This window comes from Pseudomonas sp., assembly GCF_030684895.1.
GTDB lineage: Bacteria > Pseudomonadota > Gammaproteobacteria > Pseudomonadales > Pseudomonadaceae > Aquipseudomonas.
In genome coordinates, this window is record NZ_JAUXXP010000034.1 from 1 (window position 1) to 48,104 (window position 48,104).

43 protein-coding genes and 2 pseudogenes are annotated in these 48,104 nt (G+C 61.2%); 15 read left to right on the forward strand and 30 right to left on the reverse strand.

The features are described 5' to 3' along the window. Positions 1-263 precede the first annotated feature (263 nt). Positions 264-452, forward strand: coding sequence for a hypothetical protein (locus tag Q8M42_RS06545; RefSeq protein WP_169852821.1), 189 nt, complete (start codon positions 264-266; stop codon positions 450-452). A gap of 228 nt (positions 453-680) precedes the next feature. Further along, positions 681-2,906, forward strand: coding sequence for an LTA synthase family protein (locus tag Q8M42_RS06550; protein ID WP_304882641.1), 2,226 nt, complete (start codon positions 681-683; stop codon positions 2,904-2,906). Between the two features lie 32 nt (positions 2,907-2,938). Here Q8M42_RS06550 and Q8M42_RS06555 read toward each other — a convergent pair whose 3' ends face one another. Beyond that, positions 2,939-3,718 carry an ABC transporter substrate-binding protein gene (locus Q8M42_RS06555; protein ID WP_304882643.1) on the reverse strand — a complete coding sequence of 260 codons (780 nt, stop codon included), beginning with the start codon at positions 3,716-3,718 and terminating at the stop codon, positions 2,939-2,941. A 102-nt stretch (positions 3,719-3,820) separates the two neighbouring features. Between Q8M42_RS06555 and Q8M42_RS06560 the strand changes: the two genes are divergently transcribed. Then, positions 3,821-4,801, forward strand: a complete 981-nt coding sequence (locus Q8M42_RS06560; protein WP_304882645.1) for a zinc-dependent alcohol dehydrogenase family protein — start codon at positions 3,821-3,823, stop codon at positions 4,799-4,801. A 35-nt stretch (positions 4,802-4,836) separates the two neighbouring features. Here Q8M42_RS06560 and Q8M42_RS06565 read toward each other — a convergent pair. Next, a pseudogene (locus Q8M42_RS06565) lies at positions 4,837-5,106 on the reverse strand (DUF1294 domain-containing protein); the annotation flags it as partial. A gap of 256 nt (positions 5,107-5,362) precedes the next feature. Next, on the reverse strand, positions 5,363-6,712 hold the full coding sequence (locus tag Q8M42_RS06570; RefSeq protein ID WP_304882649.1) for a DEAD/DEAH box helicase: 1,350 nt from the start codon (positions 6,710-6,712) through the stop codon (positions 5,363-5,365). 253 nt (positions 6,713-6,965) lie between these two features. Here Q8M42_RS06570 and Q8M42_RS06575 point away from each other — a divergent pair, with 253 nt between their 5' ends. The 3 genes from Q8M42_RS06575 to Q8M42_RS06585 all read left to right on the forward strand — a co-directional run bounded on the left by Q8M42_RS06575 (position 6,966) and on the right by Q8M42_RS06585 (position 8,721). Beyond that, the gene (locus Q8M42_RS06575) at positions 6,966-7,619 is read left to right on the forward strand and encodes a 7-cyano-7-deazaguanine/7-aminomethyl-7-deazaguanine transporter (protein ID WP_304882651.1); all 654 of its coding nucleotides are present in this window, start codon (positions 6,966-6,968) and stop codon (positions 7,617-7,619) included. A gap of 56 nt (positions 7,620-7,675) precedes the next feature. Further along, on the forward strand, positions 7,676-8,080 hold the full coding sequence (locus Q8M42_RS06580) for an anti-virulence regulator CigR family protein (RefSeq protein ID WP_304882653.1): 405 nt from the start codon (positions 7,676-7,678) through the stop codon (positions 8,078-8,080). Positions 8,081-8,166: 86 nt separating this feature from the next. Continuing rightward, complete coding sequence (locus Q8M42_RS06585) at positions 8,167-8,721, forward strand: dihydrofolate reductase family protein (protein WP_304882655.1); 555 nt, start codon at positions 8,167-8,169, stop codon at positions 8,719-8,721. Here the strand turns inward: Q8M42_RS06585 and rarD are convergent. The 3 genes from rarD to Q8M42_RS06600 form a co-directional block, all read right to left on the reverse strand. Beyond that, positions 8,716-9,612 (reverse strand): EamA family transporter RarD, encoded by an 897-nt coding sequence (gene rarD, locus Q8M42_RS06590; protein ID WP_305283800.1) that lies wholly within the window; start codon positions 9,610-9,612, stop codon positions 8,716-8,718. The genes Q8M42_RS06585 and rarD overlap by 6 nt on opposite strands. A 199-nt stretch (positions 9,613-9,811) precedes the next feature. Continuing rightward, positions 9,812-10,411 (reverse strand): FMN-dependent NADH-azoreductase, encoded by a 600-nt coding sequence (locus tag Q8M42_RS06595; RefSeq protein ID WP_305283782.1) that lies wholly within the window; start codon positions 10,409-10,411, stop codon positions 9,812-9,814. Between the two features lie 156 nt (positions 10,412-10,567). Next, positions 10,568-10,882, reverse strand: coding sequence for a hypothetical protein (locus Q8M42_RS06600; protein WP_304882661.1), 315 nt, complete (start codon positions 10,880-10,882; stop codon positions 10,568-10,570). 88 nt (positions 10,883-10,970) lie between these two features. On the opposite strand from Q8M42_RS06600, the gene Q8M42_RS06605 reads away from it, so the two are divergent. The 4 genes from Q8M42_RS06605 to Q8M42_RS06620 all read left to right on the forward strand — a co-directional run bounded on the left by Q8M42_RS06605 (position 10,971) and on the right by Q8M42_RS06620 (position 15,251). After that, a complete protein-coding gene (locus tag Q8M42_RS06605) occupies positions 10,971-11,897 on the forward strand; it encodes a LysR family transcriptional regulator (protein ID WP_304882663.1) in 927 nt (308 codons plus the stop codon). A gap of 15 nt (positions 11,898-11,912) precedes the next feature. Then, positions 11,913-12,725, forward strand: a complete 813-nt coding sequence (locus Q8M42_RS06610) for an alpha/beta fold hydrolase (protein WP_304882665.1) — start codon at positions 11,913-11,915, stop codon at positions 12,723-12,725. A gap of 11 nt (positions 12,726-12,736) precedes the next feature. Next, positions 12,737-13,291, forward strand: coding sequence for a peptidylprolyl isomerase (locus Q8M42_RS06615; protein WP_304882667.1), 555 nt, complete (start codon positions 12,737-12,739; stop codon positions 13,289-13,291). A gap of 127 nt (positions 13,292-13,418) precedes the next feature. Further along, positions 13,419-15,251, forward strand: coding sequence for an ABC transporter ATP-binding protein (locus tag Q8M42_RS06620; protein ID WP_304882669.1), 1,833 nt, complete (start codon positions 13,419-13,421; stop codon positions 15,249-15,251). 24 nt (positions 15,252-15,275) lie between these two features. Here Q8M42_RS06620 and Q8M42_RS06625 read toward each other — a convergent pair whose 3' ends face one another. From Q8M42_RS06625 to Q8M42_RS06635, 3 genes are all read right to left on the reverse strand, one after another. Next, on the reverse strand, positions 15,276-16,016 hold the full coding sequence (locus Q8M42_RS06625; protein WP_304882671.1) for an MgtC/SapB family protein: 741 nt from the start codon (positions 16,014-16,016) through the stop codon (positions 15,276-15,278). Between the two features lie 140 nt (positions 16,017-16,156). Beyond that, a complete protein-coding gene (locus tag Q8M42_RS06630) occupies positions 16,157-16,633 on the reverse strand; it encodes a transposase (protein WP_304882673.1) in 477 nt (158 codons plus the stop codon). Between the two features lie 103 nt (positions 16,634-16,736). Beyond that, positions 16,737-17,858, reverse strand: a complete 1,122-nt coding sequence (locus Q8M42_RS06635; protein WP_304882675.1) for a GNAT family N-acetyltransferase — start codon at positions 17,856-17,858, stop codon at positions 16,737-16,739. A 168-nt stretch (positions 17,859-18,026) separates the two neighbouring features. Here Q8M42_RS06635 and Q8M42_RS06640 point away from each other — a divergent pair, with 168 nt between their 5' ends. Continuing rightward, complete coding sequence (locus Q8M42_RS06640; protein ID WP_304882677.1) at positions 18,027-18,596, forward strand: hypothetical protein; 570 nt, start codon at positions 18,027-18,029, stop codon at positions 18,594-18,596. A 975-nt stretch (positions 18,597-19,571) separates the two neighbouring features. On the opposite strand, the gene Q8M42_RS06645 is transcribed toward Q8M42_RS06640, so the two are convergent. From Q8M42_RS06645 to Q8M42_RS06665, 5 genes are all read right to left on the reverse strand, one after another. Next, on the reverse strand, positions 19,572-20,924 hold the full coding sequence (locus Q8M42_RS06645) for an OprO/OprP family phosphate-selective porin (RefSeq protein ID WP_304866384.1): 1,353 nt from the start codon (positions 20,922-20,924) through the stop codon (positions 19,572-19,574). 224 nt (positions 20,925-21,148) lie between these two features. Beyond that, positions 21,149-21,748: a DoxX family protein gene (locus Q8M42_RS06650; protein WP_304866387.1), complete on the reverse strand. Its 600-nt coding sequence runs from the start codon at positions 21,746-21,748 to the stop codon at positions 21,149-21,151. 53 nt (positions 21,749-21,801) lie between these two features. Then, positions 21,802-22,500: a DUF2063 domain-containing protein gene (locus Q8M42_RS06655; protein ID WP_304866390.1), complete on the reverse strand. Its 699-nt coding sequence runs from the start codon at positions 22,498-22,500 to the stop codon at positions 21,802-21,804. Further along, positions 22,497-23,339, reverse strand: coding sequence for a DUF692 domain-containing protein (locus tag Q8M42_RS06660; RefSeq protein ID WP_304866392.1), 843 nt, complete (start codon positions 23,337-23,339; stop codon positions 22,497-22,499). The genes Q8M42_RS06655 and Q8M42_RS06660 overlap by 4 nt, the downstream gene beginning before the upstream one ends. A gap of 23 nt (positions 23,340-23,362) precedes the next feature. After that, the gene (locus tag Q8M42_RS06665) at positions 23,363-23,647 is read right to left on the reverse strand and encodes a hypothetical protein (RefSeq protein WP_304866395.1); all 285 of its coding nucleotides are present in this window, start codon (positions 23,645-23,647) and stop codon (positions 23,363-23,365) included. 202 nt (positions 23,648-23,849) lie between these two features. On the opposite strand from Q8M42_RS06665, the gene plsB reads away from it, so the two are divergent. Beyond that, entirely contained in the window at positions 23,850-26,333 is a 2,484-nt protein-coding gene (gene plsB, locus Q8M42_RS06670) for a glycerol-3-phosphate 1-O-acyltransferase PlsB (RefSeq protein ID WP_304866398.1), read from the forward strand. A gap of 148 nt (positions 26,334-26,481) precedes the next feature. Then, positions 26,482-26,697, forward strand: coding sequence for a hypothetical protein (locus Q8M42_RS06675; RefSeq protein ID WP_304866400.1), 216 nt, complete (start codon positions 26,482-26,484; stop codon positions 26,695-26,697). An 85-nt stretch (positions 26,698-26,782) separates the two neighbouring features. Here Q8M42_RS06675 and Q8M42_RS20925 read toward each other — a convergent pair whose 3' ends face one another. From Q8M42_RS20925 to Q8M42_RS06685, 3 genes and pseudogenes are all read right to left on the reverse strand, one after another. Next, positions 26,783-27,913 (reverse strand): methyl-accepting chemotaxis protein, encoded by a 1,131-nt coding sequence (locus tag Q8M42_RS20925; protein WP_370692708.1) that lies wholly within the window; start codon positions 27,911-27,913, stop codon positions 26,783-26,785. Continuing rightward, positions 27,899-28,789: pseudogene (locus Q8M42_RS20930) on the reverse strand (cache domain-containing protein); the annotation flags it as partial. The pseudogene Q8M42_RS20930 and the gene Q8M42_RS20925, both read right to left, overlap by 15 nt. A 215-nt stretch (positions 28,790-29,004) precedes the next feature. After that, complete coding sequence (locus Q8M42_RS06685) at positions 29,005-30,510, reverse strand: transporter substrate-binding domain-containing protein (RefSeq protein ID WP_370692707.1); 1,506 nt, start codon at positions 30,508-30,510, stop codon at positions 29,005-29,007. 154 nt (positions 30,511-30,664) lie between these two features. Between Q8M42_RS06685 and Q8M42_RS06690 the strand changes: the two genes are divergently transcribed. After that, the gene (locus Q8M42_RS06690) at positions 30,665-31,342 is read left to right on the forward strand and encodes a DUF4197 domain-containing protein (RefSeq protein ID WP_304866406.1); all 678 of its coding nucleotides are present in this window, start codon (positions 30,665-30,667) and stop codon (positions 31,340-31,342) included. Positions 31,343-31,654: 312 nt separating this feature from the next. Here the strand turns inward: Q8M42_RS06690 and Q8M42_RS06695 are convergent, their stop codons facing one another. The 6 genes from Q8M42_RS06695 to Q8M42_RS06720 form a co-directional block, all read right to left on the reverse strand. Continuing rightward, positions 31,655-33,490: a Gldg family protein gene (locus Q8M42_RS06695; RefSeq protein ID WP_304866409.1), complete on the reverse strand. Its 1,836-nt coding sequence runs from the start codon at positions 33,488-33,490 to the stop codon at positions 31,655-31,657. Between the two features lie 8 nt (positions 33,491-33,498). Next, complete coding sequence (locus Q8M42_RS06700) at positions 33,499-34,233, reverse strand: ABC transporter permease subunit (RefSeq protein ID WP_304866412.1); 735 nt, start codon at positions 34,231-34,233, stop codon at positions 33,499-33,501. After that, positions 34,230-35,153 (reverse strand): ABC transporter ATP-binding protein, encoded by a 924-nt coding sequence (locus Q8M42_RS06705; RefSeq protein ID WP_304866415.1) that lies wholly within the window; start codon positions 35,151-35,153, stop codon positions 34,230-34,232. The genes Q8M42_RS06700 and Q8M42_RS06705 overlap by 4 nt, the downstream gene beginning before the upstream one ends. A 267-nt stretch (positions 35,154-35,420) precedes the next feature. Then, the gene (locus tag Q8M42_RS06710; RefSeq protein ID WP_304866419.1) at positions 35,421-36,590 is read right to left on the reverse strand and encodes an iron-containing alcohol dehydrogenase; all 1,170 of its coding nucleotides are present in this window, start codon (positions 36,588-36,590) and stop codon (positions 35,421-35,423) included. Positions 36,591-36,598: 8 nt separating this feature from the next. Continuing rightward, positions 36,599-37,987, reverse strand: coding sequence for an aldehyde dehydrogenase family protein (locus Q8M42_RS06715; RefSeq protein ID WP_304866422.1), 1,389 nt, complete (start codon positions 37,985-37,987; stop codon positions 36,599-36,601). A gap of 147 nt (positions 37,988-38,134) precedes the next feature. Next, positions 38,135-39,508, reverse strand: coding sequence for a glutamine synthetase family protein (locus Q8M42_RS06720; protein ID WP_304866424.1), 1,374 nt, complete (start codon positions 39,506-39,508; stop codon positions 38,135-38,137). Between the two features lie 360 nt (positions 39,509-39,868). Here Q8M42_RS06720 and Q8M42_RS06725 point away from each other — a divergent pair, with 360 nt between their 5' ends. Beyond that, positions 39,869-40,681, forward strand: coding sequence for a substrate-binding periplasmic protein (locus tag Q8M42_RS06725; RefSeq protein ID WP_370870340.1), 813 nt, complete (start codon positions 39,869-39,871; stop codon positions 40,679-40,681). 79 nt (positions 40,682-40,760) lie between these two features. On the opposite strand, the gene Q8M42_RS06730 is transcribed toward Q8M42_RS06725, so the two are convergent. From Q8M42_RS06730 to Q8M42_RS06760, 7 genes are all read right to left on the reverse strand, one after another. Then, on the reverse strand, positions 40,761-41,810 hold the full coding sequence (locus Q8M42_RS06730) for a TRAP transporter substrate-binding protein (protein ID WP_304866427.1): 1,050 nt from the start codon (positions 41,808-41,810) through the stop codon (positions 40,761-40,763). 209 nt (positions 41,811-42,019) lie between these two features. After that, positions 42,020-43,345, reverse strand: coding sequence for a TRAP transporter large permease subunit (locus Q8M42_RS06735; RefSeq protein ID WP_304866430.1), 1,326 nt, complete (start codon positions 43,343-43,345; stop codon positions 42,020-42,022). Further along, positions 43,345-43,851, reverse strand: coding sequence for a TRAP transporter small permease subunit (locus Q8M42_RS06740; RefSeq protein WP_160088289.1), 507 nt, complete (start codon positions 43,849-43,851; stop codon positions 43,345-43,347). The genes Q8M42_RS06735 and Q8M42_RS06740 overlap by 1 nt, the downstream gene beginning before the upstream one ends. A 166-nt stretch (positions 43,852-44,017) precedes the next feature. After that, positions 44,018-44,965, reverse strand: coding sequence for an alpha/beta fold hydrolase (locus Q8M42_RS06745; protein WP_304866437.1), 948 nt, complete (start codon positions 44,963-44,965; stop codon positions 44,018-44,020). A 326-nt stretch (positions 44,966-45,291) separates the two neighbouring features. Then, positions 45,292-46,401, reverse strand: a complete 1,110-nt coding sequence (locus Q8M42_RS06750; RefSeq protein WP_304866440.1) for an NADH:flavin oxidoreductase — start codon at positions 46,399-46,401, stop codon at positions 45,292-45,294. 53 nt (positions 46,402-46,454) lie between these two features. Beyond that, the gene (locus Q8M42_RS06755) at positions 46,455-47,048 is read right to left on the reverse strand and encodes a TetR/AcrR family transcriptional regulator (protein ID WP_304866443.1); all 594 of its coding nucleotides are present in this window, start codon (positions 47,046-47,048) and stop codon (positions 46,455-46,457) included. A 480-nt stretch (positions 47,049-47,528) separates the two neighbouring features. Further along, the gene (locus Q8M42_RS06760) at positions 47,529-47,816 is read right to left on the reverse strand and encodes a PA4642 family protein (protein WP_160088297.1); all 288 of its coding nucleotides are present in this window, start codon (positions 47,814-47,816) and stop codon (positions 47,529-47,531) included. Positions 47,817-48,104: the final 288 nt, after the last annotated feature.

Here is a 48,104-nt window from a genome sequence, read left to right on the forward strand (position 1 = left end):
TCAGGAACAACTCCTTGCGGGTCTGCTTGCGCTTGCCGGCGTACTCGGCGTCGGCGAAGGTCATTTGCTTCATCGGAAAACTCGGCAGGTGGAATCCGGGTATTTTGCCAAAATCAGGAAGTCTTCTTCAGAGTTTCCCTAATTACCCGGACTATTTACAGAATAATCTTTCTGCATATCGCCACATCCGAGCTTTATTTACCAAGCAATTGTCAAGCATTTCGAGTATTATGCGCGGCCAAATTAATTTTTGAGATAGGTTAATGGCCGTCATGCGCGTAAAAGCATCCAACAGCAAACCCAAGCCGGCTCCAGCCGTGGAAACCAGCGCCTCGATCGACGCACAGATCGAAGCCTTCCTGAAATCCGGCGGGGAAATTCAGCAAATTGCCAAAGGCGTCAGCGGCCAGGTGTACGGCACCACCAAGCAGATCACCATCGGCAAAAAGTAGCGCTTTCTGGCCATGCAGCGCTTTGCTCGCAATGACAAGGCGCTGGCCAGTGCATAAGCCCTCGCTATCACCTGCGCCATTCCTCATCCCGACATCAGTTGTTTTACCCTTTTGCGCCCCGCCCTCTGGCGCTTAGCACAACCTTGTTTCAGAATCATGTCAGCCCGCATCTTGCGGCTGTTTCGGCATTGCCACTGCTGAACGATGGCAATCGCCCCAGGAGTACCCGTGCGCGTTACCTGCAATTGGCTGCGACAGCCTTCCAGCACCCTGCTTACCCTCGGTTTGCTATTACTCGCCCTGCCGTTGCTCAGCCGCTACACGCTGGGCTGGTCGCATGCCTATGGCTATCTGTCTGACCTGGCAATCGGCAGCTTGCTGGTGGTGCTCCTTTACCAACGCACCTGGCTGCTGAGCATTCCCCTGCTGCTGGTCTGGTGCATCTTTACCCTGAGCACCGCCGAGCTGGTCAATGCGGTGGGTCGCATGCCGGAGCCGGCCGACCTGCAATACCTGGGCGATGCGCAATTCGTCAGCCATTCGACCCAGGGCAGCGGCTTGAGCCAACCGCTATTGGCCTTGGCCATGGCCGTACTGGTGGCGCTTTACCTGGGTCTGCGCAGTTTACAAAGACCCCGCCGCGCGGCAGCGCTATCGCGCATCTGGCTGCTGCTACCGCTGACCCTGTTTGCCGTGCACACAGTCGGGCAACAACTCAAACCCAGCGAAGCTGCCCAATGGCTGCAATTCAACCTGCCGCACAAGCTGCTGGCGGAAAGTAGCAATAGCGGCCAACAACACCTGGCCGACTGGCTGGCGGGTGATGAACCGAGCAGCCCACCCGATATCAGCGGCTTGAACCAACTCGACCTGCATGGCACGCCGCTGCTCAAACAGGCCGGCAGCGCCCGCAACGTGCTGATCATCACCCTCGAAGGCGTCACCGGCGCTTATTTGCAAGCCAGTCGCCAAGCCATCGGCAGCAGCTATGAGCAGGACCCGATGCCACGTCTGAGCCAGTGGGCCGAGCGCGGCATGCTCACCACTGACTATGTGCTGCATGGCCATCAGACCATCCGCGGCCTCTACGCCATGCTCTGCGGTGACTACAACAAACTCGACTCCGGCACCCCGAAAGGCGTTGAGCTGCTCAACAACCCGGCGCGCAGCGAGCAATGCCTGCCTGCACAGCTGCGCGAACGCGGCCTTAGCACGCACTTTCTACAAGGTGCCGGGCTGCGCTTTATGGCCAAAGATCAGATCATGCCGCAGATGGGTTTCGACCAGACCCTGGGCCGCGACTGGTTCAAGAACAAGCCCTATATCGAATTCCCCTGGGGCATGGACGACAAGGCCTACTTCGAAGGCGCCCTGGGTTACGTGCAGCAGCTGCGCAAAAAGCGCCAACCCTGGATGCTGACCCTGCTGACCGTTGGCACTCACCAACCCTACTCCGCTCCGCAGGACTACCTCGACCGCCACCCCAATGCCAAGATGGCGGCGATTGCCTACCTGGACGATGCCGTCGCCGACTTCCTCAACGCACTGGAAAAACAGGGGGTGATGAAAGACACCCTGGTGATCGTCACCTCGGATGAATCCCACGGTGTGGAGAACGTACGCCTGGCCTCGGCCTGGGGCTTCAACCTGCTACTGGCCCCTGAACAGGCGCAGCTGCCGGCACTTAAGCAGGGCGTGTATGGCCATGTTGACCTGACAGCCTCAGTGCTCGACTACTTCGCCTTCCCGGTACCGGCCAATATTGCCGGGCGCTCATTGCTGCGCGACTACGCTACAGGCCGCGAGATCATCTCCTACACCAATGGCCTGCTGCGCCAGCATGACGGCCAGGGCACGCTGACCGAGTGCGACTTCCAGAATGTCTGCCGGCGCTACGCCAGCCCTGGTTTTATTGCCGACAGCGCACGCTACCTGGGCCGTTTTAGCGGCAAACCGGCGCGCCTGATCAGCCAGCAGGCGGCCTTGCTTGACCAATCCCTAAGCCACGGCGACCAGGCCGAGCAGCGCTACCAGTTTGCCAACCAGCGACCGGTGAAACTCAAACCCAGCGTCAGCGATGACTGGGCCGACAACCTGGTGGGCGCGCAATACCTGACCCTGGGCAAGGACACCCAGACCACAGTAACCCTGAAAATTCGCGCCCTGCGTATGGATAAAAACGGTGCCACGCTGCAGTTGAAAACCAAGGAATACGACCGCAACGTCGACCTGACGATCCCGCAACTGCCGCTGCTGACCCGTGACAAACCCGTCGAAGTCAGTTTTAGCTTCGACAACCTCACTGCACGCAAGGCGTTCTCCTTCCACCTGCTGGGTCAGGGCCAGGGCGCTATCGAGATTGTCGACTTCAGCGTCAGCAGCAAGCCGCTGGCGACCGAAGCGGAACTGCTGGCAACTCAGGAAAATCTCGACAAAGTTGCGCCCACGCCATAAGCAATTGAAGCACTGACGGCATCCAGACGCCGTCAGTGCATGGCGTAGCGGCGCTCGATGGTGGTGTATTCGCCACTTTCCCGAATCGCTGCCAAGCCCTGATTGAAGCGCTCGCAATGGGCCTGCTCGCGGCAACCCAGCTTGTAGTCGGTTGGCGGAAATATTGGATACAGGGTCAGCGGCTGGGTCACATCAACCTGGGTGTACACCTCGCGGTTGAAGTAGCGCAGGATGCGCATGTCCGTCACCACCACATCCACCCGGCCGCTGTAGAGCATGCGATTACGGGCAATCTGAAAGGCCTCCTCGCGGTAGCGCGGGTTGTTTTCAGCCATGGCCTGATACTCGCTGCCGAGCAGAAAACGCGCACGCTGGAAGGCATTCACCGAGTAGCCAACCAGGTCACTGATGCGCTGGATATCCAGGTTTCGCGAGCGCAAGGCCACCGCAACGTTCTGGTAGCGGATATAGGCATCCGAATAGAAAATCGAACCTCCGCTGCGCTCATTGGTGGTGGCAATAGCGTCGATCTGGCCCTTGCTCAGCATCAGGTTCAAGCGCTCCATCGGCGCGTAATGCGCCACCGGCTCCAGCCCGCCGCGTTGCGCAGCAGTCATCACGATATCGTACTCAAGGCCGCGGGCTTCGTTCTCGAAGATATACGGCGGTTTGTGCGTGCCAAAGCCTACGCGCAAGGCTTGCGCCGACACGTTCAGGCTGCACGACAACAAACAACAGACCCACAACCACTTCATGGTGATACCCGAGTTGAACCAGCGCCCAGCATAGCCGGCTATGGCCTGACTCTGCATTGTTCTATCACTGACATCGATTAATCCGAATTAGTCGCCCAAGGCACATACAGGGCTAGACTCGACCCACCTGAGTCAGTCGCTGCCCACTGGAGAACCTTTATGCTTAAAGCCGAATACCAACAACGCGGCCCGCAACCTCACGAAGTAATTGCCGCTGTGGCACTGCAACTGCCAGAGCCTGGCGCCGGCCAGGTACGCATCAAGGTGCTGGCTGCGCCGATCAACCCATCCGACGTGCTGACCCTCACCGGTGAATACGGCATGCTGCCGCCGCTGCCAGCCATTGGCGGCAACGAAGGCGTTGGCCGGGTAGAAGCGCTAGGCGCCGAGGTCGGCAACCTGAAGGTTGGCCAGATGGTGCTGTTGCCGGTGGGTTGCGGCACTTGGGTCAGCCATTTGAACGCACCGGCCAATAAACTTATTCCCCTGCCCGAAGCCGACCCGCAGCAGCTGGCGATGCTCACGGTCAACCCACCGACTGCATCCTTGATGCTCAGCCAGTTCGTCGACCTCAAGCCCGGCGACTGGGTTATCCAGAACGCTGCCAACTCCGGCGTCGGCAGCTACCTGATCCAGCTGGCCAAGCTGCGCGGCTTCAAAACCATCAACGTGGTACGCCGTGAGTCGGCAGTGGCCGGCGTTGAGGCCGAAGGCGGTGACGTGGTGCTGGTCGATGGCCCGGACCTGGCCAAGCGCGTACGCGCAGCCTCTGGCGGCGCAGGTGTGCGCCTGGGCATCGATGCCGTGGGCGGCGAGTCCACCGATCACCTGGCTGCCAGCCTGTGCGAAGGCGGCGTGCTGGTTAACTACGGGATGATGAGCCGCCAGCCGTGTCAGGTATCGCCAGCGTCCTTCGTGTTTCGCGATGTCAGCCTGCGCGGCTTCTGGTTGGCCAAGTGGTTCCAGAACGCCAGCCAGGCCGAGCAGATGAAGGTATTTGGCGAACTGGTGCAACTGATCGCCAGCGGCAAACTGCATACCCGAGTGGCTGCAACCTATGACGTCAGCGAGATCAAGCAGGCCGTGGCAGCAGCCGCCAGCGGCGAGCGCGATGGCAAGATTTTGATCGTACCGAAGTAAGGATCAAGCAGCAGACGGCGGATAGCCCGCCGTCTTCAGCCGCCTGCTGGCGTATTGATCAACCAGAGCACCAGCCCTGCTAGGGACAGGTGCAGTAGGACGATCAACCAGAACAGCAGCTGATAGCTCAGCTTGCGGTTCTTGTGGCGAATCAGCCGCTGCGCCAGCAACCCGCCGGGCCAGCCGCCCAATAACTCATACAGATGCAGGCGCGCCTCGGGTGTGCGCTGCTGGCCTTTGATGGCGAATTGTTTGTCGCGGTAGTAGGCGATAAAACAGATCAGGCTCATCAGCCCGTAAACCAGCGCGAGCACAGACAGCACATCAACCCCGACCAGCAGCGGCTGAACCCGTTCGTGCCAGAGCTGCGCGACACCCTGCAGCAGCGGCGGGTAGCTGGCGTAGTCGCTGACACTCAAGGCCAGGTTGCTATGCGCGATGCTGCAGGGCTGATCGGTGTAGAGCACCACACCGTCAGGCTGCATGCATTTGTGTACCGCGCCCTGCGCCTGCGTAGCCACAGCCAGCGCGGCGAACAGACCCAGACGCCAAACCATTGGCTTACTCGGCGGCTGGAGCGCGGCGTTTCAGCGGCGCCAGGCCGTCCTGGCTGACCAGCACCGGCGCATCGGGTTTCGGCCGGTTGATGGTGTTGCGCTTCGGCGCCTTGGCTGCCGGCTTTTTCGTGGCGAGCTTCTTGCCGGTTTTCGGGTCGATCTTTTTCTTCTTCGGGCCGACTGCTTTGCCGGACGCCTTGAGGTTTTTCGGGCCCTGATAGATGCCCTTGAGGTCCTTGATATTGCGGCGCTCGAAACGCTGCTTGAGGTAGCGTTCAATGCTCGACATCAGCGCCCAGTCGTTATGGCAGATCAGCGAAATCGCCAGACCTTCAGCGCCGGCACGGCCAGTGCGGCCGATACGGTGTACGTATTCGTCGCCGGAGCGCGGCATATCGAAGTTGATCACCAGGTCCAGACCGTCAACATCCAGGCCACGGGCGGCGACATCGGTGGCCACCAGAATCTTCACCGCGCCCTGCTTGAGGCGGTCGATGGCCAGCTTGCGATCTTTCTGGTCCTTCTCGCCGTGCAATACAAAAGTCTTGAAGTCGTGGGCAACCAACTTGCCGTACAGGCGGTCGGCTTGAACCCGGGTATTGGTGAAGATGATCGCCTTGTCGTAGGTCTCGTTCTTCAGCAACCACTCAACCAGGCGCTCTTTGTGGTGGTTGTGGTCAGCGGTGATGATCTGCTGACGGGTACCTTCATTGAGCTGGCTGACGCGGTTGAGCTGCAGGTGCTCAGGCTCTTTCAGCACCTTGCCAACCACTTCGCGCAGCACTGCGCCGCCACTGGTGGCGGAGAACAGCAGGGTCTGGCGGTCGGCGTTGCACAGCTCGGACAAACGCTGCACGTCCTCGGCAAAGCCCATGTCGAGCATGCGGTCGGCTTCATCGAGCACCAGCACTTCGACTTCATCAAGCAGCAGATTGCCAGCGTTGGCATGTTCGATCAGCCGGCCTGGCGTGCCGATCAGGATGTCGACTTTGCGCAGCATGGCGGCCTGTACCTTGAAGTCTTCACCACCGGTGATCAACCCGCCCTTGAGGAAGGTGAACTGAGCGAAGCGCTCGACTTCCTTGAGGGTCTGCTGTGCCAGCTCGCGGGTCGGCAGCAGGATCATCGCGCGTACGCTCATGCGTGGCTGGGAAGCGCCATCGCCGAGCAGACGATTGAGCATTGGCAGCACAAAAGCTGCGGTCTTACCGCTGCCGGTTTGCGCAGTAACCCGCAGGTCTTTTCCTTGCAGCGCCAGCGGAATGGCCGCCAACTGCACCGGGGTGGGCTCGACAAATTTAAGCTCGGCCACGGCTTTGAGCAGGCGTTCATGCAGGGCGAATTGGGAAAACACGGGTATACCTCGACAAAAAATCAGCAATACAGCGGCATAGATTACCGGTTCTGCCGGCTAAAAGCCCGAACGGCCTGGCCAACGGCGTCTGTAGCCCAGTGCGCAGACTGCCAGCAGGAGGCTAAAACGGCGCAGATCGACGCCTCCCGTCAGGCCACTACGCAAGCGCCGCGTCGCGCCGGTAGAATGCGCGCCGCCGTTCAATCCCGGATGGCATGGGTTCCCTAACCCCATTCAGCAAAAAGGTTCCGTCATGCTGCTTACCTCCCCCCAGCGCCTACGCAATGCGCTTGCTGCACTGGTGCTGTTCCACATCCTGATCATCATCGCCAGCAACTACCTGGTGCAGCTGCCGATCACCCTGTTCGGCTGGCACACCACCTGGGGCGCGTTCAGCTTCCCGTTTATTTTCCTGGCCACCGACCTGACCGTGCGCCTGCTCGGCAAACGCACGGCGCGCCTGGTAATCGCCCGAGTGATGCTGCCGGCGCTGCTGATTTCCTACATCGTCTCGGTATTGTTCCAGGAAGCCAGCTTCCGCGGCTTCGGCGCACTGCTGGAGTTCAACGAGTTCGTTCTGCGCATCTCCATCGCCAGCTTCCTCGCCTATGTGCTGGGGCAGATCCTTGACATCCAGGTGTTCGACCGCCTGCGCCGGTTGTCGCTGTGGTGGGTCGCACCCACCGTGTCGACCATCTTCGGCAACCTGCTGGATACCTACGCGTTCTTCTCGGTGGCCTTCTGGAACAGCAGCAACCCGTTTATGGCGGAGCACTGGGTGGAAATCGCCACGATTGACTACGGGGTCAAACTGGTCGTCAGCCTGCTGCTGTTCGTGCCGCTCTACGGCATGCTGCTCAATGCCATACTCCGCGTCATGACCACCACCACGGCGAAAACGGCCTGAGGAACCATAGCGTCAGGCCGACCTCCAACGTTTATACCCCGCTACGAAGTTCTGCCATGTCCCGTTCGCTACCCCTGTTATTCGCCGGCCTTGGCCTGGCGCTAACACTCGCCAACGCCGAAGCCGCGCCCAAACATGACAAAGCCCACAAACATGGCGATGACAGCGATGTGCGCGTCGACATACGTGGCCCGAGCATCGACATTGGCCAGGTGCGCATCATCCTTGGCGACAACCGCGCGCTGATCGGCCCAGCCCAGTCTCTGCCGCCGGGTATTCGCAAGAACCTGGCGCGTGGCAAGCCGCTGCCGCCGGGCATTGCCAAGCGCTTCGACAATCGCCTGCTCGGCCAACTGCCGCGCTACGAAGGCTACGAATGGCAGCAAGTGGGCACCGACGTGGTGCTCGTCACCCTGGCTACGGGACTGATCTACGAGATTTTGCAGAACGTGCTGGACTGAAGACCGTCAGGAAACTTTGTCCCCTATTGCCACTCCACTGATCAGGGACCTCAACCGAGCCCTGCGTTTGTGACTGGGGACTCGCCATGAAACCCACCCTGATCTACTACGTAGCCGCCAGTCTGGACGGCTATATCGCTCGCCCGGATGGCCGGGTCGATTGGCTGGAAGCCATCCAGACCTCTGGCGACGACCACGGTTACCACGCTTTTTATGACGGCATCGACGCCCTGCTGATGGGCCGCATGACCTTCGATGCACTGATGGACTGCCAGGGGCCCTGGCCCTACCCCAACAAACCCTGTCGGGTGCTGACCCGCTATCGGCACGAGCACGTGCCACCGGGCGTAAGCATGCGCCACTGCACGCCGAGTGAAGCCCTGATGGAGCTGGCCGAGCAAGGCCATCAACGTATCTGGCTGGTCGGTGGTGGCTCGCTGGCCGGCAACTGCTTCGCCGCCGGCCTGCTTGATGAACTGGTGGTCAGCCTGGAGCCCTATCTGCTGGGCGCCGGTATTCCGATGTTTTCCAGCGGTCTGGAACGCAGCCTGAGGCTGCACGAACAACGCAGCTTCAGCAGCGGCGTGGTGCAACTGCACTATCAGGTGCTGCCAGAAAACCCTGCGGATAGCGTTCTATAACCCTTGCCGCGCCTGCTTGATCAGCAGCCGCGCACTGTCCCAGCCGACCAGCAGCACCGCCAGCCAGATCGGCAGGTAGGTCAGCCATTGCGCGCTGTTGAACTGCTCGCCGAGAAACAGCAGCGCCACCAGAAACAGCAGCACCGGCTCGACATAACTGAGAATGCCGAACAGCCCCATCGGCAGGAGGCGACTGGCGGCCATCATCGCGGCAAACGCCAGGGAACTGAGGATCGCCAACCCCGGCAGCAGCCACCACAGCTGCGGCGCCTGGCTGAACAATTGTGGCGGGCTCCATTGCAGCACCAGCCAGATCGCCACCGGGGCCATAAACAGCATCTCGAAGGCAAAGCCGGACAAGGCGTCCAGGCGCATCCAGCGGCGCAGCATAAAATACGGCGGATACCCCAGCACCGTGACCATCACCACCCAGGAGAACGCCTGGGTCAGCCACAGCTCATGAGCCACGCCGAGCAACGCGCAGAACACCGCCAGGCGCTGCAACGGCCGCAGTCGCTCGCCATAGAACACCCGCCCGGCCAGCACCATGGCCAGCGGCAGCAGGAAATAGCCCAGCGACACTTCCAGCATGCGCCCGGCCAGCGGCGCCCAGACAAACAGCGCCCACTGAATACCCATCAGCAGCGCAGCCAGCGGCAAGCTGGCGAGCAGCAACGGCTCGCGCCGCACACGGCCGCAGGCAGCCAGCAGCACCGGCCATTGCCGCGACAGGGTAATCAGCAGCAACACTGCCGGCATCGACCAGAGCACCCGCTGGGCAAACACCTGCAAGCCATCCAGCGGTGCCAACAGCCGCACATAGCCGGGCACCAGCGCAAACAACACCGAAGCAATAATCGACAGCGCCACACCGCGCCCAGACAGCTGCATCACATCACCCTGCTCAATCAAACCCCGACATCTTGCCTGGCTTGTAGTTAAGACCACAGCCACAAAGCGACACAGCCAGGCACTTAAACAGCCGTACAGCGCAAAACCGCAGGACATAAAAAAGCCCGCACTGCATCAGCCGAGCGGGCAGAGACGTCCAGGAGCAGCGGACGCCAGGAGAGCAGGATGCAGCGGAAAATCAGATGGCCTGGGCCAGTTGCGCCTTGGCCTGGTTCAGGCCCTTTTCCATAAAGTCGCCGCCCAGGTTGAGGCCTTCGGCGTGGATAAAGCTGACATCGTGGATACCGACAAAGGCCAGCGCCTGACGCAGGTAGGGTTCCTGATGATCCTGGGTGCCGCCAGCGTAGATGCCGCCACGAGCAGTCAGAACAAAGGCGCGCTTGCCGCTGAGCAGGCCTTGCGGGCCGGTTTCGCTGTACTTGAAGGTGACCCCGGCGCGCAGCACATGGTCGAGCCAGGCTTTCAGGGTGCTGGGGATGGCGAAGTTGTACATCGGCGCAGCCAGCACCAGCACATCGGCGGCCAGCAGCTCGTCGGTGAGCAGGTTGGACAGCGCCAGCGCTGCCTGCTCGGCTTCACTCTGCTGCCCGGCCGGGGTCATCCAGCCGCCCAGCAGGTTGGCGTCCAGGTGCGGCACCTGATCAACCGCAAGGTCACGCACCTTGATCTGATCGGCCGGGTTGGCAGCCGACCAGTTGGCGATAAATTGCGCAGTCAGCTGACGCGAAACCGAACCTTGCTGACGGGCGCTGCTTTCAATTACCAGGACGTTTGCCATGTTGTGTGCTCCATCGAAGGGTTGTTGAACGTCGATGGGTAAAGAATAGGAGCGCACAATCCGATTAAAAAGCGCAAATACCTGCGCCAAACAATCTAATAATTTGATTTATAGCCAGCCCGCGCTTAGTCTCTGGGCTGTTGCGGCCACTACTGGCTAGCTGAGCTCGCAGGTCAGTTTGACCCGCAACTTGATAATGCTGCGGCTGAACTTCACCGCCAGGTTGCTGCTTTCACCGGCCGCCAGGCTGACCTTACGGGTGCGCGGCGCTTCCGGGCCGTTGCGAAACAGTGCCGTGCACTTGGCGTCGCTGCGGCCATAGTTGTACAGCTGCACGGCGCCCATGTTGTGGTCGATTTCCTGGGTGGTGGCCGAGACTTCAGCGCCATTGAGCTGTTTCTCCACCTCGATCGGGTAGGCCATCACAGTCAGCGGCAAGCAGGCAAGCAGCGCACAACAAAGCTTTTTCATCAGGGCAGTCTCCAGCAAAAGACGGCCAGTTTAGGTTGATTACGCTGGCATTGGCACCCTGGAACTTGAGCGAGCACAGGAACTGAATATGAAAGCCCCCCGCGTAACCCTCGATCAGTGGCGCACCCTGCAGGCGGTGGTCGATCATGGCGGCTTTGCCCAGGCGGCCGAGGTGCTGCACCGCTCGCAATCCTCGGTCAGCTATACCGTGGCACGTATGCAGGAGCAGCTGGGCGTGCCGCTGCTGCGTATCGACGGGCGCAAGGCGGTGCTCACCGAAGCGGGTGACGTGCTGCTGCGCCGCTCGCGGCAATTGGTCAAACAGGCCAGCCAGCTAGAAGACCTGGCTCACCATATGGAACAGGGCTGGGAAGCCGAAGTACGCCTGGTGGTCGATGCCGCCTACCCCAACGCCCGCCTGGTGCGCGCACTGACCGCGTTTATGCCGCAAAGCCGTGGTTGCCGCGTGCGCCTGCGCGAAGAAGTGCTGTCCGGGGTGGAAGAAGTGCTCAAGGACGGCATGGCTGACCTGGCCATCAGCGCGCTAAATATTCCCGGTTTTCTCGGCGCTGAAATGAGTACCGTGGAGTTTGTCGCCGTCGCCCACCCGGAACACCCGCTGCACCGCCTGCAGCGCGTCGTAACCTTCCAGGACCTGGAGGCCCAGATGCAGGTGGTAATCCGCGATTCCGGTCGCCAGCAACCGCGCGATGTTGGCTGGCTCGGCGCCGAACAACGCTGGACGGTTGGCAGCCTGGCCACCGCCGCCACCTTTGTCAGCAATGGCCTGGGCTTTGCCTGGTTGCCGCGCCACCTGATCGAGCGCGAGCTCAAGGACGGCCTGCTCAAGCCCCTGCTGCTGGATCAGGGCGGCAGCCGCAACCCACTGTTCTACCTGTACTCGAACAAGGACAAACCCCTGGGCCCGGCCACGCAGATTCTTGTCGAGCTGATCCAGCGCTTCGATGCCGTCCCTTTGCATGCAGCCTTTGCTGCGCCCCTGCCCTCGGCCTGATAAGGAGTCCAGCAGATGTCCTATTTCAATAATGACGACTGCCAGCTGCACTACGAAGAATACGGCCATGGCGCGCCCGTGCTGCTGGTCCACGGCCTCGGTTCGAGCACCCGCGACTGGGAATACCAGATTCCCGAGTTGGCTCGTCACTACCGGGTTATCGCCCTCGATGTGCGCGGCCATGGTCGCTCGGACAAGCCCCGCGAACGCTACAGCATCCAGGGTTTTGCCGAGGATGTAGCGGCGCTGATTGAGCACCTGCAACTGCCGCAGGTGCATCTGGTGGGCATCTCCATGGGCGGCATGATCGGTTTTCAACTGGGCGTCGATCGCCCCGAACTGCTGAAGAGCCTGTGCATCGTCAACAGCGGCCCGGAAGTGAAGGCGAAAAGCCCGCGCGACTATATCGAGATCGCCAAGCGCTGGAGCCTGTCGCGCCTGCTCAGCCTCGATACCATTGCCAAGGCCCTGGGCAAGCTGCTGTTCCCCAAACCAGAGCAGGCAGAGCTGCGGCAGAAAATCCTGGCGCGCTGGCCGCAGAACAACAAGCGTGCTTACCTGGCCAGCCTGGATGCGATTATCGGTTGGGGCGTGCGGGAACACCTGGCGCGGATCAGCTGTCCGACCCTGGTGGTCACGGCCGACCGCGACTACACCCCGGTGGCGCAGAAGCAGGCTTACGTTGACGAAATGCCTAATGCGCGCCTGCTGGTGATCGAAGATTCGCGTCACGCCACACCGCTGGACCAACCCGAACATTTCAACAGCAGCCTGCTCGCCTTCCTTGCCGAAGTCGAACAAGCCGCCCCCACTGCCCAGCCACAATAAGGACTACCCGCATGTTCAAGACCCTCACCCTCGCCGCCTGCTCCATCCTGTTTGCCGGCAGCCTGCTGGCCGCCGAAAACCCGAAAGTGCTGCTGACCACCAGCCTCGGTGAAATCGAGATCGAACTGGATGCCGACAAGGCGCCGATCAGTACCGCCAACTTCCTTGCCTACGTCGACAGCGGCTACTACGCCGGCACCCAGTTCCACCGCGTGATTCCAGGCTTTATGGTGCAAGGCGGCGGTTTTGATGCCGACATGCAGCAGAAAGACACCCAGGCACCGATCAAGAACGAAGCCGACAACGGCCTGCACAACGTGCGCGGCACCCTGGCCATGGCCCGTACCCAGGTACGCGACTCCGCCACCAGCCAGTTCTTTATCAACCACAAGGACAACGCCTTCCTCGACCACGGCTCGCGCGACTTCGGTTATGCGGTGTTCGGCAAGGTGGTAAAGGGCATGGACGTGGTCGACAAGATCGCTCAGGTGCCGACCGCCAACCGTGGCGGCCATCAGAACGTGCCGCGTGAGCCCGTGCTGATCACTGAAGCCAAGCGTCTCTGATAGCCCCCCGCGGAGTGGGCCTGCTCACTCCGCGCGTTAAAGCCCGTCTGCTTTTTCTGCGCAACACCCACCCTGGCAAACTGGTTAGAATCCGGCGCTACTCCCTGATTTAGGCAGGATGCCTGACATGCTGTTCCGTCGTTTTGAAAACCTGATCGATGCCTTTAAAGCCAGCCCCGACGTCGAACCGCCGGCCGGCATGCTGGCCTTCTACGCTCACTACCTGAGGCAGGTCTGGCCGCTGATGATCGCCGTGCTGGTGGTCGGCTTCGTCGCCGCCTTGATCGAAGTGGCGCTGTTCAGCTTCCTCGGCCAACTGATCGACATGACCCAGACCACCCCGAGTGGTGAGTTCTTCGAGCAGCACCAGAACACCCTGCTGTGGATGCTGCTGGTGGCGCTGGTGATCCGTCCGCTGGTGTTCGGTCTGCACAACCTGCTGACGCACCAGACCATCAATCCTGGCCTGACCAATCTAATCCGCTGGCAGAACCATCGCTATGTGCTCAAACAGAGCCTGAACTTCTTCCAGAACGACTTCGCCGGGCGTATCGCCCAGCGCATCATGCAGACCGGCCCTTCGCTGCGCGACTCCGCCATGCAAGTGGTCGACGCGCTCTGGCATGTGCTGGTGTATGCCGCCAGTGCGCTGTACCTGTTCGCAGCAGCCGACCTGCGCCTGATTGCCCCGCTGCTGCTGTGGATTATTGGTTACTGCGCGGCACTCTGGTACTTCGTGCCACGGATCAAGCAGCGCTCTGCTGCAGCCTCAGCCGCACGGTCAAAAGTCATGGGCCGAGTGGTCGACGGCTACAGCAACATCACCACCCTCAAACTGTTTGCCCACACCCAAGTTGAGGAGCATTACGCCCGCGACGCCATGCAGGAGCTGCTTGAAAAATTCCGCCTGCAATCACGCATCATCACCACCCTGGACTTCCTGATTACCTGCCTCAACGGCCTGCTGATCGTCGGCACCGGCGCGCTGGCCCTGTGGTTGTGGGATCAGCAACTGATCAGCACTGGCGCGATTGCCCTGGCGCTTGGCTTGGTGATCCGCATCAACGGCATGGCTGAATGGATCATGTGGGTGGTCAACGGCATTTTTGAAAACGTCGGCACCGTGCAGGACGGCATGCAAACCATCGTCCAGCCGCGCCAGGTGCTCGACCAGACCGAGGCCAAGCCGCTGCACGTTAGCCAGGGCGCCGTGCAGTTCGACAACATTCACTTTCACTACGGCAAGCGCCACGGGGTAATCGCCGGTTTGAGCCTGACGGTGGCACCCGGCGAGAAGATCGGCCTGGTCGGCCCTTCCGGCGCCGGCAAATCAACCCTGGCCAACCTGCTGCTGCGCCTCTACGACCTGGAGAGCGGGCGCATCCTCATTGATGGTCAGAACATCGCCGGAGTGACTCAAGAAAGCCTGCGCGCGCAGATCGGCATGGTGACCCAGGACACCTCGCTGCTGCACCGCTCAATCCGCGACAACCTGCTCTACGGCAAACCTGGCGCCAGCGAAGAGCAATTGCTCGATGCCGTGCGCAAGGCCCGCGCCGACAGCTTTATCCCACTACTGGACGACGGCATGGGCGGCCATGGTTTCGACGCGCAGATCGGCGAGCGCGGGGTGAAACTCTCCGGCGGCCAGCGGCAACGCATCGCCATCGCCCGCGTGCTGCTCAAGGACGCACCGATCCTGGTGCTGGACGAAGCCACCTCGGCACTGGACTCGGAAATCGAAGCGGCTATCCAGGAAAGCCTGGATACCCTGATGCACGGCAAAACGGTGATCGCCATCGCCCACCGCCTATCGACCATCGCGCGCATGGATCGATTAGTAGTGATCGACCAGGGTCGCATTATCGAAACCGGCAGCCACAGTCAGCTGATCGCCCAAGGCGGCCTCTATGCGCGCCTTTGGCAGCATCAGACGGGGGGCTTTGTTGGAGTGGATTGAGGGTGAGCTGACACTTGGCGAAGCTCAGTTGCGCGCATGGGCCATCTGAAACTTCGCTACACCTTCCAGCTGCGCCAGCTCATCGGCCATATCGCTGATCCGCGCACTCTTCTGCCCGTCCACCGCCACGGCGACAAAGCGCCATTCCAGCTGGCCCTGGTCAAAGCTCACGGTGAATGAGCCACCGGCAATCACATAGCCGCGCGCACGGGCAATCTCACGCAAGCGTGCCTCATGCGGGCGGACAAAACCGGGGGCGAAACGCAGCACAATGGCAATCGCCGGGCGCGACGGCAGGCGCGCCTCCAGCTTGGCGCCCCACATCATCAACCCGGCGGAAATCAGACTAAGCAGCACCGCCGCGCCATAAAAGCCCACGCCCACCAGCACGCCAATCGCCGAAGAGGCCCAGATCGACGCTGCGGTAGTCAGGCCGCTGATGCTCATGCCGTCTTTCATGATCAGCCCAGCGCCAAGAAAACCGATACCGGTGACCACGCCCTGAATCACCCGCGTCGGGTCGACACTGGCCAATGAGTGATCACCCAACCAGTGCTGCGGGTATACGCACAACACCGTCAGTGCACAGGAGGCCATGCAGACCATGCCATAGGTGCGCATGCCCGCCGCCCGGCCATGGTATGAACGTTCATAACCGACCAGCAGGCCGAGCAACAGCGCGCCGAGCATATTCAGAAACAGGGTCAGATTGACCGCCACGCCCGGCAGCAGCCAGAACTCCTCGATCAGGGCAAATGCACTCACGACACACCTCGCGCAGCAGCGGACATGCTCTGAGCGTAGTTGCCGCCCCGCTAAACTGCGCATAAGAGATATGCGCACTATCCGTAGGAGCGGCCCATGGCCGCGAGAAAACGTGGATACACCACCAACGCGGGACCGGATCAAAACCAGATGGCATTCCAGAACGGATAATCCCCAAGCCGCTTGACCAGGCCTGCCCGCAAAGGATTGGCCACGATGTAACGGGCGACGGCTTGCAAGTCTTGCTCTTCGCGCAGGGCGTGATCATGAAAAGCTTTCGACCAGAGCGGGCCCGTTCTACTTAGGGTCCGATTGCTGTGGCGGGAGCTGGCGGACTTGAGCCGACTCACCACATCACCGAGGTTGTCGGTCTCTCCAAGCTGAAGCAACCAGTGCACATGATCCGGCATTAACACCCAGGCCAGCATGCGGCTACGTCTGAGCAAGGCGGCGTCTTCAAAACAGCGCGCGGCGGCGCAGGCCGCAGGAAAGTGGAGAAACAACGGTTCGCGATTCTCAGTTGTTGTAGTGATCAGATAAGTCGTATTGCAGATAGATGCACGGCCATTGCGTAATGCTGCGTGCCCCGGTTTTCGGTAGCTGTAACGCTCATCCATAAGCGCTCTCCTTAAGAAGCTCGCGGGCATGGCCCGCTCCTACGTCGAGGATAGACTGACAACACGCTGTTTCTGTAGGAGCGGCCCATGGCCGCGAGAAAACTCAGCTCTGGCGGTACGGCAACAGCTCGCGGGCCTGCTCTGCATAAACGCGGATGCCGTGTTGTTCCTCGGAAAGGAAGTTCGCCACGGCCGCACGCAGACCGGGGTGGCGGAGGTAGTGCCAGGAGTGGGTGATAACGGGCTCGAAGCCGCGAATCAGTTTGTGCTCGCCCTGGGCGCCGGCGTCGAAGCGTTGCAGGCCAGCGCCGATGGCAAAGTCCATGCCCTGATAGAAGCAGGTCTCGAAGTGCAGCCGGTCGAACTCTGCCAGGCAACCCCAGTAGCGCCCATACAGGCTGTCGCCGCCGACCAGGCTAAAGGCCATGGCCAGCGGTCTACCGACCTGATGGGCGAGTACCACGCGGATCATCTCGGGCATGCGCTCGGCCAGCAGGCTGAAGAAGGCGCGCGTCAGGTAGGGTGACTGGCCGCGCACGCGGTAAGTGTTGGCGTAACACAGGTAGACGAAATCCCACTCCAGCTCACTGAGCTGATGGCCCTCACGCCAGTCAAATTCGATGCCCAGCCCCGCCACTTGCTCGCGCTCTTTGCGCATCTGCTTGCGCTTGCGCGAACTGAGTGCATCGAGAAAATCCTGAAAGTCCCGATAGCTGCGGTTGCGCCAGTGAAACTGGCACCCCAGGCGCTGCAACCAACCGTCGCGGCCCTGCAGCAGGTCATTCTCGGCCTCGGTGGTGAAGTTGATATGCAGGCTCGACAGACCTTGTTGTTCCAGGCCAGCGCTCAGGCCATCGAGCAGTTGCCCGGCGGCCAGTGGCTCACCCAGCAGGCGCTGACCCGTGACAGGCGAAAAGGGAATCGCGCCAAGCAGCTTGGGGTAATAGTCGATGCCGGCGCGGTGGCAGGCATCCGCCCAGCCGTGATCGAACACGTACTCACCATAGGAATGGCTTTTCACGTAGCCCGGCATGGCCGCCAGCAGTTGGCCTTGCTCGCCGAGTAGAGCCGCATGGGCCGGCTGCCAGCCACTGCGCCCGCCAACACTGCCACTGTCCTCCAGCGCCGAGAGAAAAGCATGGCGCAAGAAAGGCTGCGCATCAGTCAGCAGAGCATCCCACTGACTGGCGGCAATTTCATGGATGGCATTCAGGCGGGTCAGCAATCTCGGCTGCTCAGTGCGGTGGCTAAGGCGGCACTATAGCTGCAAAGCTCGGTGGCCAGACAGCCGGAGATACCTGCTACAGACCCGCGCCAATCGATACGAAATGGTCATCACTCTGTAACCAAGCACGGCGAAACTCTCTTGCCAACTTCCTAGGGAGGGAATTCGATGTCCGCCAAAACAACCATTAAACCTTTATCCATTGCCTTGCTCGCAGCCTGCATCAGCGCATGCAGCAGCTATTCGACGGCCCCTGCTGCAAAGGCTGAAGCCAGCCTGAACAACGAAGACTGGTACCAGGTGCGTACCGAGGAGAAGCTGTTCCTGTTCGATGACTACAAGGTCTATCGCGACTTTCTAGTCAGCGGCAATGCACCGGTCATCAAAGACCTGGGCGAGAAGGACAAGTACGGCCAGGAAATTGTTCTGGCCCTGCGCGCTGACGATGCCGAGAAAAAGCTGGATGACGTTTCCGCCTACCGCTTCCTGCGCCAAAACATGCCACCAGCCAGTAAGTTCTATGGTGAAATCCGCCAGGACGGCATGATCTTCGTCGGCCAGCGTTACGGCGACATGATCGACCTGAACAATATCGGCGAACCGATCTTTCGTCACACCGAGATCGCCAGCGGCCCGAAGGGCGAGCGCGTGATCTACTTGATGCAAAAAGAAGAAAAGAAGCCGGAGTCACTGATCAAACAGTTCCAGCAGAACTACGGCATCACCCCCGCCAGCTGATGCTGGCCAACTTGGCAGCGGGCAATCCGCTGCCAAGCCTTCACAGCCACTCCTGCAGCACAATCCCCCGCTCCGATAACACGCCCTCTTATTCCATGCCCACGGCTGTGCCCTGAAATAACCTTGCCCCTATTGGGCACCAAACAAGGTTGCGGCAATTTCTCGGCAAGCTGGTCAGTCGCACAGTGCGATCAATGATGAGCAGCGTCCGCTTGGCCTGAATGGCGTAGCGTATCGGGGCACAAGCCGGCAAGAGCAGCTATGCGCAGGGCACTGCACTCGACGTGCAGCGCATACCTTGTGGCTAGGGGGTGCCGGTCTCTCCTAACGCGCGTTCTGGATTGCCTAAACACAGGCGCTCAGGTGCCACGCTCAGTCTGTTCTATCGCGACCAGTGGCGGCGGCTTTTGCGCCGACAGACCAACGCCTTACCGCAGTGGCAGTCGCTCGGCCCCTGATAGTTGCTCTAAAACCTTCGATGTATAGAGCCACAATTACCAGCGCACCGCGAAACTGCTGATAGCGCTCGCGCGACAGCCCCCTCGACCACAGTCGTATGCTCATAAAAACGCTCTGTACCTGTTTATTACCTATTGCATGCCATGGGCCGCGTGCAGCGTGCGCACCACGCAGGGCTCGTCCGGGCAGTTGGATCGTGCGCGTTCTGCTGAGTCATCCCGAACAGCTATACGGTGCATGAATCGCGGTAAAACGTAGGGTGGGTTAGGCGCGAACCGGGATCAGGCAAACACCACCGACTTTCAACGCGCCGTAACCCACCATGGCGGTCTACCGGCAAACCGCAATGGTGGGTTACGCGGCGCCCGAATTGCGTGATGCCGCCCATCACGAGCCTCAGCGCCACTAACCCACCCTACAAAAGCAGCCTGCAACACAGTTTTGGTACAGCGCCATAAAAAAGCCCCGCACAAGGCGGGGCTATCAAAGGAGCAGCGAAAACGAAGTTACAGCTTATTAGAAGACGTACTGGGCACGTATGGAGATAGCATTGCCACTATCATCGGTGTCGCCGGCAGCAAAACGACCTGGCTGCAACTTGACGGTGTCATTGTCAGTCGAAGTCATCAGGTAGTTGGCCGATACCTTGACCGCCTCGTTGACGTACCAGTTGACACCCAAGGTATGCACCTTAGCTTCGGTTTCGTCGATGGTGACACCGCCCACAGTGGCCATGATGTCATCGTCCTGCACATTCAGGTTGTCGTAACGGTAGAAGACTTCCCAAGCGCCGGTTTGCTTGTTGCTCGGCTTGATGGAGTCAAACTTGGCACCGTCCAGTTTGTAGATGCGCGACTCACCCGTCAGGGTGTAAGCCAGCTGTACGTTATAGCCGGTAGCTTCGCGATCACCGTTAGCCGCATAGCCACCCAGGTTGCGCTTGAGGTATTCACTCTGCACGGAGAACGGGCCGGTCATATACGCGAACTCGAGCCCCACTACCGCATCGTCCTCGAAGCCGGCAGCATCGCTGTTACCCAGGCTCAGTGCGCCCGAGTTTACGTTGGTGGCGTTCTCGGTTAGACCACGCACACCCAGACGCGAGGTGATGGCACCGTTGAAACGGGTGCCGTCACGCTCGTTGCCGTAACTGCGTTTGGCATAGTCAAGACCGAAGTGCAGTACTTGGTTCTCGCTGACAATTGGCGCGAACACGCCACGAACGAAGAAGCTGTTGACGTCCTTGCCGTTCTCATCTTCGAGGCTGTTGCTGGAGTCCTGCTGCTGCACGCTGGCAGAGCCATAGAACATCCCGGCAGTGGTGCCGTTAACCTGAATACCCATGCCGCCTTCGTGGTCGGTGGTCCACGATGCCAGATCCAGAATTGCCGAACGCTCAATAGCGGTAACCCACTTGGAGCTGGTGGCCTTTTCCAGGCTGAAGTCCGGGTCGAAACGACCGATGCGGATATTAACCGGGGCAAAACCGGTGTAAGTGATGGAGGCTTCGTCGAACTTGTTGCTGCCGCTGCGGTTATCACCGAAGTCGACGTTCATCTGGTATTTCCAGTCCTTGTAGTTACCACCGAACTCCAGCTGGGCGCGACGCAGGTACGCCTCATTACCGGTCTCGTTGTTGGTGGTATAGAAACCGTCGAACGAATCGAAGTCAGCCTGGATACGGCCACCCAGCTTGAAGCTGTATTGCTTATCGGTGGTAGCGACTTCCAGACCGCCCTTGGTCTTGATAACGATATCGGTACCGTCAGTGGTAACAGTACCTGCGAAAGCCTGGGTGGAAACGGCCAGTGCCAGAGCGCTGGTTGCGAAGCCGGCCACTACTCCACGAAAGCTGTGCTTACGGATCATCGAAGATTCCCCTAATGGTCTTTAAGTGTTGAAAACACCCGAGCGTCTGGGCTCGTTCGTGCTGGAGGGAATCTTGGCGACGGGATATTTCAGGGCAGTTGCTGATATATAAATATTTGATGACAGCGGAACTTTTTACTTCCTTTACCTATAAGCAGTGAAAATCGCTCTAGACCGGCGCTTCCAGCGGCCCACCGCCCTTGCAGCGGCGGGCCATATTCGACTCAAGGCTGCTGACGCAATGCCCGGTTAAACCAATAGTCCAGGCTTAACCAACGCCCGGCGCCACTGAAAAACAGCGTCACCAGCATCACCAGGTAGGTGGCGGCAAACTCGATGCCGTTGTTCAGCACCACCAGCTTGCCGCTGCTGGTCAGCCAGTCGTAATTGCCATGTTCCTTGAGCAGCTCGCGCGCGCGCGCAAGCTTGTCCACCGAATCCAACACCCGCTCATTGGCGAACGGCGCGCTGGCATCGGCAATCGCCTGCCAGCCGTAGGGCAGGTGCACGGCGAAGATCGCCACCAGCATGGTGACGATCAACGGAATACTCACCCAGCGTACCGCCAGGCCAAACAACAGCAGCAGCGCCCCGCCCGCCTCAGTCAGGGCCGCCGCCCAGGCCAGCAGCTCGGGGAATGGCAAACCCAGCCCCCAGTCAGGGTTGCCAAACCAGGCGGCGGTGGCATCGATATCGGCCAGCTTGTGCATGCCCGCCATCCAGAACACCGGCACCAGATACAGGCGCAGCAGCAACGGGCCAATAAAATCGAGGCGGCGAGTAGCGTCCAGGGCATCCTGGAGACGATTGAAAAAGCTCAGCATGGTGAATCTCCACAAGCCGGCGCGTGGCGCCGAGGGTCAGGTACTGCGAGGGGTTAAGGGCGCCAGATGCCCTGGCGTTGCCAGTCATCCAGCAGGGTTTTGGCATTGTTGAAATAAGCGTTGTCGGCGCTTAGCCCATGTTGCTGCGCCAGCTCCAGCAGGGCGTGCTTAGCAGGCTCACCGGTCTGCAGGCGCGCCGCCAGTTGATAGGCGAATGGGCTGAGCTGCATAAAGCGCACCCTGTCCTGCCCATCGCGCCAGACCAGCAAGCAGGTAGGCTCGTCCGGCGGCGTTGCCGGCTGGAAGTCGCCACCAATACGCTGCACCGGCCACTGATAGGCCAGCGGCCAGGCCAGTGGCGACCAGCCCTGTGTGGGCAGCTCGGCTTCGCTGACGTCCAGCGCCAACTCGACCCACTCGTAATGCGCCAGCTCCAGAATAAACGGCGGATCACCCGCCTCGGCGACATAGCCCTGCTGCAACCAGGCGAGAAACTCCTGACTGATCTGCAGAAAATACGGCGTGCGCGCCTGATGCTCGGCGATAAAACTGCGCACCAGGCGCTGCCAGCGACTGGCCTCGATCAGCCGCTGCAGCACGGGGAAGGCGCCGCTGATAAAGCCTTCGATATTGTTGAAGAACAGCTCTTCGTACACCGCCATACGCTCGGCACTAATACCATCGAGCAGCGGCTGCTCTGCCGGTTGGCGAATCCGCGCGGCAAACGCGCGCTGCGCTTCGACGCCACTCATGTGCCGTAACTCCGTAACGGTGCCGCTGCCGTTTGCAGCTGACGAATCTGCGCCACCTCGGCATACAACTCGGCAATCGGCGGGAAGTTGAAGTCGCGTTCCAGCAAGGTCGGGCGCACGCCGTGCACGGCGTAGGCCTGTTCCAGCAGCGCCCAGACCGGGTCGATCACCGGGGCGCCGTGGGTGTCGATTTTCAGATCATGGGCCTCATCGTAATGCCCGGCCACATGCAGATAGGCGATGCGCGCACTGGGCATGGCCGCGATATAGGCCGGCGCAGCGAAGTTGAAATTGATGCTGTTAACGAAGACGTTATTCACGTCCAGCAACAGCTGGCAGTCGGCCTCATCCAGCACCGCGCGGACAAACGCCGCTTCATCCAGCTCGCCCGGCAACTGTGCGTAGGCCGAGACGTTCTCGATAATCAGCGGTCGTTCCAGCACGTCCTGCACGATACGCACGCGCTCGGCAATGCGCAGCACCGACTCCTCGGAAAACGGCAGCGGCATCAGGTCATACAGCTGGCCATGGTCGGCACAGGCCGACAGGTGCTCGCTGTAACCGCGCACGCCATGCAGATCAAGAAAGCCCTTGATGGCCTTAAGCAGCTCAATATCCAGCGGGGCAAAACCACCGAGGTTGAGGGACAGGCCATGGCAGAGCAGCGGTAGGCGTTCGCTCAGGGCACGCAATTGCTTGCCCAGGCGCCCGCCGACACCGATCCAGTTCTCCGGCGCCAGCTCGAGGAAGTCCACCTCGCCTGCGCTGCAGTCCTGCAGCGCACCCAGCAGGCCGCGCCGCAGGCCCAGCCCGGCACCGTTAACGAAATCCATCTGCATACTCTGCCCCTGTACTCAGTCTGTTACTCGGCTTTCTTGTCGGCGCCGCACTTGCCTTCACCGCATTTGCCCTCGCCTTCGGCCTTGGCTTCGCCACCGCACTTACCTTCACCCTCGGCTTTCTTCATTTCGCCGCCGCATTTGCCTTCGCCACAGCTGCCTTCGGCGGATTTTTCGCCCGCTGCCAGGCTGTAGCCGCTGCTCAGCTCCTGCGCGGCAAACGGGTTGCTCGCGGCCTGCACGCTAAATGCGGCGCTGCTCAGCAGTACCGCGCCCAGGGATGCAACAACAGTGTTCAGATGGTTCATGGCAACGCTCCAATGGTGGTTCACAGTAGCGGCCGATTGGCTGCCTCGACCCAATAGACGAGGCCGACAGGCGGCTGTTACAGATAACCCTTAAAAAGAATTCCGCGCGGGCTAAACCCTAGAAGATTTTTGCCGCCAGCCAAGCGATCCGGCACACTACGCCCCCCGAGCAAATGCTCGTTTTCAAGCCTGCAGACTCCGTATGACCCGATCTCCGTTCCGCCGTCTCGTTTTTGGCACCCTGCGCCGCGTGCTGTACCTCTGGGTGCGCTCGGAAACCATTAACCAGTCCGCCTTTACCCTCAAGCTCGACCGCAGCAAGCCGGTGTTCTACGTGCTGCAGCAGCCGTCGCTGAGTGACCTGGCCGTGGTCGATACCGAGTGCCGCAAGGCCGGCCTGCCGCGCCCGGTGCTGCCGGTGGCCGTGGGTGAGTTGCTGGAGCCTGCCGCCTTCTTCTACCTGACGCCTGAGCCCGACTGGCTCGGCCGGCAGGACAAACGCGGCATCTCGCCCACCCTGCAACGCCTGGTCAGCGCGCTGAGCCAGCATGCGGTGGACGATGCGCAGATCATTCCGGTCAGCGTGTTCTGGGGCCAATCACCGGACCGTGAAACCAGCCCGTGGAAGCTGCTGTTCGCCGACAGCTGGGCAGTTACCGGGCGTCTGCGCCGCCTGATCAGCATCCTGATTCTCGGGCGCAAGACCCGCGTGCAGTTCTCCACGCCGATTCATCTGCGCGAGCTGGTCGAACAGGACAAAGGCCACGAGCGCACCCTGCGCATGGTCCAGCGCATCCTGCGCGTGCACTTCCGTAATCAGAAGGCCGCGGTAATCGGCCCGGACGTGTCGCACCGGCGCAACCTGGTCAAAGGCCTGGTGCACGGCCCGCAGGTGCGTCAGGCGATCATCGAAGAAGCCGAGCGCGAGAACATCAGCCTGGAGAAGGCCGAAAGTCAGGCCCTGCGCTATGGCAACGAGATCGCCTCGGACTACACCTATACCGCCATTCGCTTCCTCGAGCTGGTGCTGAGCTGGTTCTGGAACAAGATCTACGACGGCATCAAGGTCAACCATATCGAGGGCGTGCAGGAAGTCGCCCAGGGCCACGAGGTGATCTATGTGCCCTGCCACCGCAGCCATATCGACTACCTGCTGCTGTCCTACCTGCTGTTTCGCAATGGCCTGACGCCGCCGCATATCGCCGCCGGCATCAACCTGAATATGCCGGTGATCGGCGGCCTGCTACGGCGTGGCGGCGCGTTCTTTATGCGCCGCACCTTCAAGGGCAACCCGCTGTACACCGCGGTGTTCAACGAATACCTGCACACCCTGTTCAGCAAGGGCTTCCCGGTCGAGTACTTCGTCGAAGGCGGCCGCTCGCGCACCGGGCGCATGCTGCAACCGAAAACCGGCATGCTGGCCATCACCATGCGCAGCTTTTTGCGCAGCAACCGCCTGCCGGTGGTGTTCGTGCCGGTGTATATCGGCTACGAGCGTGTGCTGGAAGGCCGCACCTACCTCGGCGAGCTGCGCGGCGCGAGCAAGAAGAAAGAGTCGATCTTCGACATCTTCAAGGTCATCGGCGCGCTCAAGCAGCGCTTTGGCCATGTCTGGGTCAACTTCGGCGAGCCGATCAAACTGGCGGAATTCCTCGACAGCGAGCAACCCGATTGGCGCACGCAGGATTACGGCACCCAGTACCGCCCGGCCTGGCTCAATGAAGCCACCAACAACCTCGGCGAGCGGGTAGCCCAGCACCTCAACGAGGCGGCGGCGATCAACCCGGTCAACCTGGTGGCCCTGGCGCTGCTCTCCACCAGCAAATTGGCGCTGGATGACCGCGCCCTGTCGCGGGTGCTCGACCTCTATCTGGCCCTGCTGCGCAGCGTGCCCTACTCGCCACACACCACCTTGCCGGACGGCAACGGCCAGGCGCTGATCGAATACGTGCAGAAGATGAACCTGCTCGCCGAACAGAAGGATGCCCTCGGCAAGATCCTCTATCTGGACGAGCACAACGCCGTTCTGATGACCTACTACCGCAACAACGTGCTGCACATCTTCGCCCTGCCGGCGCTGCTGGCGAGCTTCTTCCAGAGCAGTTCACGGATGAGCCGCGAGCAGATCCTGCGCTTTACCCGCGCGCTCTACCCCTACCTGCAAGCCGAGCTGTTTATCCGCTGGAACCTGGATGAGCTGGACGGTGTGGTCGATCAATGGCTGGCCGCCTTCGTTGAACAGGGCCTGCTCAAGCTCGATGGCGACATGTACGTGCGCCCGGCGCCAAGCTCGCGCGAGTTCGTCCTGCTCACCCTGCTGGCCCGCGCCATCGTGCAGACCCTGCAGCGCTTCTATATGGCCACTGCCCTGCTGCTGAATGCCGGGCAGAACGCCATCAGCGCCGAAGAGCTGGAAGACCTCTGCACCGTGATGGCCCAGCGCCTGTCGATCCTGCATGGCCTCAACGCCCCGGAGTTCTTCGACAAGAGCCTGTTCCGCCACTTTATCCAGAGCCTGCTGGAGCATGGCGTGCTGCGTCAGGACGAAGCCGGCAAACTCAGCCACCACCCGCTGCTCAGCGAACTGGCCGAAGGCGCCGCCAAGCGCGTGCTGCCGGCGGAGATTCGCCTGTCGATTCGCCAGGTGGCCATGGATCGCAACGCGGATGTCGCCGAGCCGGTATAAACCGGCCTGGTCATGGCTCTACGGAATCTGTAGGAGCGGCCCATGGCCGCGAATAAGGCATATGCCTAGCGTGGTCATCGCGGGCATGGCCCGCTCCTACGTCCTGCGACCCGATCCTCCCTACACAGCCCCAAGTCCTGCGAACGCCATGCCCCCAGACAACGACCCAAGCAGCAAACCATCGCGCGCCGAGTTTCACCAGGCCAACCAGGCCCGCGCCGAAGTTGAAGCGCAGCGCCTGTTGACAGCCAAGGCCGAACTTGGCGCCCGCTGGCTTAGCTGGGTTGCTGCCGAGTTGTACGCCCTAAAACCCGCCGCCTACGCGCAGATGGTGCGCCGCGAGCTGCAGCGCTTAAACGCCTAACAACCTGTAGCCCGGATGCAACCAGGGGAAGCCTAGCGCCCTGCATGTCCGCTCCCGGATTGCATCCGGGCTACGAAGCTGGCTGCTAGCCGCGACTTAACCCGGTCAGGCGTGACGACAACGCCTGCATGGCGCTGCTGACCTGATCCAGTGCCTGGGCATCGCGGGCGTTTTCTTCGCTGATGCTGTGGATGCGCACCGCCAGTTCGTTGATCTCCTGAGTCACATGGCTTTGCTGCTGCGCCGCCACAGCGATCTGCTGGGCGCGCTGGGAAATATCATCGAAGCTCTGCACCGTACTGGACAGCGCCGTCGCCGCGCCTTCGGCCTCGACCACCGCGTGTTCGGTACGCGCCTCGCCGGCTTGCATCGCCTGCACCGCCTGGCGTGAGGCCTGCTGCAGCGCGCTGATCATGGTGCTGATCTCATTGGCCGAGGCCTGGGTTTTACCCGCCAGGGTGCGCACCTCATCGGCCACCACGGCAAAACCACGGCCCTGCTCACCGGCCCGCGCAGCCTCGATGGCGGCATTCAGCGCCAGCAGGTTGGTCTGTTCGGAAATCGCCTTGATCACATCCAGCACCGCGCCGACCTGCTGGCTGTCTTTCTCCAGCCGACTGATCACCATGGCCGCACCGGCCATTTCCGCCGACAGCGCCTGAATTGCCGAGCTGTTGGAGGCCACCTTCTGCTGCCCCTGCTGCACCACCAGCAGTGAACTCTGCGCAGTATTGGCGCAGTCGTTGGTGTTCTGCGCCACTTCCTGGGCACTCGACGACATCTCGGTAATCGCCGCCGCCAGCTGGGTGTTCTCTTGGCGCTGCTGCTCGGCGCGCCCGGCCAGGGTGCTGCTGAGGCCGCCCAGTTGCGCGGCTTCGGCCTGCAGATGGTCGGCTTCTTCGGCGATCCGCTGGAGCATGGTGCGCAACTGTCCGGCATAGCGATTGACCGCGTGGCGCAGTGCGCCGATTTCATCCTCACGCTCCACACTCAGTTCAACATCGCGGCTGGCCGAACCCCGGCCCAAGGAGTCAATCTGCGCGGTGGTTTCTTCCAGTTGGCCGATCAGCTTGCGCCCCGCCAACCAGGCCAGCGCCAGCAACACCGCCAGCAGTGGCAGGAGGAACAGCAGAATCTCCCAGGTCAGCGCCCGCGCCAGGCCGGTAACCCGCTCCTGCGGGGTGACCAGGCCGATGACCCAGCCGGTGTCGGGCATCACAAACAGGCTGACGCGGCTGGCCTGCTTGAGCTGTTCATCCTGTTGCAGATCAAGGTTACGAATCGCCCCTGAGCTGCTGCTGGTCAGCGCCGCCTGCACCGGCTTGAGCCAACTGTGCTGCTGTGCCAGGTCGGCAAACTTGAGCATCGCACTGCCCTTACCCCCGGTTATACCGGGGAAATGCAGCACGTTACCGGCCTGATCGAGGGCGAAGGCGTAACCATCGGTGACCTTGCCCTGCTCGGTGAGAAAGCGCGCCAGATCGTCCAGCAGCAGATCCAGGGTGGCGACGCCGGCAAAGCGCCCGGCAAGCTGGTAAGGCACGCTGCAGGTGACCATCGGTACGCCAGTGAACACATCCTGATAAGCCTCTGACCACAAGCATCGTCCTGCCTTGCTGCTGCGCGCGCCGGTGTACCAGGCATCGTTGTGGTAACCGGGACCATCGGCGGCGTTGTAGTCGTCGGAATAAGCCAGGCGGCCATCCGCGCCGCGCGCCCAGAAGAAACTGCGCCGCGCCGCGCCCTCGCTAAAAGCATTTGGCTCCGGCCACACACCACCGCCGGCAATCGCCTTATCACCTTGACTGTCGATCAGATTGGGCAGGCTGTTGAGGTACAGCGGCTCTTCACGCGGCAGCACTTCGGCCAGATGCGCCAGGCTGGCCGTCACCCCTTCAATGCGCGCCAACTGCAACGCCAGCTGGCGCACGATGGCGCTGCCGGTCTGCTCGATCAGCTCGCCACTGGCCGCCACCACACGCGGCTGGCCACGCAGGGCCATCACGGCAAACACCGCCAGCGCGGTCAGAATCAGAAGGACGATGCAACCCAGGGTCAAACGCTGCGACAGCCGAACGGGGACAAAAGCCATGCGATTACTCCTGCTTGGAAAGGACGCTCAGAGGGACTACCAGAACTGCTTACGAACCGCTCCTAGTTCCACCAGCAAGATCAGGTACTGCAAATACGCCACTGCCTAAGCAATTTGCGTACGCGCGCTGAAGCTGAATACGTCAGACGCATGCAGTGAGTTATAGATGAATAAGCGCCGGGCCGTGGCGCTTAACTTCCAGCAAGGCCGCTCGGCTAGTGCTCAGCCTTGTGCGTCAGCACCCGGCGCGTACGGTTTTTCGCCTCGGCCAGTTTGTAGGCCACGTAGTACTTGTAGATATTGCCAACATAATCGACCGTCTCGCGGCCGACCACCCGCGCGGCCGAGTGTTCGACATTGCCGAACCAGACGTTCTGATCCAGCCCTGACTTCTCCGCCAGGCGGCGAAACTTGCGCAGGTTGCCGGGCCCGGCGTTGTAGGCGGCAAAGCTCAGCAGGGTCTTGTTCATCGGCGTCAGTTCGGGGTCGTCCAGGTACTTGTCGGCCAGCAGGCGCATGTACTTGCTGCCCGCCTCGATATTCTTGTCAGCACTCTTGTCGATACCCCTGATGCCCACCATCGGGTCTGCCGCCGTAGTCGGCAGCAACTGCATGATGCCCACCGCGCCACGAGGGCTGCGCGCCGCCTGATTGAGCTGCGACTCCTGATACCCCTGCGCCATCAGCATCAGATAGTCGAACTCATAGGTGCCGGCATGCTTCTCGAACAACCCGACCAGCTCATTGAATTTCTTCAGCTCCGCCTCGCTGGCGGCATTCAACACGCGCTTGCTGTTCTTCACATACTTGTTGCGCAGGCTGTTGCCAAACGCCGTACCGGCCTTGTGTTTGCTCACAAAAGCCGCCAGCTCCTGCTTGAGCAATGGGCTGCTCTTGCGGATCGCCCAGGCAAACTCCGCGCCTTCATGGATATAAAACTCATCATGAATCTGCAGCTTGCTATACAGCGGGCTCCAGGCCTCGGCGATATAGCGGTCGACCACAATGGCATTGAGCAGCCCAGCATTGAGCATTTCCAGCAGATCCTCGGACTCCAGGTTCTCATCCGCTGCGATGATCTTGATCGGCTTCAAGCCGCGCGCCTTGAACTGCCGGTTGATCGCGACCAGGTGCTCGAAATAACTGCTGGAGGCGCGCACCGTCACCTCCTGCCCGGCGAGATCCTCCAGCGTGCTCAGCGCGGCACTGGACGGCCCGGTAATCACCGCCTCACGGATATTGCTGGAGAACGGCGCGGCAAAATCCAAGGTTTGCAGCCGCCCCTCGGTAATCGTCAGGCCGCCGGCGGCGATATCGCCACCGCCGCTGAGCAACCTGGGCATCAGCTCATTGCGCGCCACCGGAATAAACATCACCTGCCAGCGCAGCGACTTCTGCGCATACGGATACCTGGCGTTAAGCCACGCCTCCAGCGCCCTGCCCAACTCATAGCTGATGCCCTGCTGGCGGCCGCGATCGACCATAAAGAAGGTCTTGCTGTACGGCACCAACACCCGCACCAAGCGGCGCTCGCGCATACCATCGAAGTCGCCGATCCAATCCTCCGGCACCGGCAGCACCAGGTTATCCACCTCGGCCTCTTCGGCCTCATTGAGCTGCGTCGACATCCAGTCAAACAAACTGGCCTGCGCCACAGGGCTGACCGCGCAGAGCCACAGCGCAGCCAGCACACACCCGCCCATCATCCGGTAACCACGCATGGCCGCTCTCCGCCTAAACCGTTGTCTCACCCTGCGGCTAAATACTGGCCCAGGCCCTGCAGCTGCGCCAGGCGAGTACCAATGCAGATTTGCCTCGGCGCGCCAGTCCGTTAAGCTCCAGCAACTGCCCCTCCATTGCACAAGGATGCCCACCATGCTTCGTTTGCTTTCCCTGGCCGCCGGCCTCGCCCTCTCCAGCAGCGCCTTCGCCCTGTCGCTGGCCGACCTCTCGCAAAGCGACGCCAGCGGCGGCCTCAAGGACGCCCTCACCCAAGGCGCCAAAGTGGCCGTGCAGCAACTGGGCAAACCCGGCGGCTTCAGCAACAACCCAAACGTGCGCATCGAACTGCCGGGCAACCTCGGCAAAGCCGCAAAGACCATGAAGATGATGGGCATGGGCGCGCAGGTTGATCAGCTCGAAGCGAGCATGAACAAAGCCGCCGAAGCCGCCGTACCGCAAGCCCAGGCGTTGCTGGTGGACTCGGTGAAGAAGATGACCGTGCAGGACGCCAAAAGCATCCTCGCCGGCCCGAACGATTCCGCCACCCAGTACCTGAACAAAACCAGCCGCGAACAGATCCGCGCCAAGTTCCTGCCCATCGTCAAACAAGCCACCGACCAGGTCGGCCTGGCCAAGCAATACAACAGCTTCGCCGGCCAAGCCGCGAGCTTCGGCGTGATCGACGCGAAAAGCGCGAATATCGAGAACTATGTGACTGAGCAGGCGCTGGACGGCCTGTTCACCATGATCGCCGAGCAGGAAGCCAGCATCCGCCAGAACCCTGCCGGTGCGGCGACCAGTTTGGCGAAGAAGGTGTTTGGGGCGTTGTAAGGCGCGCCAATTCAAACGCTTGATAGCGATTTCCCACTTAATCAGTAGCTAGGTGCTGGCACATCCAAAGGAATGGGGAAGATTGATGAAAAAGATGTTGCTGGCAATGGCCCAGGAACATTACCCCGAACTTCTTTGGGCCTTCACATAGCAATGCTGAAAGTAGCCCGAGAGATATCTGTAGGCGGCGCGCGTTAGCGGCGAGTTTTTAATCGTGTTATCGCGGCTTAAGCCCCCTCCCACATACTCCATCTCAAACAGCCAATAAAGCAAAGGGCCGCATCAAGCGGCCCTTTGCAGGTACAGGCGGGATCAGCCGTGCTTGCGCCGGCGCCACAGCCACAGCGCCAGCACGCCGAGGGTCAGCACCAGCGGCACCAGGGCGATATTGAGGAACTTGAGCGTGCGGCCCAGGGCCTCGATATCGGCATTCAGTTGATAGCGCACGTCGCGCAGTTCCTTGCGGATCGCCAGCTTCTGCTGCACAAACTGCTGCACTGCGGCCTGCTGCTCAGGCGTCAGCTCCAGGGCTTTGCTCGGGTCCTCGCTCTGCTGCAGGGCCGCGAGCTTCTGCTCGGTATCGGCCAGTTGCGTTTGCAGAGCCTGTTCCTTCTCGCGGAACTTGACCTCGGCCTCACGCTGTATGGCGTCCACCACCTCGAACGGACGGGTAAAGCGACCGCGCGAACGCACGCTGATCAGCGCTTCGGACCCGGCCAGGTTGTCCAGGGCGTTGATCGCAAAACCGGCGTTATCCGCCCAGGGCTGCGGGATGCGCTGGCCAAAGAAGTCCTGCACCTGTACCCACATGCGGTCGGTGAGCATGTCAGTGTCAGCCACGACGATCACGTTGATAGTGTCGGCCTGTTTGAGGCCATCTTTCTGCCCCTCAATGCCATCAGGGAAGGCCGACTGCGCCGGACCACTGATGCGCGCGGCCAGGGTGTAGCGCTCGCCGGTGGGTTGCAGTTCACGGATCAGCTCTTCCGGGTTGCTCAGCATGCCGAAGCGCTTGGCATCAAACGGCATGGCGTACTGCGAGCTGCGAATCAGCGGGGTGAAGGTGGTTTTCGCGCCTTCCAGCGGCTCCAGGATGCCAGCAGTGGCCACCGTCATAGTTTCCAGCGAGGCGGTACTGATGTCGTCCTTGTCCAACGCATTCTTCGGCAGGCTCAGCCAGGCAGCATGGCGCACCGGACGTTGCCCCTGGCCCATACCAACTGACATGGCATAGGAGCCATCACCGAGCACTTGATCCGGCACCATACGCAGGCCCCAGGCCTTAAACAGCTCTGGCAGGTCAGAGGCCTTGTCGACCACCATCTCACCAGGCATATCGGCTTGAGTATCGGCCTCGCTGAACGGGTCCACAAAGGTCAGCAGTTTGCCGCCGCGCAGGACGAACTGGTCGATGGCGTACAGGGTTTGCTCGGGCAACTGCTTGGGATGGATCAGCAGCAACACCGAGACTTTTTCCGGGATCAAATCAACGTCACGTTTGAGGCTTTCGATCTGGAACAGCTGACGAATTTCCTCGATCAGCATCCAGGCCGGGGTCGGCTGACGCGCCGCCATATCGAAGCCGCCGTTGACCTGCAGGCCAGACAGCACACCGACCACCGGACGCTCGGGCTTAGCCAGGCTTTGCACCAGGCGGCTGAGTTCGTATTCGAGGAACTCCTCCTGATCCAGAGCAAAAAACGGGATCACCTGAGTCAGACCTTCGGCATTCTTACCAGCCAGACCGAAGTAGATCGAGTCGCCGCCCTGCTGCAGTGGAATGCCCTGCAGGCCGAATTCGGCGGCTTTGTCTTCGTCCTCGGAGAACGGCGCGGGGTCGATGATATTCAGCTTGAGCTTGTCGCCCGCCTCACGCTGATAAGCCTTGAGCATTTCCTCGACGCGCTTGGCGTAAGTGCGCAGCGCTGGCAGATCCTTGGTTGCAGTGTCGGAGTAGAAGAAGTTCAGCTCCACCGGCTCATCCAGCTCGGCAAGAATCTGCTCGGTGCCGCTGGAGAGGGTGTAGAGCTTCTGCTCAGTCAGATCCAGCCGCACGCCGCTAAGGCTGACGCTGGAGAACAGGTTGAAGGCGAGAAACGCCAGGGCAATGAGTGCAAGCCCGGCGCTGGAAACCATCAGCTTTTTCATGGGCGGCCTCAGTCAGCTTTCTTCAGGTCGATAACCACCGCCGTCGCAGCCAACCAGGCGGCGATCAGGGTGAGGAAGTACAGCAGGTCGCGCAGGTCGATCACGCCCTTGCTGATCGCATCGAAGCGGGTCAGGAAGCTCAAGGACGCCACGGCATCCACCAGCCATTGCGGCGCCCAGCCACTGAAACCGTCGAGCACCATGGGGAAGCCGCTGACGATAAACAGGAAGCACACGCTGACCGACAGAATGAAGGCAATCACCTGGTTCTTCGCCAAGGCCGACATGCACGAGCCAATCGCCAGGTAAGCCCCCGCCAGCAGCCAGCTGCCGATATAGCCGGTGATAATCGCGCCGTTGTCCGGCTCACCCAGGTAGTTGACGGTGATGATCATCGGGAAGGTCAGCAGCAGCGCCAGGCCAGCAAAGGCCCAGGCGGCGAGGAACTTGCCGGTGACCGCATCGAAACGGGTGATCGGCAGGGTCATCAGCAGCTCGATGGTGCCGCTCTTGCGCTCCTCGGCCCACAGGCGCATGGCAATCGCCGGCACCAGAAACAGATACAACCAGGGGTGGAAGTTGAAGAACGGCGCGAGGTTGGCCTGGCCGCTCTCAAAAAAACCACCGAGGTAGAAGGTGAACACCCCGGACAGCACCAGAAAGATCAGGATAAATACGTAAGCCAGCGGCGTGGCGAAGTAGCTCGCCAGCTCGCGCTTGAAGATCACCGACAGCTTGGTCATACGCTCTCCCCCCGGGTCAGGCTGCGGAACACTTCGTCCAGCCGACCGCGTTCGACATTCAACTCCTTGACTTGCCAACCGCGCGCGGCGATCAGCGCATTGACCTGCGGGAAGATTACCTCACCCGGTTTGGCCAGGATGCTCAGGCTGTGTTCCAGGGCGTTTTCTTCCACCCCGGCAACGCCCGGTAAGGCCGCCAGTGCGGCCTGATCCAGCGGCTCTGCGGCGACCAAGGTGACCGCCTGGTGGTAGCGCGAACGGCTTTCCAGCTCCAGCGGCGTGCCATCGGCCAGCAACTTGCCGTGGGCGATCACCACCGCGCGGGTGCAAACCGCAGACACTTCTTCGAGGATGTGGGTGGAGATGATCACGATCTTGTCATAGGCCAAGCTCTGGATCAGCTTGCGAACCTGATGCTTCTGGTTGGGGTCGAGGCCGTCGGTGGGCTCGTCGAGGATCAGCACCTTGGGGTCATGCAGAATTGCCTGGGCCAGGCCGACGCGGCGTTTGAAACCCTTGGACAGGGTTTCGATGCTCTGCTCCAACACCGCCTCAAGCTCGACCTGAGCCACTGCCTTGGCGACCCGCTCGCGCTTTTCAACACCCTTAAACCCGCGCACCTCGGCAATAAATTCGAGGAAGCTGCGCACCGTCATATCGCCGTAGCACGGCGCGCCTTCGGGCAGATAGCCGATCTGCTGCTGCGCTTTGAGGGTGTCTTTCTGGATATCGAAACCGAGGATGCTGGCGCTGCCGGACGTCGGCGCGAGAAAGCCGGTGAGCATCTTCATGGTGGTGGATTTACCGGCGCCGTTGGGGCCGAGAAAACCGAGGACTTCGCCGGGCTGGACGCTGAAGGACAGGTCATCCACGGCTGTATGTTGCGCAAAACACTTGGTTAGGTTTTTTATTTCGATCATGGCCTCTCACCATTGCGGTAACAGGCCCTGCTTGCAGCCGCTGCTGACGCAAGCCGGGCGCTAAAGTGCCGGCGGACTATAAGGAGTCACGCGCGGGCAGCGCAAGCGAAGAACCGGCGGGTCATGTATCTGTTCGCTACAACGCAGCCAGGCCTTGGTCACCCCAAGCAACCAAGGCCTGCCAGATCGAAAACTACAGCTCTGTAGCCCGGATGAAATCCGGGAAAATCCATCCCCCTGGATTGCATCCAGGCTACGACTGGCTGCTTAGAGGGTGCCGCGCAGGGCTTTCTCGAACAACTGACTGTATTGCGCAGCGGTAAAGGCAATCGGGTTGGTGCCGGCTGAGGGGTCGACCTCGGCCATCTGCCCGACCTGCTCGATGCGCGTGTCATCAATACCGATCTCGCCCAGGCTGTGCGGGATGCCGACCTGTTCACGCAGCGCCATTACCCACTCCAGCACACCAGTGAAACCAGGCTTGGCCAGGTTCAGGTAGCGCGCCATTTTCTCCATCTGCGGTTCGATGCGCTCACGGTTGGCGACCAGCACATAGGGCATCAGCACCGCGTTGAGCAGGCCGTGGTGGGCGTCGTACAGCGCGCCCAGCGGATGGGCCAGGGCATGCATGGCGCCGAGACCGCGCTGAAATGCCGTCGCGCCCATGCTCGACGCCACCAGCATCTGCAGACGCGCCTCAACATCCGTACCTTGCGCCACGGCACGCGGTAGGTACTGCTGCACCAGACGCATACCTTCCAGGGCGATACCTTCGGCCATGGGGTGAAACAGCGGAGAACAAAAGGCTTCCAGGTTATGCGACAGCGCGTCCATCCCAGTGGCGGCGGTGATCTTGGCCGGCAAGCCAAGTGTTAGCTCCGGATCAAGAATCACCAAGGCTGGCAGCATGCGTGCGTGAAAGATGATGCGTTTGATATGCACCGCATCATCGGTGATCACCGAGGCGCGACCGACCTCCGAACCGGTTCCGGCCGTGGTTGGCACCGCCACCACCGGCGCCATGCCAGCGACATTAACGCGCTCGCAGTTGTCGCCGATGTCCTCGAAATCCCACAGCGGCCGATTCTGCCCGACCATCAGGGCGATGGCCTTGCCGGCATCCAGCGCCGAGCCACCGCCAAAGGCGATAACACCGTCATGCCCGCCGGCTTTAAATGCGGCGACCCCATCCATCACGTTCTGCCCAGTGGGGTTGCCCTTGATGCCGCTAAACAACCCAGCCTTGAGGCCATCATCACGGCAGTGCAACAGCGCGCGGTCGATCATCGGCAAGGCAGCCAGGCCAGGATCGGTGACCAGCAGCGGCGCGCTCATGCCCAGTTGCCGGCAAGCCGCAGGCAATTCGCTGATACGGCCAACGCCGACGCGCACCGAGGTCGGGTAATTCCAGTTCATGCGGTAGTAATTCAGGTCCATGGCGCGCCTCACAGCTGAGTCTTGAAGTGGAAGGATTTCGGCCGGGTCACGTGCTCGAAGCCGACGCTGGACAGGGTGCAGCCGCGCCCGGAGTTCTTCACCCCAGTCCAGGCCAATGCCGGGTCGAGGTAATCACAGCGGTTGAGAAACACCGTGCCTGCCTGGACTCGGTCGGCCAGGGCCATGGCCGCGTCGACATCACGGCTGAAAATCGCGGCAGTCAGGCCGAACTCGCTGTCGTTCATCAGCGCCAGGGCTTCTTCGTCATCCTTGACCTTCTGGATGCCCACCACCGGGCCGAAGGATTCCTCAGTCATCACCCGCATGCCGTGGTGCACATTGGTCAGCACCTGCGGCGCCAGGTACTGTGAGCCGGGATGGTCCAAGGCAAAGTCGGCCGGCACCAGATGCGCGGTGGCGCCCTGCTCGATCGCGTCGTGGATCTGCCCACGGACGAAATCCGCCGCCTCGGCACGCACCAGTGGACCGAGGGTGGTGTCCGGATCATCGGAGCGGCCCAGCTTGTATTGTTTAACCAGCGCCACCGCCTGCTCGACGAAGGTGTCATACAGCGATTCGTGCACATAGATGCGCTCAATGCCGCAGCAGGATTGCCCGGAGTTGAAGAACGCCCCATCAATGGTGGTTTCCACCGCATGGGCCAGGTCAGCGTCGGCCCGCACATAGGCCGGGTCCTTGCCGCCCAGCTCCAGGCCGATGCTGAGAAAGCGCCCCACCGCTACCCGTTCGACCATGGTGCCGCCCGGCACCGAACCGGTGAACGCGACGTGGGCAATGGTCGGTGCCTGAATCAACGCCTCGGTCTCGCCGTGACTCAGGTGCAGATACTGGAATACCCCATCCGGCAAGCCGGCTTCGCTGAAGGCTTCGACCATACGCTCGGCGCACAGCGGGGTTTGCGCTGAATGCTTGAGCAGCACCGCATTGCCGGCCAGCAGCGCCGGCATCACCGCATTGACGGCCGTCAGATAGGGGTAATTCCAGGGGGCGATCACCAGCGCCACGCCCAAAGGCTCGCGGCGGATAAAACGGATAAAGCCGGGTTTTTCCGGCACCTGGATATCGGCCAGGGCCTGTTCGGCGATATCGGCCATATAGCTGGCGCGCTCGACAAAGCCGCGCACTTCGCCTGCGGCATAGCGGATCGGCCGGCCCATCATCCAGCACAGCTCTTCGGCCAGTTGAGTTTCCTTGGCGGCGAAGGCGGCAATCGCCTTGCGTCCAATGGCGATGCGCTCGGCCAGCGGGGTGTTCTTCCAGGCCTGCTGCGCCAGCTCGGCCTTGACCAGCGCCACCTGAATTTCCGGATTGGAGGCCAGATGGCGTTCGACATACACCGAGCCATCGATGGGTGAAATGCATTGCAGTTTGCTCATAACAGGCTCCATAGGTGGACGCGTAGTCCACGCGATACATCGCGGGGCGCGCTCGGCCCCCTCGCCCCTACGGGGAGAGGGCTGGGGAGAGGGGAAACCGTCACCCCCTCCCCCGGCCCCTCCCCCGCCAGCGGTAGAGGGGAGCGATCAGATAATTTCGAAGTAGCGATCCAGTTCCCAGTCGCTGACATGCCGGCGGTATTCGCGCTCTTCCCACTCGCGGCTGGCGGCGAAGTGCTCGACAAACTCATCGCCAAACAACTCGCGCGCCGCCGTCGAGGCCTTCAGCCGTTGCGCGGCATCCCATAGGGTGCGCGGCAGAGCCAACTCCTCGGGGTGCTTCATCGCGTAGGCATTACCCACCACCGGCTCGGTCGGTTCCCACTGTTGCATCACGCCATACAGACCAGAGCCGAGGGCCACCGACAGGGCCAGAAACGGATTGCCATCGGCTGCACCCAGGCGATATTCCTGGCGTTGGGATTTGTCGCTGCCGGGAATTACCCGCAGCGCAGCGGTACGGTTTTCCACGCCCCAGGTGGCATCGGTGGGCGCCCAGAAGCCGGGAATCAGCCGGCGGTAGCTGTTCAGCGTTGGCGCCACCATGCAGAGAAACTCCGGCATCAGACGCTGCTGGCCGGCGAGGAAGTGGCGCTGAATCTTGCTCATATTGTGCGCCTGGCTGGGGTCGTAGAACGCCGACTTGCCGCTGGCCAAATCGCGCAGGGACACATGGATATGCCCGCTCTGCCCGGGATACTTGCCCGACCACTTGGCCATAAAGGTGGCCATCAGACCGTTGCGCTGGGCCAGCACCTTCATAAAGGTTTTGAACAGCGCACCCTTGTCGGCGGCATCTGCGGCGCGGTCATAGGCGATGGCCGCCTCCAACACGCCTGGGCCGGTTTCGGTGTGCAGGCCCTCAATGGGAAAGTCCATGCGTTCGGCCATTTCGAGAATCTCGTGGTACAGCTCGGCGTGTACTGAGTTGCGAATCATCGAGTAGCCGAACCAGTCCGGCGTAAACGGTTTGAGGTTGCGAAAACCCTTTTCACGGGCCGACTCCGGGGTTTCATCGAACATGAAGAATTCATATTCCAGCGCCGCAAAGGCATCAAAACCCATGGCCTTGCAGCGCTCGATCACCCGGCGCAGGGTGCCACGCGGGCAGACCTTCTCGGCTGCCTCGGCAAACTCGCAGATAAACAGCAGCATGCCGTTCTCGAAGGGCAAATCGCGACAGGTATGCGGCAGCACCCGCACCGGCGCGTCCGGGTAGCCGGTGTGCCAACCGGTGTATTGAGCATTGTCGTAGAGCTGGTCTTTCACATCCCAGCCGAGCACCACATCGCAGAAGGCAAAGCCGCTGTCGAGGGCAGAGAAGAACTTGCTGCGGCTGAGGTATTTGCCGCGCATCACCCCATCGTTATCAAACACCCCAACCTTGATGTGGCTGAGGCCCCGTTCCTCGACAATGCGCTTGGCATCCAGAACGGTTTTCACGTCTCGCGGATTGAGCATAAATGCACCTGTCTCTTGTTGTTTTGACTGTCGTTATGGCCGACATCCGGGGGTAACAACAGAGTCTCAAGCGCATCCCCACAATCCCTACACAACGCGCCCTGACTACCACCCAACGCCTGTTAGAACAGCCGGCAGAAAGCCTGTTCAGTGTGGTACAGGATTTCCGAATTGGCTGAGCGATTGCACAAAACAACCGTTGGCGGCGCGCTCAGTGGCGGATAGCGCTTTACACCTGAGCCGTAGAGTCATTAGATGGCAAAGCCGTGTCATCCACTGTAAAGCGTCAGGCGCACGCCTCAGTTAAAGTCTGGCGGCATAAGTCGATGAAACTGCTCAAGGGTTCATGCCGGAGGTTGTTTGAAGTTGATGTTCAGCCGTACGCCAGCGCGCAGCCAGACGCGCCATAAAACTCTTGCGACGGCCGTACTGGTGCTGGGATTGAGCCTGACGGGCTTGCTCGCCCCCACAACCTGCCTAGCGCGTGACTGGCTGATCTATACCCACAGCCTGGACAGCCAGGCCGAGCTGATCGACGGCCAGTTACGCGGACGCGAACATGCCGGCAAGCGGGCGTTCTTTCTGGAGCTGGTGCGCGAGCTGCTGGCCGATATGGCCGAGCCGCTGCCGATCCAGGAAGTGCCCTTGGCGCGCGGTCTGGCGCAACTGCAACAGCGTGACGATGTCGTGCTCTTCAACCTCGGCAAAACCCCGGAGCGCCTGCCGCTAGCACACTGGGTCGGGCCCATCTGGGAAGAGACGGACTGGCTCTACGAAAACACCCTGCACCCCACCGGTATCCAGAGCCTGCACGACGCCAAGAGCTTGCCAGTGTGCGTGCTCAACAGCAGCTCCCATGACGAACGCCTGACGGCGTTGGGGTTCTCGCAGCTAAAGCGCAACAACGCTTACAGCACCTGCTTCGGCATGCTCGCAGCCGGCCGGATCGCGCTGGTTGCCTCGGCTGACTCAGGGCTGGCGCAGAGGCTGCGCGAGGCTGGCGTCACGGCCGACAAGGTACGCCCAAGCGCCGTGCAACTGGGCCGTGATGAAGGCTTTATCGCCCTGTCACGCAGCATGCCGGAGCAGGACATCGCGCGCTGGCGCGCTGCTTTACAGCGCGTGCAGCAGGATGGTCGCTTCCAGGCCCTACAGAATCGCTACGCGCACTGACTGAGCCGCCTGCCCGCCGCGCAAAAAAATACGCCCGCACCTTGCGGCGCGGGCGTGGTTTTGCAGCAGATCGACGCGATCAACGATAGGGCGCGCCAGCCTTGGCCATCAGGGCGTTGTACTTCTTGAAGATCTTCACCACGCGGGCGCAGCGTGGGCTGGTTTTGGCGATTTCATCCCAGAACTTCAGCGCCTCGGCTTCCACCGTGGCCCACTCTTCGGCCGGGATGGAGGTCAGTTGCAGCTTGCCGCCTTCGACCCGCAGTTGCGCCTCGCCGCCCCAATACCAGTGCTGGCGGTAGTAGTTGGAGCTGTCCATGCACAGTTTGAACAGGGTTTTCAGGTGCTCGGGCACCTCGGCCCACTTGTCCGAGTTGGCGAAGTAGGAGCCACACCAGGCGCCGGAGATGTTGTTGGTAAGGAAGTACTTGGTCACGTTGGCCCAACCGACGGTGTAGTCCTCGGTGATGCCGGACCAGGCAATACCGTCCAGCTCGCCGGTCTGCATGGCCACCTCGACATCTTCCCAGGGCAGGGTTACCGGGATCACGCCGAAACGGGTGAGGAACTTACCGGCCGTGGGAAAAGTGAAGATGCGCTTGCCCTTGAGGTGTTCAAGCTTGGTGATCGGCTCCACCGTGGCGAAGTGGCACGGGTCCCAGGCGCCAGCGCCGAGCCAGGTTACGCCTTTGACTTCGCCATAGGCTTCGGCCCAAATTTCATTGAGCCCGTACTGGTTGAACAACACCGGAATATCCAGGCTGTAGCGCGTGGCAAAGGGGAAGTAGCCGCCAAACACCGAGATATCCACGGGCGCGGCGATGGAGTCGTCATCGCTTTGCACCGCATCGATGGTGCCCTTCTGCATGGCACGGAACAGCTCGCCGGTGGGCACCAGCTGGTCGGCGTAATACAGCTGGATTTCCATCTCGCCATTGGCGGCCTTGTTGAAGGCGTCGATGGACGGTTTGATCACATGCTCGCCCAGGGCCGCGCCGGCATAGGTCTGCAGGCGCCAGACGATTTTCTTCGGCTCGGCGGCGTAGATATGCGCCGGGCCTAGTGCCGTTGCCCCTGCTGCCCCGGTGGCCACCGCGGCGGTTTTCAGAAAACTGCGTCTCGTACTCATGCTGTTATCTCCAGGCTTGTCGATTCAGATGGCATACAACCGCACTGCCTGGCCCACGGGGCACTGGCAGGGTTTTCAGAGGGGCAACCTGCACCTGATTGCGACAAAGCCCTTGAGGATTGCGTACGGCATAAGCGGCACATGCCGCAGCAATCCTCACTGGCTTCTATAGGTGCGACTGCGCTGGCCTACTGCTGAAATTCATGTGCTCACCTGCCGTAATGCCACTGTGGCAACCACAGGGCGATCTGCGGGAAGACCATGACCAGCACCAACGCCAGCACCATGATCAGCACGAATGGGGTAACCGACACATAGATGTCGCGCAGCGAGACTTCCGGCGGAGCCATGGCGCGCATCAGAAACAGGTTGTAGCCGAAGGGCGGGGTCATATAGGCGATCTGGCAGGTGATGGTGTAGAGCACGCCATACCAGACCAGGTCGAAGCCCAGCGCACCGACCAGCGGAATATAGAGGGGGGCGACGATCACCAGCATGGCGGTGTCATCGAGGAACATGCCCATGATGATGAACGACAGCTGCATCAGGATCAGCACCTGCCAAGGCCCCAGCCCGAGGCTTTCGAGGAAGAATGCCTCAATCGCCTTGACCGCACCGAGGCCATCAAACACCGCGCCGAAGCACAGTGCAGCGAGGATGATCCACATAAACATGCAGCTGATGCCAAGGGTCTTGCGCAGGGTTTCTTCCATCACGCGGCGGGTCAAACGGCCCTTGACCAACGCCATCAGGGTGGCTGCCGCTGCGCCCACCGCCGAGCTTTCCACCAGGCTGGTGATGCCCATCAGAAACAGCCCGGTCATGCAGAAGAAGATAAACAGCGGCGCAATGCCGGCCTTGAGCAGCAGCAGTTTCTCGCGTCGGCTGATCTGCCCGCGCTCCTCCGCGGATAAAGCCGGCCCCAGCTCGGGCTGCAAGCGGCAACGCACGGCGATATAGAGGATAAACAGCCCAGCCATCAGCAGACCGGGAAACACCCCGGCCAACCACAGCTGGCCGACCGGCTGGCGGGCGATCATGCCGTACAGCACCAGCACCACGCTCGGCGGAATCAGAATGCCCAGCGAGCTACCGGCCTGGATCACCCCGGTGACCATGATCTTGTCGTAACCACGGCGCAGTAATTCAGGCAGCGCGATGCTGGCACCGATGGCCATGCCGGCCACGCTCAGGCCATTCATCGCCGAGATCGCCACCATCAGGCCGATGGTGCCGATGGCCAGGCCACCATTGAGCGGCCCCATCCAGACGTGGAACATCTTGTAGAGGTCTTCAGCCAGCCCTGATTCGGAGAGCATGTAACCCATAAATACGAACAGCGGCAGGGTCAGCAGCGGGTACCACTTCATCAGTTTCATGGCCGCACTGAAGGCCATTTCCGAACCACCATCGCCCCACAACAGCAGGGCCGCCGCCACTGCGACAAAACCAATCGCGCCAAATACCCGTTTGCCGGTAAGCAGCAGCAACATCATCGAGGAGAACATCAGCAGGGCTATCAGCTCGTAATCCATTACAGCGTTTCCCCCCGCGCGGCGGCGATGTCCTTGAACAGGGTGGCGATGGCCTGCAGCAGCATCAGGGCGATGCCGATGCACATGATGATCTTGATCGGCGCCATTTTCGGCGACCAGGCCGAGTAGCTGGTTTCGTTGTACTCAAGGGCGTACTGGGTCGAGGAAATACCGCCGTAGAGCAGGAACACCAGGTAGAAAATCAGAAAGCCGATGGTGATTGCATCGATGATCGCGCGGGCCCGTGGCGACCAGCGGCTGTAAAACAGATCCATGCGCACATGGGCATCGAGCTGCATGGAATAGGCGCCGCCAAGCAGGAAGTAGGCGACCATCAGAAACTGCGCCGACTCCAGCGTCCAAGCGGCCGGCATAAAGAAGGTCTTGCTGATTGAGGAGTACAGCAGCACGCCGAGAATGGCGAAGATCAGGTACATGGCGAAGCGCCCGACAACGCGGTTGAGCGCCTCCACTGCGTGCACAAACAGCCTGATGGCCTTGGGCATACTGCACCTGCCGAATAATTGTTATTCCGAGAGCCTAGACCAAGATTGGCCAAAGCCAATCAGCGCAAAGTGCGTTAGCACAAAGCACGCCAGCTCTTTTGCGCAGGTAATCTCTCTCGAAATATCAGCAGCTTAGTGCGCAGCAAAAAACCGCCCTAAACCCCGGCTAGCCCTCTAGAAAGCCCATCAGCACCGCCACGGTGCGCGCGGGGTCCTCTTCTTGGGGCACATGGCCGAGGTCGTCGAACAACACCAGACGGCTGCCCTTGATGTCGCGCTTGAAGCGTTCGGCGTTGACCGGCGGAATCAACTCATCGCGGCCGCCCCAGATAATCAGCGTCGGCACCTTGAGTTCGGCGATACGCGTGTAGCTCTGCCCCGCTTCGGCCTGGATAAAACGCTGACGCAAGGCTTCGCGGTTGCCGGCGCGCAGGGTCAGCTCGTAGTAGCGATCAACCAGTTCATCGCTGACCTTGTCAGGGTCGCCGTAGACGTTGCGGATGCTTGCCTCGATCATCTGCCGGGGCAGCAGGTTGGCCATCAGCGGCGCCAGCGCGGGCATCTGCGCCAGACGAAAACCGATGGGCATGGAGGTGGCGTTGCGCGGATAACCGGCGGCATCCACCAGCACCAGCCGTTCAACCCGTTGCGGATAATCCAGGGCAAATTGCCAGGCCAGCTGTCCGCCAAAACTGTTGCCCGCCAGCACCGCACGCGGCACCTGCAACTGGTCCAGCACATGACCGAGGAAAGCGCTGTAGTGGGCCATGCGGTAATCGCCATCGGGGAATGGCCCGGTCAGGCCGAAGCCCGGTAGATCGAGGCTGATCACCCGACGTTTAGTCTGCAACGCCGCCACCCAGCCTTCCCACGTGTGCAGGCTGGCCGAGGTGCCGTGCAGCAGCACAATCGGCGCGGGGTCATCGCGCCGGCCCTGATCACGCAAGTGCACCAGCATGCCGTCGATGGCCAGAAACTCTGAGGGCGGCAAGGCCCAGCGCGGCTTGAGGTCGGCCAGAGAGCGATCAGGCGCCCAGTTCCAGGCGACCGCTGCGGCCAGACTAATCAGCAACAGCAGGACAAGGGATACGGCGATCTGCACAACACGTTTCATAGTCGGTACCTGGTGGCGGGGCACTGGCAATACTAGTCAACGACTCGCAGCTTGCCTGTGACCGTCACGCACCAACCGGTTGTAGGAGCGGCCCATGGCCGCGATAAGGGCTTCGCGGGCATGGAACTAGGCGCCCCCCGCGCCTACAAGCAGGCCGATATGCAGACGAAAAAAAGCCCCGATGTGCCGGGGCTTGAGGAGTGTTGCGCCGTTTTGCGGCGCACACGATAAAACGGGTATTTAGAACCTGTTTCGGATCTCGCGAGCTAGAGCGAGCCTGTTTTTAACGCCGTATCGCCGACGCGCAGCAGATTCGAGATAGGTTCTCAGACCAGGCTGGTCAGAGCATCACGACTAAACGGCAGAATGTCCTGCTCGCGGCCATCGCGTACTTTTACCGCCCAATCCGGATCAACCAGCAGCGCGCGGCCTACGGCAACCAGGTCGAACTCCTGCTTATTCAGGCGCTCCAGCAGGTTTTCCAGGCTGGCTGGCTGAGCCACCTTGTCGGTGTTGACCATAAACTGCAGGAACTCGCCGTCCAGGCCAACGCTGCCGACGGTGATCGTTGGCTTGCCAGTCAGCTTGCGCGTCCAGCCAGCCAGGTTCAGCTCGGAACCGTCGAATTCCGGCTCCCAGAAACGGCGAGTCGAGCAGTGAAAAATATCCACACCGGCTTCAGACAGCGGCTTGAGGAAGGCTTCCAGCGCTTCCGGGGTTTCCACCAGGCGGGCGCTGTAGTCCTGCTGCTTCCACTGCGAGAAGCGGAAGATGATTGGGAATTCCGGGCCCACTGCGGCGCGTACGGCCTGGATCAGTTCGATGGCAAAGCGCGAGCGCTGCGCCAGGTCACCGCCGTATTCGTCGGTGCGCTGATTGCTGCCGGCCCAGAAGAACTGGTCGACCAGATAGCCGTGGGCACCGTGAATTTCCACGCCGTCCATGCCGATGGCTTTGGCATCTTTGGCGGCTTGGGCGAAAGCGGCGATCACTTCCTTGATGTCGTCCTGGGTCATGCCGTGAACTACGACATTGCCTTCCTTGATTTTCTCGCTCGGGCCATAGCCAGGGACGCTGGCGTCCGGCTCAGTGCCCAGCTTGCGCACATTGCCCACGTGCCACAGCTGCGGAACGATCTTGCCGCCTTCGGCGTGCACGGCCTCGACCACTTTTTTCCAGCCGGCCAGGGCATCTTCACCGTAGAAACGTGGCACGTTCGGGTAACCGTTGGATGCCTTGTGACCGACAGTGGTGCCTTCGGTGACGATCAAGCCAACGCCGGCTGCAGCGCGGCGACGGTAGTACTCGATGACCTTGCTGTTGGGTACGCCGCCCGGGGAGAAGGAACGGGTCATCGGTGCCATAACCACACGGGTCGGCAGCTCCAGGTTGCCCAGGCTAAAGGGTTGGAACAGCGCTTTAACGGGATCGGTCATCATCATTCCTCGGGGCGGCCAGAGCGCCGCAACTGGTTAAAGGGAGTTTGGGATCAGGCCTGCAACAGCAGCTGCAGGCGTTGGATAAAGTCAGTCAGGGCGCGGGTGTTGTTCGCCACCTTGAGCCGGGTCAGCGCGCCTTGCCAGGCGTTGGCGATAAAGCTCGCCAGGTTGCGGCAATCTTCATAGGCGGGTAGTTCACCTGCCGCCTGCGCCTGCTCCAGACAGCTCTGCAGGGTGTCCGCCGAGGCTTGCAGAATCGCATCGACCTGCGCGCCCAGAGTCGGTGACAGCTCGGCCATCTCGAAACTCAGGCTGCCAATAAAACAGTGGTATTCCAGACGTTCCTGGCGAGCGAAGTGCTCCACCAGCTCGGCGTAATAACCGAGGATGCGCTCGCGCGGGCTTAGCGCCGAATTGTTCAGGGCTTCGGCATAACGCGCCAGGCGCGGTTGGTAGACCTGTTGCAGGGCCTGCAGGGCGAAATCTTCCTTGCTGGCGAAGTAGTGGTAGAAGGAGCCTTTCGGCACCCCCGCCGCCTGGACGATTTCCTGCACGCCAGCGCCGTGATAACCACGACGGGTCATCACCTCGGCGCCTTTGGCGAGGATCAGGTCACGCTTGTCGAGTCGAATGCTGGAGTTCATACCGGCAAGAATATGACCGGTCGTCTCGCTTCGCCCAGCACTATTGATCTGCGTGATTATCAGTAAGAAGTAGAGCGGGTAATTGCCTGAGCAGGGCTGGCGACCATACGATTTCGCGGGCATGGAACTAGGCGTCCCCGCCGCTTCTACAGATATCAGAGTCGTAGGAGCGGGCCATGCCCGCGATCTCTTGCAGGCTCAAAAGCATCGCGGGCAAGCCCGCTCCTACTGGAAACCGAGTTGCCTGGCTGAGTCCGTAGCCCGGATGAAATCCGGGAAATGCTCATTTGCGCAGAACTCCCCCGGATTACATCCGGGCTACGGGTATGGCATGAGCACAGATCGCGGAAGGGCTGGCTTTGCTTGTGTAAGCGGGCTTGCCCGCGATAGCTGTGGAGCTACAACAGAATGGAGCGCAGCGTTCTGCATGGGACAAACCGCGAAGCCAGGCCAGATAAAACGGCCTGGCGGAGGGTTGAATCAGCCGCGAGCGGCTTTGATCACGTCGATATAGGGCTCGGCAAAACGTTGATCCTGGATCAGCGCGATAAAGTCATTGCCCTGGGCATCCTTGGCATTCAGGTCGTAGCCGGCGGCAACGAAGAAGCCGACAAAGCGCTCGAAATCGTCGATACGCAGGCCACGGTAGGCCTTGACCAGCTTGTGCAGCGACGGCGGCGTGGCATCGGCCGGTTCTACGCTGAGGAACAGCTTGATCGGCTCGTCACCAATCTCTTCGCCAATCACCTGTTTCTTGTCTTTACGCATCGTTCACTCCAGCTAACCAGGCCACACGGGGCCGGCAGTGTACCTCCGGGGTGGGCAACGGCTCAACGGATGCAACTCAGCCGACTCTTCTAACACGCGCCACGCATGGGTAACAGCCGACTTAGGTCAACACAGCCCACCACTCCCCGCCCTTATACTGCGGCCAGCCTTAGGGTCTGTTCTCGCTTCGTCGCGAGCCGCGTTGCTGCGCAAAATCTCGCCAGGCTAGGCGGAGGACGCAGGTAATGGTCGCCCCCTTGCCAAGTCCTCCAACACCGCATGGCGAGA

Bases quoted from the DNA above. Each gene is read 5' to 3' on its own strand.
- Q8M42_RS06545 (WP_169852821.1), top strand. From the start codon at position 264: ATGGCCGTCATGCGCGTAAAAGCATCCAACAGCAAACCCAAGCCGGCT.
- Q8M42_RS06555 (WP_304882643.1), bottom strand. From the start codon at position 3,718: ATGCAGAGTCAGGCCATAGCCGGCTATGCTGGGCGCTGGTTCAACTCG.
- Q8M42_RS06560 (WP_304882645.1), top strand. From the start codon at position 3,821: ATGCTTAAAGCCGAATACCAACAACGCGGCCCGCAACCTCACGAAGTA.
- Q8M42_RS06575 (WP_304882651.1), top strand. From the start codon at position 6,966: ATGCTGCTTACCTCCCCCCAGCGCCTACGCAATGCGCTTGCTGCACTG.
- Q8M42_RS06580 (WP_304882653.1), top strand. From the start codon at position 7,676: ATGTCCCGTTCGCTACCCCTGTTATTCGCCGGCCTTGGCCTGGCGCTA.
- Q8M42_RS06585 (WP_304882655.1), top strand. From the start codon at position 8,167: ATGAAACCCACCCTGATCTACTACGTAGCCGCCAGTCTGGACGGCTAT.
- rarD (WP_305283800.1), bottom strand. From the start codon at position 9,612: ATGCAGCTGTCTGGGCGCGGTGTGGCGCTGTCGATTATTGCTTCGGTG.
- Q8M42_RS06595 (WP_305283782.1), bottom strand. From the start codon at position 10,411: ATGGCAAACGTCCTGGTAATTGAAAGCAGCGCCCGTCAGCAAGGTTCG.
- Q8M42_RS06600 (WP_304882661.1), bottom strand. From the start codon at position 10,882: ATGAAAAAGCTTTGTTGTGCGCTGCTTGCCTGCTTGCCGCTGACTGTG.
- Q8M42_RS06605 (WP_304882663.1), top strand. From the start codon at position 10,971: ATGAAAGCCCCCCGCGTAACCCTCGATCAGTGGCGCACCCTGCAGGCG.
- Q8M42_RS06610 (WP_304882665.1), top strand. From the start codon at position 11,913: ATGTCCTATTTCAATAATGACGACTGCCAGCTGCACTACGAAGAATAC.
- Q8M42_RS06615 (WP_304882667.1), top strand. From the start codon at position 12,737: ATGTTCAAGACCCTCACCCTCGCCGCCTGCTCCATCCTGTTTGCCGGC.
- Q8M42_RS06620 (WP_304882669.1), top strand. From the start codon at position 13,419: ATGCTGTTCCGTCGTTTTGAAAACCTGATCGATGCCTTTAAAGCCAGC.
- Q8M42_RS06630 (WP_304882673.1), bottom strand. From the start codon at position 16,633: ATGGATGAGCGTTACAGCTACCGAAAACCGGGGCACGCAGCATTACGC.
- Q8M42_RS06640 (WP_304882677.1), top strand. From the start codon at position 18,027: ATGTCCGCCAAAACAACCATTAAACCTTTATCCATTGCCTTGCTCGCA.
- Q8M42_RS06645 (WP_304866384.1), bottom strand. From the start codon at position 20,924: ATGATCCGTAAGCACAGCTTTCGTGGAGTAGTGGCCGGCTTCGCAACC.
- Q8M42_RS06650 (WP_304866387.1), bottom strand. From the start codon at position 21,748: ATGCTGAGCTTTTTCAATCGTCTCCAGGATGCCCTGGACGCTACTCGC.
- Q8M42_RS06655 (WP_304866390.1), bottom strand. From the start codon at position 22,500: ATGAGTGGCGTCGAAGCGCAGCGCGCGTTTGCCGCGCGGATTCGCCAA.
- Q8M42_RS06660 (WP_304866392.1), bottom strand. From the start codon at position 23,339: ATGCAGATGGATTTCGTTAACGGTGCCGGGCTGGGCCTGCGGCGCGGC.
- Q8M42_RS06665 (WP_304866395.1), bottom strand. From the start codon at position 23,647: ATGAACCATCTGAACACTGTTGTTGCATCCCTGGGCGCGGTACTGCTG.
- plsB (WP_304866398.1), top strand. From the start codon at position 23,850: ATGACCCGATCTCCGTTCCGCCGTCTCGTTTTTGGCACCCTGCGCCGC.
- Q8M42_RS06675 (WP_304866400.1), top strand. From the start codon at position 26,482: ATGCCCCCAGACAACGACCCAAGCAGCAAACCATCGCGCGCCGAGTTT.
- Q8M42_RS20925 (WP_370692708.1), bottom strand. From the start codon at position 27,913: ATGCCCGACACCGGCTGGGTCATCGGCCTGGTCACCCCGCAGGAGCGG.
- Q8M42_RS06685 (WP_370692707.1), bottom strand. From the start codon at position 30,510: ATGCGTGGTTACCGGATGATGGGCGGGTGTGTGCTGGCTGCGCTGTGG.
- Q8M42_RS06690 (WP_304866406.1), top strand. From the start codon at position 30,665: ATGCTTCGTTTGCTTTCCCTGGCCGCCGGCCTCGCCCTCTCCAGCAGC.
- Q8M42_RS06695 (WP_304866409.1), bottom strand. From the start codon at position 33,490: ATGAAAAAGCTGATGGTTTCCAGCGCCGGGCTTGCACTCATTGCCCTG.
- Q8M42_RS06700 (WP_304866412.1), bottom strand. From the start codon at position 34,233: ATGACCAAGCTGTCGGTGATCTTCAAGCGCGAGCTGGCGAGCTACTTC.
- Q8M42_RS06705 (WP_304866415.1), bottom strand. From the start codon at position 35,153: ATGATCGAAATAAAAAACCTAACCAAGTGTTTTGCGCAACATACAGCC.
- Q8M42_RS06710 (WP_304866419.1), bottom strand. From the start codon at position 36,590: ATGGACCTGAATTACTACCGCATGAACTGGAATTACCCGACCTCGGTG.
- Q8M42_RS06715 (WP_304866422.1), bottom strand. From the start codon at position 37,987: ATGAGCAAACTGCAATGCATTTCACCCATCGATGGCTCGGTGTATGTC.
- Q8M42_RS06720 (WP_304866424.1), bottom strand. From the start codon at position 39,508: ATGCTCAATCCGCGAGACGTGAAAACCGTTCTGGATGCCAAGCGCATT.
- Q8M42_RS06730 (WP_304866427.1), bottom strand. From the start codon at position 41,810: ATGAGTACGAGACGCAGTTTTCTGAAAACCGCCGCGGTGGCCACCGGG.
- Q8M42_RS06735 (WP_304866430.1), bottom strand. From the start codon at position 43,345: ATGGATTACGAGCTGATAGCCCTGCTGATGTTCTCCTCGATGATGTTG.
- Q8M42_RS06740 (WP_160088289.1), bottom strand. From the start codon at position 43,851: ATGCCCAAGGCCATCAGGCTGTTTGTGCACGCAGTGGAGGCGCTCAAC.
- Q8M42_RS06745 (WP_304866437.1), bottom strand. From the start codon at position 44,965: ATGAAACGTGTTGTGCAGATCGCCGTATCCCTTGTCCTGCTGTTGCTG.
- Q8M42_RS06750 (WP_304866440.1), bottom strand. From the start codon at position 46,401: ATGACCGATCCCGTTAAAGCGCTGTTCCAACCCTTTAGCCTGGGCAAC.
- Q8M42_RS06755 (WP_304866443.1), bottom strand. From the start codon at position 47,048: ATGAACTCCAGCATTCGACTCGACAAGCGTGACCTGATCCTCGCCAAA.
- Q8M42_RS06760 (WP_160088297.1), bottom strand. From the start codon at position 47,816: ATGCGTAAAGACAAGAAACAGGTGATTGGCGAAGAGATTGGTGACGAG.